Source organism: Caballeronia sp. NCF2, assembly GCF_023631205.1.
Lineage (GTDB): Bacteria > Pseudomonadota > Gammaproteobacteria > Burkholderiales > Burkholderiaceae > Caballeronia > Caballeronia zhejiangensis.
Genome location: NZ_JALQDN010000020.1, coordinates 1 through 57671, shown reverse-complemented (window position 1 = coordinate 57671; position 57671 = coordinate 1). Strand labels below are relative to the sequence as shown.

Below are 57671 nucleotides of genomic sequence, written 5' to 3'. Positions count from 1 at the left end.
ACGGCGGCATGTACATGTAAGGCCTTAATAGGCATTTCGCAGAATTTCGCTTAATATCCGCGCCGGAACGGGCGCGCAAAATGCTCGAAAGAGCAACGTGCGTACCGCTTTCGCGCGGCAGTGAAGAATCGATGCAATGCCGGCCGCCGCCCTCTTGATGAAGGGCAGGACACGGTGGAGCATGGAACTGACGCGTCGTATTTTGCGGGTCCAAACCTGATAAAATGCGCGCACTTGTATTTTTGAACTTTTTTCCCCTCGGAGGGCTGCATGGACAACATCGAACAGCGCGTGAAGAAGATCGTCGCCGAACAACTGGGCGTGGCGGAAGCCGAAATCAAGAACGAAGCTTCGTTCGTGAACGATCTGGGCGCTGACTCGCTCGATACGGTCGAACTCGTCATGGCGCTGGAAGACGAATTCGGCATGGAAATTCCCGATGAAGAGGCCGAAAAGATCACCACGGTTCAGCAAGCGATCGACTACGCGCGCGCCAACGTCAAGGCCTAAGGCCGGACGCGCCAGCGACTCATCGTCAATCAGCTCGATGCATCGTCGCTGCAAACCGATTTGACAGCCACAGGGCACACAGGGCGGTTTCCTGTGGCCGCTGTGGCTTTTGTTTTTCGTCATTTTATGGATAAGGGGTTACCGTGAGCCGTCGTCGAGTTGTTGTTACAGGCCTTGGGCTCGTATCGCCTGTCGGCAATACTGTTGCCGACGGCTGGGCCAATCTGGTCGCGGGCAAGTCGGGCATCGCCAATATCACGAAGTTCGACGCGACGAACTTTTCCACGCGTTTCGCCGGTGAGGTGAAGGGCTTCAATATCGAAGACTACATGCCCGCCAAAGAGGCGCGCCATATGGATACGTTCATCCATTATGGTTTCGCCGCGGGCGTGCAGGCCATGCAGGACAGCGGCCTCGAAATCACCGATGAAAACTCGGAGCGCGTGGGCGTCGTGGTCGGCTCGGGCATCGGCGGTCTGCCGATGATCGAAGTCACGCAAACCGAACTGCTCAATCGCGGCCCGCGCCGCATTTCGCCGTTCTTCGTGCCGGCGTCGATCATCAACATGATCTCCGGCCATCTTTCGATCCGCTTCGGTCTGAAAGGCCCGAATCTGTCGATGGTCACGGCCTGCACCACCGGCCTGCACTGCATCGGCGAGGCGTCGCGACTGATCGAATACGGCGACGCGGACGTCATGATCGCGGGCGGCGCGGAAGCCACGGTTTCCCCGCTCGGCATCGGCGGTTTCGCGGCAGCGCGCGCGCTCTCGCAGCGCAATGACGATCCCGCGACGGCGAGCCGTCCGTGGGACACCGACCGCGACGGCTTCGTTCTCGGCGAAGGCGCGGGCGTGATGGTGCTCGAAGAGTACGAGCACGCGAAGAAGCGCGGCGCGAAGATCTACGCGGAAGTGCTCGGCTACGGGATGAGCGGCGACGCGTATCACATGACCGCGCCGCCGGAAGACGGCGACGGCGGCCGCCGCGCGATGGTCAACGCGATGAAGAACGCGCGCATCAATCCCGATGAAGTGAACTACGTCAACGCGCACGGCACGTCGACGCCGCTCGGCGACATCGCGGAGACGATCGGCATCACGCGTGCGCTCGGCGATCAGGCGAAGAAGGTCGTCGTGAACTCCACCAAGTCGATGACCGGTCACTTGCTGGGCGGCGCGGGCGGCCTGGAGTCGGTGTTCACCGTGCTGGCGATCCACAATCAGGTGTCGCCGCCGACCATCAACATCTTCAATCAGGATCCGAAGTGCGACCTGGACTACTGCGCGAACACCGCGCGGGAGATGAAGATCGACGTGGCGGTCAAGAACTCGTTCGGCTTCGGCGGCACGAACGGCTCGCTCGTCTTCAAGCGCCACTGAGCACGGCGCGCTCGTCATCGCGGGGATCCATATGGCGAGCGTGTGTGTGAATCGGCCGCATCGTGACGCAGGCGTCGCGATGCGGCCGTCGCGTTTCTTGCGGGGCGCAATGCTCGGCTTCGTAGCCGTTGCGGGGGCGTCGGTGTTCCAGTGCGTTTTCGCGCATGCGGAGCACGCGGGGCACGCCGCCGTGGCTTGCGCGGCGGCGCTGGCGGTGCTCGGGCTGGCGTCGTACCGGTGGATGAACGCCCAGCCATCGGCGATTGGCCTTCTTTCCGACGGCATCACGATCTGGAACCGAAGCGGCGAGATGCGCCACACGAGCATCGCTGGGTGCGCGCAATGGAGCGGACGCCTCATCGCGTTGACGCTTTGCGATGCGCGCGGGCGGCGCGAAACGCTCATCGTCGCGGCCGATTCCGTCGATGCCGACACCTTCCGCCAGCTCTCGGTCCAGGCTCGCCGCGCCGCAGCGTCCCACCTGTAACGACTGTAACGGCGCATGAGCGTTCCGGTAGCCTTACAGGCGGTAACGCTACAATAGCCGTCCGCGCAACTTCCCCAAGCTAATCGGATTTCCCAGGTGAGTGAAAAAGAAATCGACCAATTGCTGGTCGAACGTGTCCAGAAGGGTGACAAGGCCGCGTTCGAACTGCTGGTCGCCAAATACCACCGCAAGATCATTCGACTGATCTCGCGCCTCGTGCGCGACCCCGCCGAGGTCGAGGACGTCGCCCAGGACGCCTTCATCAAGGCCTACCGCGCGCTGCCGCAGTTTCGCGGCGAATCGGCGTTTTACACCTGGCTTTACCGCATTGCTGTCAATACGGCAAAAAACTATCTTGCAACTCAGGGCCGCCGCGCTCCCACTTCTACCGAAGCCGATGCAGAAGAAGCGGAAACTTTCTCCGACGCGGACCAACTAAGGGATATCAACACGCCCGAGTCGATGTTGATGAGCAAGCAGATCGCTCAGACTGTCAACGCCGCGATGGCGTTGCTGCCCGAGGAATTGCGCACCGCCATCACGCTTCGGGAGATTGAAGGACTGAGCTACGAGGAAATCGCCGAAATGATGGATTGCCCGATCGGCACCGTCAGATCGAGAATTTTTCGTGCTCGCGAAGCCATTGCGGCAAAATTGCGTCCGTTGTTGGACACTCCCGAAGGCAAACGCTGGTAGGCGGCGAAAACCCTCGGGGCAGGGACGCGATATCTGGGTTGGTGGTGTCACAACGGGGTGTGGTCAAAGATGGGGAGCATCATGGGGTCGGTCTCGGTGCAGAATCAAACACAGGCGGGTTCGCGCGGCGAGCGCATGTCGGCTTTCGTCGACGGCGAAGCGCTCGGCGAAATTGGCAGCATCAGCCAGTTTCTCGCGGATCTGAAAGGCGACGAACGCGCGGCGTGGTCGGAATATCACCTGATCGGCGACGCCTTGCGCTCCGACGATCTCGCGGTCAGCCCGGCGCGCAGCAGCGCGTTCATGGCCGCATTCTCCGAACGTTTCGAAGCTGAGGCGCACGTACTCGCGCCGGCTGCATTGCCGGGCGTGACGACGAAAGCGCGGGGCGGCATGTTGCGCCGTCGCGTGATGCCGGCCTTCGCGGTTGCCGCGGCGGCCGCTACGCTGACATGGATCGTCGTGCCGCAGCTGCAAGGCGTCGATCGCAACTCAGGCGCGCAGGTGGCGAGCGTCGCGCCGGCGGATTCGTCGATGCAGCGGGTGGCGCTCGCGTCGGTGCCCGCGGTGACCACGCGTACGCCGATCGTCGAAGCGAACATCATCCGCGACGCGAATCTCGATCAGTATCTCGAAGCGCATCAGCAGTTCTCCCAGCAGCCCGCGATGCCCGGTTCGATGCCCCTGATTCGCGCGGCGGCTATAACGCAAGGCCAATAATTTGATGCTGAGTGTGCGGTTGAATAAAACAAGATATTGGGGGCGGCTGCCGGCATTGATGCTCTGCGCAGCCGCGCTGTTGACGGCGGCAACGAGCTCGTTCGCTCAGGGAGACGATCCCGCCACCGCCCGCAAGACAGCCGCCACTCTGCTCAACCGCATCCACGAAGCGGCCCAGCAGCAGAATTACGAGGGCACGTTCGTCTACCAGCGTGGCGCGACGGTGCAGTCATCGCGCATTACGCACGTCGCCACGCGCGGTGACGGCGAATACGAATCGCTCGAAAGTCTCGACGGCGCGCCGCGCAAGATGCTGCGTCACGACGACGACATGTTCACCTTCGTGCCGGAGCGTCATCTGCTCGTGGTCGAGCATCGGCAGAACCGGGATTCGTTCCCGGCGCTGTTGTCGACGAGTGGCGATCAAGTGCTTTCCGTCTACGATCCGAAGCTGTTGGGCACGGACCGCGTCGCGGGGATCGAAAGCCAGGTGCTCGAGCTCGATCCGAAAGATTCCTATCGTTTTGCCTACAAGCTGTGGGCCGATGCGAAAACCGGCTTGCTGCTGCGCGCTCAAACGCTCGATCCGGACGGGCAAGTCCTCGAGCAGCTTTCTTTCTCTCAGGTGCGTATTGGCGGGCCGATCGACAAGGCGCCGATCGCGAACGGCATTCGCAACACGTCGGGCTGGACCGTCGTGCGGCCGCCCGTGCAGCCGGTCGACATGGAAGCGCAGGGCTGGCAACTGACGCCGACTATCGCGGGCTTTCGCAAGATTCGCGAGTTGCGCCGTCCGATGGCGTCGAGCCAGCAAGGCCAGCCGCCGATTCCGGTCGATCAGGCCGTGTTCTCCGATGGCCTCGCGACGATCTCGGTTTTCGTCGAGCCGGTGGAGAAAAATACGCGCAAGGAAGGCGCGGGCAATAGCGGAGCGACGCACGTTCTGGTGAAGCGCCGCGGGGATTTCTGGATCACCTTGCTGGGTGAAGTGCCGCAAGCCACATTGCAGCAATTTGCTTCTACCATAGAATACAAGCCTTCCAAGTAATCCAGATCCCGGCCTCCAACCTATGAGCAACTTCTCGCTGCGCAAGTTCATCGCGGCCGCGGCGCTCGCCGTGTGCCTGCCGTTCGTATCGCAATCTGCGTCAGCGGTGCCCACGGTGAACCTGCCGGACTTCACGACGCTCGTCGACAAGGTGGGGCCCTCGGTCGTGAACATTCGCACGACCTCGCGCGTCGGTTCGGGCAGCGATCTGCGCGGCCTGCCGCCCGGTCTCGATGAAGGCGACATGTCGGAATTCTTCCGACGCTTCTTCGGCATTCCGATGCCGGGTCAGCCGCCTCGTGGAGGTGGCGGCGGCGGAAATAACGGCGGCGGAAGTCAGGGCGATCAGGGCAAGGGCGGCAGCCGCAACGCGCCCGACGACAACCAGGACAACTCGGAGCAGAGCAGCGGCGTCGGCTCCGGCTTCATCCTGTCGACCGATGGCTACGTGATGACCAACGCACACGTCGTCGACGATGCCGACACCATCTACGTCACACTCACGGACAAGCGCGAATTCAAGGCGCGTCTCGTCGGCGTCGACGAGCGCACGGACGTCGCCGTCGTGAAGATCAGCGCATCGAACCTGCCGGCGATCACCATCGGCGATTCGAACAAGGTGCGCGTCGGCGAGTGGGTGCTTGCAATCGGTTCGCCGTTCGGCCTCGACAACACCGTGACCGCGGGCATCGTCAGCGCGAAGGGGCGCGATACGGGCGATTACCTTCCGTTCATCCAGACCGATGTCGCCGTGAATCCGGGCAACTCGGGCGGTCCGCTCATCAACATGGCGGGCGAGGTGATCGGTATCAATTCGCAGATTTATAGCCGCACGGGCGGTTTCATGGGCATCTCGTTCGCGATTCCGATCGACGAAGCCATGCGCGTCGCCGATCAGTTGAAGACGTCGGGCAAGGTGGTGCGCGGGCGCATCGCGGTGGCGATCGGCGAAGTGACGAAGGACGTCGCGGATTCGCTGGGCTTGCCGAAAGCGCAAGGCGCGCTCGTGTCGAGCGTCGAATCGGGCGGGCCGGCCGACAAGGCCGGCGTGCAGCCAGGCGACATCATCCTCAAGTTCAACGGTCAGAACGTCGAGACCGCGACCGATCTCCCGCGCATGGTCGGCGATACGAAGCCCGGCACGAAGACCACGCTCACGATCTGGCGCAAGGGCCAGACGCGCGATCTGTCGATCACGGTCGCCGAAATGCAGCCGGACAAGGTCGCGAAGACCGAGCAGAAGAAACCGCCGCAGCCGAAGGAGCGCGCGAGCAATTCGCTCGGCATGGCGGTGAGCGACATTCCGGCAGATCAAAAGAAGGCGCTCAAGCTGTCGAGCGGCGTTCAGGTCGATGCCGTCGAGGGACCGGCGGCACGCGCGGGCTTCCAGAAGGGCGACATCATCATGCGTATCGGCGATACGGATATCACGAGCGCCAAGCAGTTCCAGGAAGTCGCGCAGGGCCTCGACGCGAGCAAGATGATCGCGATTCTCGTGCGTCGCGGCGACAACACGCAGTTCGTGCCGGTGCGCCCGCGCGTGCCGGCGCAGAAATAAGCGCGATGACGTCGAAGCCAGGCGCGGCCTTCATTCTGTACGGGCGCGCCTGGTGTCATCTGTGCGAGGACATGCGGGCCGAACTCGAGCCGATCGCCGCGCAACACGGCATTCCGATCGAATGGATCGACATCGACGAAGATCCGCTGCTCGAAGCGCGCTACGACGAACGCGTGCCGGTTCTGGCGCTCGATGGCGTCGAGCTGTGCCAGTACCGGCTCGACGCCGACGCGGTACACGCAGCGCTGCTCGCGCGCGGTCGGTGAGGGCGGCGCAGGCGAAATCCGCCGGGGCACCCCCGTTTTCGGCTAAAATGCTCAAGTTTTCCCCAAATTTTCAAGGCGTGCTCCGCGTTGGTGAGGGCGCGCCTTTTTCGCTTTTTTTGGCACGATCGGCACTGAATGGATCATATTCGTAACTTCTCGATCATCGCGCACATCGACCACGGCAAGTCGACGCTCGCTGACCGCATCATCCAGTTGTGCGGCGGCCTGTCCGACCGTGAGATGGAAGCGCAGGTGCTCGATTCGATGGACCTCGAGCGCGAACGTGGCATCACGATCAAGGCGCAGACCGCGGCGCTGACCTATAAGGCGCGCGACGGCCGCGTCTATAACCTCAACCTGATCGATACGCCGGGGCACGTCGACTTCTCCTACGAAGTCAGCCGCTCGCTATCCGCGTGCGAAGGCGCGCTGCTCGTCGTCGATGCGTCGCAGGGCGTCGAAGCGCAGACGGTGGCGAACTGCTACACGGCCATCGAACTTGGCGTCGAAGTCGTGCCGGTGCTCAACAAGATCGATCTGCCGGCCGCGAACCCCGAAAACGCGATCGCGGAAATCGAGGACGTGATCGGCATTCAGGCCGCGGACGCCGTCCATTGCAGCGCGAAGACGGGTCTCGGCGTCGAGGACGTGCTCGAATCGCTGATCGCGAAAGTGCCGCCGCCCGAGGGCGATCCGGACGCGCCGCTGCAGGCGCTCATCATCGACTCGTGGTTCGACAACTACGTCGGCGTCGTGATGCTGGTGCGTATCGTCAACGGCACGCTCAAGCCGAAGGACAAGATCAAGATGATGGCGACCGGCGCGCAATACCCGGTCGAGCATGTCGGCGTGTTCGCGCCGAAGTCCACGAATCTCGCGCAATTGTCGGCGGGGCAGGTGGGCTTCGTGATCGCGGGCATCAAGGAACTGACGGCCGCGAAAGTGGGCGATACCGTCACGGTCGCGAGCCGTCCGGCCACCGAGCCGCTGCCGGGCTTCAAGGAAGTGAAGCCGCAGGTGTTCGCGGGGCTCTATCCGGTCGAGGCGAATCAGTACGACGCGCTGCGCGAATCGCTCGAAAAGCTGAAGCTCAACGACGCGTCGCTGCAGTTCGAGCCGGAAGTGTCGCAGGCGCTCGGCTTCGGTTTCCGTTGCGGCTTCCTCGGCCTTCTGCACATGGAAATCGTGCAGGAGCGTCTCGAGCGCGAATTCGACATGGACCTCATCACCACCGCGCCGACGGTGATCTACGAGGTCGAGCAGCGCGACGGCACGACCATCATGGTCGAGAATCCGGCGAAAATGCCGGAGCCGCAGAAGATCGAGGAAGTGCGCGAGCCGATCGTCACCGTGAATCTGTATATGCCGCAGGAATATGTCGGCTCGGTCATCACGCTGTGTACGGCCAAGCGCGGCTCGCAGATCAACATGCAGTATCACGGCCGTCAGGTGCAGCTGACCTACGAAATCCCGATGGCAGAAATCGTGCTCGACTTCTTCGACCGCCTGAAGTCGACGTCGCGCGGCTATGCGTCGATGGACTACGAGTTCAAGGAATATCGCGCGGCGGATGTCGTCAAGGTCGACATGCTCATCAACGGCGACAAGGTCGATGCGCTGTCGGTCATCGTGCACCGTTCGCAGAGCCAGCATCGCGGCCGCGAAGTGGCGTCGAAGATGCGCGAACTGATTCCGCGTCAGATGTACGACGTGGCGATCCAGGCGACCATCGGCTCGAACATCATCGCGCGCGAGAACATCAAGGCGCTGCGCAAGAACGTGCTCGCGAAGTGCTACGGCGGCGACATCTCGCGCAAGAAGAAGCTGCTCGAGAAGCAGAAGGCCGGCAAGAAGCGCATGAAGCAGGTCGGCTCTGTCGAAATCCCGCAAGAGGCTTTCCTGGCGATTCTGCGCGTCGACGAGTAACGCGCGCACGGCGAAGCAAACAACGATAACAACCGGAAGCGATTGATGAATTTCGCATTGATTCTTTTGATCCTCGTCGTATTGACGGGTATTGCCTGGGTGCTCGACAAGCTGGTGTTTCTGCCGCAACGGCGCCGCGCCGCCGACGCCGCGGTGGCCGAGTTCGATCGCCAGCAGGAGCGCGTCGGCGAGCGTTTCGCCGATGAGAACGCCCCGCAGACGCGCGCCCGCCTGCACGACGACAAGCTGCGCCAGCCGTGGTGGCTCGAATACACGGCGAGCTTCTTCCCGGTGATTCTCGCGGTATTCGTCGTGCGCTCGTTCATCATCGAGCCGTTCAAGATTCCGTCCGGCTCGATGGTGCCGACGCTGCTCGTCGGCGACTTCATCCTCGTGAACAAGTACGAATACGGCCTGCGCATGCCGATCACGAACACGAAGATGACCAACGGCAGCCCGCTCAAGCGCGGCGATGTCGTCGTGTTCCGCTATCCGAAGGACGAATCGGTCGACTACATCAAGCGCGTGATCGGCCTGCCGGGCGATACCGTCGCGTACGAAGACAAGAAGCTCACGATCAACGGCAAGCCGGTGCCGGAGACGCCGCTGCCCGATTATTTCGACGACGAGCGCATCGGTTACGCGAAGCAGTTCGAGGAAGATCTCGACGGCCGCAAGAACGCGATCCTGAACAATCCGCAAGTGCCGCCGTTCATCGTCGGCGCGGACGATTTCCCGTTCCGCGACAACTGCAATTACAACGCTCAGGGCGTGACGTGCAAAGTCCCGCCGGGCAACTACTTCATGATGGGCGACAACCGCGACAACAGCGCGGACAGCCGCTACTGGGGCTTCGTGCCGGACAAGAACATCGTCGGGCGCGCCTTCTTCATCTGGATGAACTTCAGCAATCTCAAGCGCATCGGCGCTTTCCAGTGAACACACATCACGCCGGCTCGTCTCCTGAGACAGCCGGCGTTGCTCATTCTTAAAACAAGCTTCGAAACGGCGTGAAGAAGCGCGGCTAACACCGTCTCGCCACGCGTTTTCCGGCGCGGTCCGGCGGAATCGTCCGCCCGCGCGCCCGCGTTATACTCTCTCCATGCCATCTTCTCCGTTGGAAAGCCGGCTGCGGTACGAATTTCGCAATGCGGAATTGCTGCGCCAGGCGATGACCCACCGCAGTCACAGCGCCACGCACAATGAACGGCTCGAATTTCTCGGCGATTCCGTTCTAAATTGCGTGGTGGCCGCGCTTTTGTTCCAACGATTCAGCAAACTCGACGAAGGCGACCTGTCGCGCGTGCGCGCGAATCTGGTCAAACAGCAGTCGCTTTACGAAATCGCGCAGGCGTTGAACGTGTCCGAAGGCCTGCGGCTCGGCGAAGGCGAATTGCGCAGCGGCGGCTTTCGCCGTCCGTCGATTCTCGCCGACACGCTCGAAGCGATCTTCGGCGCCATCTTCCTCGACGGCGGTTTCGACGCCGCTTTCACAGTCATCAAGCGGCTGTACACGCCGGTGCTCGATCACATCGATCCGCGCACCATCGGCAAGGATGCGAAGACGCTTCTGCAGGAATATCTCCAGGGCCACAAGATCGCGTTGCCGACTTACACCGTTATCGCAACGCACGGCGCCGCGCACAATCAGCAGTTCGAAGTCGAATGCACGGTGCCGAAACTCGACGTGAAAGTGTCCGGTTCCGGCGCGAGCCGCCGCGCCGCCGAGCAGGCTGCCGCGAAGAAGGCGCTCGACGAAGTGATGGCCGCTGCACCGACGCTCGGCATGAAGCCGAAGCGCAAGGGCGCGCGCGCGGCGAAGCAGGTCGAGCCCGAAGTGGTGCCCGGCGTCACCGGCATTCAGGCGGCGCTCGATCTGCGGTCGCCCGATCGTCGCGAGCGTCAACATGCACCGCACGGCACGCAGCAGGCGCCGCAGGAACGCCCGGCCACCGCGCCGCTCGCCGTGATTCGCGCGACGCACGTCGAGCCGTCGGCGGGCGCTTACGCAGCCGCCGACAAGCCCGAACGCGCCGTCATTCACCGGCCGGAGAAAGCGGCGAAAAGCGATGCGACGCAAACGTCCGAACGCAGCGCGAATGCGGACAAGCCCGCGCCGTCCGACGAACGCGACGACGACGCCGGCACGCGCAACAGCGCCGCCGCGGATGCGCCCGCGGGCCGCGTCGTGCGCGCCGCCGACGCCGGTCACTGACGCGCGCATCGAGCGCACATCGCGCCCCCGCGCCCCAACGACTTCTTGCCGCACACATCTATGAACGCTCCTACTTCTTCCGGTTTCCGCTGCGGCATGGTCGCGATCGTCGGCCGTCCTAACGTCGGCAAGTCGACGCTGATGAACGCGCTCGTCGGCCAGAAGGTGAGCATCACCTCGCGCAAGGCGCAGACGACGCGCCACCGCATCACCGGCATCAACACGTTCGACGACGCGCAGTACATTTTCGTCGACACGCCCGGTTTCCAGACACGTCACAGCGGCGCGCTGAATCGCTCGCTGAACCGCGCGGTGACGTCGACGCTCACGTCCGTCGATGCGATTCTCTTCGTGATCGAAGCGGGCCGCTTCGGTCCGGACGACCAGAAGGTGCTCGATCTGATCCCGACCGGCACGCCGACTTTGCTGATCGCAAACAAGCTGGATCGCGTCGGCGACAAGAGTTCGCTCTTTCCCTTCATGCAGCAGATGTCGGCCTTGCGGGACTTCCGCGAGATCGTGCCGCTGTCGGCGAAAAACGTCGACGACATCAAGCGCCTCTTGTCGGTCGTGAAGCCGTATCTGCCGGAAGGCGAGCCGATCTACGGCGAGGACGATCTGACCGATCGCAGCGAACGCTTCCTCGCCGCCGAAATTCTGCGCGAGAAGGTGTTCCGCTGGACCGGCGACGAACTGCCGTACACGAGCACGGTGCTCATCGACAAGTTCGAGACCGAAGGGCGTCTGCGCCGCGTTTTCGCGACGATTCTCGTCGATCGCGACATGCACAAGGCGATGATCATCGGCCAGAAGGGCGCGAAGCTGAAGCAGATCAGCACCGAGGCGCGGCTCGACATGGAGAAGCTCTTCGACGGTCCCGTGTATCTCGAAACCTTCGTCAAGGTGAAGAGCGGCTGGGCGGACAACGAAGCGGGCCTGCGCGCGTACGGCTACGAGTGATGCATGGACGACGGCCCGAACGACGCCCGGATGATTCCGCCCGCCGATGATCGTCCCGACGACGATTTCGACGCGGAAGAGCGCCCGGCCGCGCGCGCCGTGCCAAAGCGGCGGCGCGCGGCGCCGTCATCGACATCCGATGCCGAGTCTGCGCCGAGAAAGCCGCGTTCGGATTTTCGCGTCGCCGAGCAGCCGGGATTCGTGCTGCATAGTTATCCGTATCGCGAGACGAGTCTGATCATCGACGTGTTCTCGCGCGATCACGGGCGCGTCGCGCTCGTCGCGAAGGGCGCGAAGCGTCCGCATTCCGCGCTGCGCGGCGTATTGCAGACGTTTCAGCCGCTGGGACTTTCGTGGACCGGCAAGGGCGAAGTCCGCACGCTGACGACCGCCGAATGGGTCGGCGGCATGTTGCCGCTCGCCGGCGACGCGTTGCTATGCGGCTTCTACGTCAATGAACTGCTGGTGAAGTTCTGCGCCCGCGAGGACGCGCATCCGGCGCTCTTCAACCATTACGTGCTGACGCTCTCGCGCCTCGCGCACGACGAACCCGCCGCTCAGGTGTTGCGTTCATTCGAATGCGTGCTGCTGCGCGAAACCGGCTACGCGATGAATCTCGTGCGCACGGTGACACGCCAGCCGGTCCTCGCCGACGCCCGCTATGTCTTCGATCCAGACCGCGGCGTGCGCGAGGCGTCGGACGATCTTCCGGCGCAATGGCCGATGATTTCGGGGCAAACGCTCATCGACATGGAGCGCGACGACTACACGAATCCGCAGACCGCCGCGCAGAGCAAGACGCTGATGCGCTTTCTGCTGAATCACTACCTGGGCGGCACGCCGCTCGCCACCCGTCAGATATTGATCGACCTGCAAAAACTATGAGCTTCTTTCTCACATCGCCTGCGAATGTGATCGATCTGGGCGTGAACATCGATCACGTCGCCACGTTGCGCAACGCGCGCGGCACGTCGTATCCCGATCCGATCCGCGCGGCGCTCGCCGCCGAGGAAGCGGGCGCGGACGCCATCACGCTGCATCTGCGCGAGGATCGCCGTCATATCGTCGATGCCGATGTGCGCACGCTGCGTCCGCTCCTCAAAACGCGTATGAACCTCGAATGCGCGGTGACGCGCGAGATGCTCGACATCGCGTGCGAGATCAAGCCGCACGACGTCTGTCTCGTGCCGGAAAAGCGTCAGGAAGTGACGACTGAAGGCGGCCTCGATGTCGCCGGCCGCTTCGAAGAGGTCAAGGCCGCGTGCAGGCAACTCGCCGACGCGGGCGCGCGCGTGTCGCTTTTCATCGATCCTGACGAGACGCAGATTCGCGCCGCGAAAGAGGCGGGCGCGCCCGTCATCGAACTGCACACGGGCCGATATGCCGAAGCGCACGACGAAGCCGAACAGCAACGCGAATTCGAGCGCGTCGCGGCGAGCGTCGATGTCGGCAACGCGCTCGGGCTGAAGGTGAACGCGGGCCACGGCCTGCACTACACCAACGTGCAGGCGATCGCGGCGCTGCCGGGCATCGTCGAGCTGAACATCGGACATGCGATCGTCGCGCATTCGATCTTCGCGGGCTGGGACAACGCCGTGCGCGAGATGAAGGCGATCATGGTCGCGTCGCGTCTCGCGTCGGCCAACGCGCGCTGAGCGAGCACATCATGACGATCTACGGCATTGGCACGGACGTCGTGCAGGTGAGCCGCGTCGCGGCGGTCATGAGACGCACCAAGGGCCGCTTCGCCGAAAAGGTGCTCGGCCCCGACGAACTGCGCGTCTACCATGCGCGCAACGCGCGTTCGGAAGTGCGCGGTCTCGCGTTTCTCGCGACGCGCTTTTCGGCCAAGGAAGCGTTCTCGAAGGCGATCGGCCTCGGCATGCGCTGGCCGATGACCTGGCGCGCGCTGCAGACGCTCAACGAGCCGAGCGGCAAGCCGATGATCGCGGCCTCCGGCGAACTCGCGCAATGGCTCGAGCAACGCGGCATCACGGCGAAAGTCACGGTCAGCGACGAGCGCGATTACGCGGTGTCGTTCGTGATCGCGGAAGTGGCCGACAGCGCGCCCGGCCAATCCTGAATTCAATCCAACCAAGACTAAAAGCCAATTGAATCCGATGAAACGCACTCCCGGCCCCGTCATGTTCGACGTCGCCGGCACGACGCTCTCCGACGCGGATATCGAACGCATCACGCATCCGATGACGGGCGGCATCATTCTCTTCGCGCGGCATTTCACCGACCGCGCGCAACTCGTCGCGCTGACCGATGCGATCCGCGCGGTACGCGATGACATCCTGATCGCCGTCGATCACGAAGGTGGCCGCGTGCAGCGTTTTCGCACCGACGGCTTCACCGTGCTGCCCGCGCCGGGCAAGCTCGGCGAGCTGTGGGACAAGGACGTGCTCGCCGCGACGAAGGCGGCGACCGCGTTCGGCTACGTGCTCGCGTCGGAGTTGCGCGCGTGCGGCATCGACATGAGCTTCACGCCCGTGCTCGATCTGAACTACGGACAGTCGAAAGTGGTCGGCGATCGCGCCTTTCACGCCGATCCGCGCGTCGTGACAATGCTCGCGAAGAGCCTGAATCACGGCCTCGCGCTCGCGGGCATGGCGAACTGCGGCAAGCATTTTCCGGGTCACGGTTTCGCCGAAGCCGATTCGCACGTCGCGCTGCCGACCGACGATCGCACGCTCGACGAAATCCTCGCCGCCGATGTGCGCCCGTACGACTGGCTCGGCATGTCGCTGGCGTCGGTGATTCCGGCGCATGTGATTTACACGAAGGTCGACGACAAACCGGCGGGATTCTCGCGCATCTGGCTGCAGGACATCCTGCGCGGCAGGCTCGGCTTCAACGGGGCGATCTTCAGCGACGATCTGTCGATGGAAGCCGCGCGCGCGGGCGGCACGCTCACCGAGGCCGCGACGGCCGCGCTCACGGCGGGCTGCGACATGGCGCTGATCTGCAATCAGCCGGAAGAGGCGGGCAAGGTGCTGGAGCAGTTGCGCTATACGCCGCCGAAGGCGTCGGCGCAGCGTCTCAAGCAGATGCGTCCGCGCGGCAAGGCGCTGCGCTGGAGCAAGCTGCAGGCGCAGGCCGAATATCAGGCGGCGCGCGCGCTCGTCAAAGAGATGCTCGGGTAAACGAAAAACGCCACGGATCTCGTGGCGTTTTTTTGTGGCAGGTGAAATCAGGACGATTCCAGCTTCATCCGCTGCAGCTTGTTGTAGAGCGTCTTCGGGCTGATGCCGAGCAGCGTCGCCGCGCGGTGACGCGTGCCACCGACCGCTTCGAGCGTCGCGCGAATCAGCATGTCCTCGACGTCCGCGAGCGCGGTGCCGACCGTCACCTGCACGCTGCTGCCGTTGAGACCGCGACCGCCGAGGCCGCCCGGCTCATCGACGCGCAATGTCTCGATCGTCTCGCCCGACGCGTGATACGCGCGCCGCACGCGCTCGCGCAGCTCGCGCACGTTGCCGGGCCATTCGGTCGCGATGCACTCGCGGATAAACGCCGGGCTGATACGCTTCGGCGAGCCGCTCGTGATCCCGGCGATGTGATTCTCGCGGTTCAATTCGTCGACGAGCGTTTCGGCGATCAGCGCGATGTCGTCGTCGCGATCGGCGAGCGGCGGCAGCATGATCGACGACGCCGACAGACGCTGAAACAGATCCTCGCGCATCGCGCCGCTCGCGACGGCTTCGCGCATCGGCGTGCGGGACGCGGCGATCAGGCGGAAGTCCGTCATGATTCGATTGCTGCCGCCGACGCGCATGAACGTCTGCGAATCGAGCGCGCGCAGGAGCGCTTCCTGTTGCGCGGCGGGCAGCAGATCGATCTGGTCGAGGAACAGCGTGCCGCCGCCCGCCTGTTCGAGCAGACCCGGCTCGCGGTTCTCGGCGCCCGCGAAGGCGTTGCGCTCATGGCCGAAGAGAATGCTTTCCATCGAGCGCTGCGTGCCGTCGGGCGCCTGGCGGCTCGCGGAACAATCGAACGTGACGAACGGGCCTTTGCGACGGCGGCTCAATTGATGGATCGTGCGCGCCGCGATCTTCTTGCCCGTGCCCGGATCGCCGCAGATCAGCACAGCGGCTTCGGTCGGCGCGGTGTGCTCGATCAGATCGTAGACGTGCTGCATCGCTGCGCTGCGGCCGATCATGTCGCCGAAATGGCCGAGATCGCGCAGCGTCGTTCGCAGCGACTGGACTTCCTCGGTGAGCTCGTACGGCCGCGGAATGCGCGCAAGCAAGCTGCGCAAGCGCGGGATGTTCACGGGCTTCAGCAGATAGTCCCAGATGCCGTGTCGCAAGCCTTCGATCGCGCTTTCCACCGTCGCATTCCCTGTCATCACGATGACCGGCAGCGCGCCATCGGGCGGTTGCGAGGGCAGGCTCGGCAACAAGTCGAGACCGCTGCCGTCCGGCAGATTCAGGTCGATCAGCACGACATCGGGGATGAAGCGGGTCAGCGCGGAGCGCGCCTCGGCGAGCGTCGTCGCGGTATCGACGGAAAAGCCGTCTGCCGTGAGGATCGCGGACAGGCCGGAGAGGCTATTGGGATCGTCTTCGACAATCAGTGCGTGTGGCATGGCGGACCAACGTATCAAAGTGGACTGTAATGCGCCGTTTCCGCGTGGGATCGGGCGTGTCGTGGGCGGAATACCGCGCCGCTTTCCGGCGTTCGGCGCGTACCCCGCTGCGGTTTTTTGTCCTGCGTTACTCGTTCGGCATCGTTGTGCTGCAAGCGCGTCATTGCGGTCTGAGATGCAGTTCGTTGCTGACCGACTGCACGCCCGGGACACTGCGCGCCACGGCCAGCGCTTTCTGAATCTGCACCTCCGAATCTGCGTATCCCGACAACTGCACGACGCCGCGATACGTCGCGACGCTCACCGGCAATGGCTTCAACTGCGGATCGGCGGCGAGCGCGGCTTTCACGCGAGCGGCGAGCGCAGCGTCGTCGGTTGCGATTTCGCCGCCGGTGTTCGCATTCGCCGATGTCGCCGGACTCGACTTGCAGCCGGCGATGAGAGCAAAGGCGGGCAATGCGAGCGCCGCGACGATCAGAAACCTGCTCCGGATGAAAGGCGTGCTTTGCATGTCGGCTTGGAAATCTTGATCTGGTTGACCGAGCAGAAACCGTGCCAGGCAGTTAATTTTTCCGATGTACGTCGCGCACGCGGGGCCAGCGCAGGCGGCTGGGGAATCGGCGGTGGAGCGTATCGGGGCGCGACCGGTAAAGTTTGCCTGAAATTGTCAAAAAATTCATGCAAAAGAAAAAGCGCCCGCGATGGGGCGCTTTTTTGAACCGATCGGGCGGTGTGCTGCACCGGCCGTTCGGCTTACGACACAGCGGCGTAAGGCTTACGCGCGGCTGCGATATTCATTCGTGCGGGTGTCGATTTCGATCTTGTCGCCGATGTTGCAGAAGAGCGGCACTTGCAGTTCGAAGCCGGTGTTGAGCTTGGCGGTCTTCAGCACCTTGCCCGACGACGTATCGCCCTTGACGGCCGGTTCCGTGTAGACGATCTCCCGAACCAGCGTGGTCGGCAGTTCGACCGAGATGGCCTTTTCGTTGTAGAACACGACTTCGCACGCCATGCCGTCTTCGAGGTAGTTGAGCGCGTCGCCCATCATTTCGGCTTCGACTTCGAACTGGTTGTAGTCGGCGTCCATGAAGACGTACATCGGATCGGCGAAGTACGAGTACGTCACTTCCTTGCGGTCGAGCACGACGACGTCGAACTTGTCGTCAGCCTTGTAGACGGTTTCCATGCCCGCTGCTGTCAGCAGGTTCTTGAACTTCATCTTCACGACCGCGGCGTTGCGGCCCGACTTGTTGTACTCGGCGCGCTGCACGACCATGGCATCGTTGCCGATCATGACGACGTTGCCGACGCGGAGTTCTTGTGCGGTCTTCATAAAACTGGGTCCTGTACGAATGGATTTGGCTTGAATGCCTGAAATGAATCGATCCGACGGCGGCGGTGCCTCGGTTTTATGCCGCCGCCGTGCGAGTGTTCGGGCTAACGAGGGATCTGCCGCGAACGGCTTGAGCAAATGGCTTGATCTTCGCGGCGCAAAACTGGACGAACTGCGCCTTGCTTCCTCGGATAACCGCTTATTTTAACTGAGTTTTTGCTTGTTTGGCCAGTCGATTGGCGCTCCGGAAACGCGTCAGTGCGAGTTTCGTCTGCTGATTCGCGAGGCCACATGCGCGGCGAGATTGCCGGCCAGATCGCCGATGCCCCCGAGTTCCTTCGCCCACTTCACGGCGCGGCGCTCCCATTCTCGCCGATGCGCCCAAAAGTCCGCCCAGTCGGGAACGCCCACGCCATTCCACGCGTGCCAGAAGCGTGCGGCCGCCTCGCGCGCGGACGGATCGAGCGTGCGCGTGTAATGCGCGAGCGCGGCGTCGAGCTTGGGCAGATGGGCGTCGTCGGCTTGCGGGTAGATGTGCCAGACGAAGGGCTTCATCGCCCATTGCGCGCGCACGAAGGAATCCTCGCCGCGCACGAAGTTGATGTCGGCGGCCCAGAGCAGCTCGTCGAAACGCGTTTGCTCGACGAAGCCGAGCGCGTGCGCCTCCAGCGCGCCGGCGCGCGCCGTCGTGCCGGCGATGAAGTTCGGCACGTCGAAAAAGCGTGCGACCGCGCCCGAGATGCGGCCTTCGGGAACGAGCAGCACGACGGGCGCATCGCCGTCGCGCCATTGCGCGAGGAGCGCGTCGACAGCCGGATTCTCATATGCGAACAGCGACACGACCGTATGTTCGCCGCCCGGCCGCTCGATCCCGACGCGCTCGCGCCACCACGCGTTCGCCTCGAAGCGCTCGCGGCGCGCGTCGAGATCGCGTTCCTTCAGCACGCCGCCCGTGCCCTTGCCGAGCCCGGGAAAGAAGAAGCTCTTGTCGAGCGGATAGCGCGGATGCGGCGACGGGCGCATGTGGAAATCGGCGACCCAATCCTCGCCGCTCAGATATTCGAGATTGATCCAGACCGGCTTCGGATCGCGGCGTGCCATCGCGGCGATGTACGCATGCGGCAATTCGCACGCGAACGCCTCGATCACGACATCGGCGATGGCAAGCGTGTCGCCCGCATGCGCAGGCTCGCGCCAGTGCTCGATCGCGATGCCCATCGCCTCCTGGCGCGGCAGCGTCGCATCGACGTCGGGGCAGAGCGCGTGAAAGACAGTCAGATCGTCGACGAAAAGACGCACGCGCCAGCCGTGCTCCGCGTGCAACTGCCGCGCGAGACGCCAGCACACGCCGATGTCGCCGAAATTGTCGACGACCGCGCAGAAGATGTCGCAGGCGAGTTCCTGATTGGCGGCAAGCGTAGTCATGAGGACGAAGGCGCGCGGTTTAATGTTCTAAACTGGCGATTCTAAGATAACGCTCCAGGCACGGCTCACCGTCGTGCCGATGCCTTTCGTCCCCTTGCTGCATGACTGACACCGACGCCCTCCAACCGGATTTCGACCCGAAAACGACGCTCGCGCAATTGCCGCATCTGCCCGGCGTGTACCGCTACTACGACGGCGACGGCAACGTGCTCTACGTCGGCAAGGCGCGCAATCTGAAGAAACGCGTGTCGAGCTACTTCACGAAGACGCTGCATTCGCCGCGCATCGCGATGATGGTCACGCGCATCCGCAAGATCGAGACGACCGTCACGCGCTCGGAAGCCGAAGCGCTGCTGCTCGAAAACAATCTGATCAAGGCGCTCGCGCCGCGCTACAACATCCTTTTTCGCGACGACAAGTCATATCCGTTTCTCAAGCTCACCGGCCACAAGTTTCCGCGCATGGCGTATTACCGCGGCGCGGTCGACAAGAAGAACCAGTATTTCGGCCCGTTTCCGAGCGCGTGGGCGGTGCGCGAGAGCATCCAGATCCTGCAGCGCGTCTTCCAGTTGCGCACCTGCGAGGACTCGGTGTTCAACAACCGCACGCGGCCGTGTTTGCTGCATCAGATCGGGCGCTGCACCGCGCCGTGCACCGGCTTGATCAACGAAGAGGATTACGCGCGCGACGTGTCGAATGCGTCGCGCTTTTTGCTCGGGCGTCAGGGCGAGGTGATGAAGGAGCTCGAGCAGAAGATGCACGCGTTCGCCGCGGATCTCAAGTTCGAACAGGCCGCGGCGGTGCGCAATCAGATGAGCTCGCTGTCGACCGTGCTGCATCAGCAGGCGATCGAAGTCGGTGGCGAGAGCGATGTCGATATCCTCGCGGTCGTCGCGCTCGGGGGCAAGGTGTGCGTGAATCTCGCGATGGTGCGCGGCGGCCGGCATCTGGGCGACAAGGCGTATTTTCCGGCGCACGTCGAAAGCGCGATGGCGCTCGGCGACGAAGACGAGCTTGCGGATGCCAACGAAACGGTAGGTGCGCCCACCGAAACGGAAACCGAAACCGAGTCCGAAGAGCCACGCGAAAGCTCGCTGGAATCCGAAGTGCTGGAAGCCTTCATGGCGCAGCATTACATCGGCAATCGCGTGCCGCCGGTGCTCGTCGTGAGTCATGCGCCGTCGAGCCGCGAGCTCGTCGATCTGCTGATCGAGCAGGCGGGGCACAAGGTCACGCTGCTGCGTCAGCCGCAAGGGCAAAAGCGCGCGTGGCTCTCGATGGCCGAGAACAACGCCAAGCTCGCGCTCGCGCGCCTATTGTCGGAACAGGGTTCGCAGCAGGCGCGCACGCGCGCACTCGCGGACACGCTGTCCATGGAGATGGACGATCTCGCGCAACTGCGCATCGAGTGCTTCGACATCAGCCATACGATGGGCGAGGCGACGCAGGCATCGTGCGTCGTGTATCACCATCACAAGATGCAGTCGGGCGAATACCGGCGCTACAACATCACCGGCATCACGCCGGGCGACGATTACGCCGCGATGCGGCAGGTGCTCACGCGCCGATACGAGAAGATGGTCGCGCAGGCCGCCGCGAACGCCAACGATGAAGCCGCGACTCTGCAACCCGACGATGCCGCCGATCCCAACGTCACGCCCGATGGCGCCGAACCGGTCGCGGCGGGCGGCACGCTGCCGAACATCGTGCTGATCGACGGCGGCAAGGGCCAGGTGGAAATCGCGCGGCAGGTGTTCTCCGAGCTGGGTCTGGATCACGGCATGCTGGTAGGCGTAGCGAAAGGAGAAGGGCGCAAGGTCGGCCTGGAGACGCTCGTGTTCGCCGACGGCCGCGCCGCGCTCGAACTCGGCAAGGAAAGCGCGGCGCTGATGCTCGTCGCGCAGATCCGCGACGAGGCGCACCGCTTCGCCATCACCGGGATGCGCGCGAAGCGGGCAAAGGCGCGCCAGACTTCGCGGCTGGAGGAACTGGAAGGCGTCGGCGCGAAACGGCGTCAGCGGCTCCTGTCGCGTTTTGGCGGATTGCGCGGCGTGCAGGCGGCGAGCGTCGAGGACCTGGCGAGCGTCGAAGGCATTTCGCTCGCGCTCGCGCAGCAGATTTATCGTCAGTTGCATTGAGCCGCAAAGCCGGCCGCGCGGCGCGCCACAGCGGTGCGCCGCCTTGTGAGCGCCGGATCGACGCGGCACAATGGCGGCTTCCTTACATGTCCCTCAACCGCTTTCGCCCATGCCGTTCAATCTACCGATCTTCCTGACGTGGCTGCGAATCGTGCTGATTCCGCTCGTCGTGGGCGTGTTCTATCTGCCGGACATGATGATGAGCCCGGAGCATCGCAACCTGCTCGGCATGGTCATCTTCGTGCTCGCCGCACTCACCGATTGGTTCGACGGCTTTCTCGCGCGCAAGCTCAATCAGACGTCGTCGTTCGGCGCGTTCCTCGATCCCGTTGCCGACAAGCTGATGGTCACCGCCGCGCTGCTCGTGCTCGTGCAACTGTCGCGGCTCAATGCGGTGATCGCGCTCATCATCGTTGGACGCGAAATCACGATTTCCGCGCTGCGCGAATGGATGGCGCAGATCGGCGCATCGAAGAGCGTCGCGGTGAATCAGCTCGGCAAGTTCAAGACCGTGTGCCAGATGGTCGCGATCCCGATGCTGCTGTTCTACGGGCCGCTGAAGATCGCCGGCACGCAATGGATCATCGACACGCGCGTGTGGGGCCTGTGGCTCATCTACGTCGCCGCGTTCCTCACCGTCTGGTCGATGCTCTACTACATGAAGCTCGCGTGGCCGCAGATTCGCGAGCGCGGCGGCATGCTTTGAGGCGGAAAACGCGCTCATTGCAAAAATTGCGTCGAAGCGAAAAAATCCTCTCACAAAACAGTTGACAGCCTTCTTTGGCTTCTACATAATCTCGTTTCTCTGATGCACGACGCGACGCAGCAAGCGAAGCAAGAGCAAAAGAAAGCAGTGAAACAAAGCAGTAACACGCGGGAGTAGCTCAGTTGGTAGAGCGCAACCTTGCCAAGGTTGAGGTCGCGAGTTCGAGACTCGTCTCCCGCTCCAGTCAAAGGGGAAGCCAAGCTTCCCTTTTTGTTTGGTGGCTCAGCCGGTCAATTGCCGGTGGCACCAGAACCGCTTGTGGCGCGGTAGCAAAGCGGTTATGCAGCGGCCTGCAAAGCCGTTTAGACCGGTTCGACTCCGGTCCGCGCCTCCACTTGAAAAGCCCTGATCCGTCAGGGCTTTTTCTTTTTCGGAACGCCGGTAGCCACCGATTCTGCGTCCCGTGGCGGCACGGCATAATTGCAACGTTTCTGCCACACCTACTCCAATGACCGACTCACTCTCCCAACTCGAATGGCGCTGGAAGCGCTTCGACGATCTGTCGACGACCGAGGTCTACGACATGCTCGCGGCCCGTAGCGCCGTGTTCGTCGTCGAGCAGAATTGCGTGTATGGCGATATCGACGGCCTCGATGTCGACGCGTGGCATCTTCTCGCATATGGCGAAGGCGAGAAGCGCCCGGCGCTCGCGGGTTATCTGCGCGTGCTGTTGCCGGGTCATCCGGACGAGGGCGAGAAGGACGTGCGCATCGGCCGCGTGCTGACGACCGCGAAGTTTCGCGGCATGAAGCTCGGCAACGCGATGCTCGAACGCGCGCTCGAGCAGATCCTGAAGCAATGGCCCGATCAGCCGGTCAGCCTTCACGCACAGGCGCACTTGCAGCGCTTCTACGGCGCGTTCGGCTTCGTGCCGTCGTCGGGTGTGCATGACGAAGACGGCATTCCGCACGTCTGGATGCGCCGTCCCGGTTTTCCTTCATGACGCGCTGACGTTGACGGGCGCCGCGATCGCGACGCTGCGTTCCTTGATGAGCCGCGAGCGCGCCGACAGCCGCAGCCAGTGACGCAGCGCAATCAGCGCGCCGATCACGCTCATCATCGATCCGGGAATCCACAGCAACAGGCCGCCGATCTGCTGATCGCGCATCGGCGTGATCCAGGTGAACGCGCGGCCGCAAATCGAATAGATCGGATACAGCTCGTGCGGCGTGAAGAAGATGTACGCGCCGAGAATGATCTGCGGCGGAATCGCGGCGATCACGACGAGAATCCGTCTGCCGGGCGCGAGGCGCGCGGGCGGCGCGGGCCGCGGGTCGAGAATGAGCCACCAGAACAACAGGCCGTCGATCACCATGCTCCAGTTCATTACGCGATAGAGCCGGTAATCGAGCATCGCCTTGAAGTGGATCGGCGACAGCAGCCAGAAATAGATCAGCCCGACGAACAGCGCGACGGCGATCACGGGATTGAACACGACATCGCAAAAGACGCGCGCAATGCGCGTTTGCGCGGCCGGACGCAACCAGCGCTGCCGCCATCCGAACGGAATGCCCGCACGCAGCGCCGCGCCCGGATACGACAGCGCGATCAGAAACGGACCGAGATGATGCAGCACGAGATGCTGCAATCGATGCATGAAGAATTCGTGCTCGAAGAAGTAATCGAGCCGCGTGTGCAGCGCCACGTAAAGCGCGACGAGGCCGAACCAGAACGCGATGCGCCGCGACACCGACACGCGCGCATGCCGCGCCCCGCGCGCGAACAGAATCCCCGCGACGAGCACCGCGATCACGACCGTCGGCGACGGCTCCCACGGATCGAGCCAGTAAAGCAGCGTGCTCATCGTCAGGCGTCCTTTGCGTGGATCACGCGCTTCAGATCGGCCGCGATGGCGTCGATCGAATCGTGATCGGTCGCGAGCAGGCGCGCGTGACCGGCGGCATCGAAGATATAGACGGCCGAACTGTGCGTGACTTCATACGCGCCGTCCGGATCGCGCTTTTCCATCTGATACGCGACGCGATAACGCTGCGCGACTTTCTCGATCGCGCGATCCGTGCCGGTCAGGCCGACCGCGTGTTTGTCGTCGAAGGCGCGCACGTAGGAGCGCAAAAGCGCGGGCGTGTCGCGCGCCGGGTCGACCGAAACGAAGACGATGCGCGTCTCGTCCGCATCCGGCCCAACGCGTTGCAGCACTTGCATCAGGCGCGCCATCGTTTCCGGGCAGACATCGGGGCAATGCGTGTAGCCGAAGTAGACGAGCGTCGTCTTCCCGGCGAAGGACCGTCCGGTGACGCTCGCGCCGCCATCGTCGATGAGCGAGAAATCGAGATCCGGCAGATGGCCCGATACATCCGTCAGATGCCACGGCTCGGCGGGCTTCGAACAGGCGGCGAGGGCGCACAGCGAGAGAAGGGCGACGAGGCGCCGCGCGGGAAATTCGAGGAACGAAGCGTGCATCGGGAATGGCGTTGCAGGATGATTCGATTTGAACTTCGTCGCAAAATACACGCCTTTCACGCGTCTCCAGCGCATCATGTCGCTATCGGACTATTTTTGAGACGATTTGCCGCATGGTTCAAGCGCGCTGAAAGGCCGCACGTCGAAAGCTGAAAGTTCGGAGCTTTCTGAATTGAAAGCCTTCGCGCGGTAAGATTCGCACGCATTGCGTCGTCCGAAACGGACCGCGCGCCACATCACAGGCAAACCACAGGCCAAAGATCGATGCAAATTCTTCCCGATTCCCTGTCTCTTGCCGAGACCGCCTTTTTCTTCGATTTCGACGGCACGCTCGTCGAACTCGCCTCGACGCCCGATGGCATCTTCGTGCCGCGCTCGGTGCCCGACATCCTCGCCGCGTTGAGACGCGCGACCAACGGCGCGGTCGCGGTCGTATCGGGGCGCGGCATCGACAATATCGATTCGTTCCTGCAGATGGACGATCTGCCCGTCGCGGGCATGCACGGCGCGGAACGGCGCGATTCGAACGGCGATGTGCAGCGCATCGGCTTCAACGACGAGCGGCTCCTGCGCATGGAGCACGCGCTCGAGAAAGTCGTCAGCGCGAATCCGGGCATGCTGCTCGAAATCAAGGGCGCGGCGCTCGCGCTGCATTACCGCAATGCGCCCGACCGCGAGCCGGCGGCGCGCGCGGCGACGCAAAAGCTCGTCGCGGAATATGCCGATGCCTACGTGCTGCAGCCGGGCAAGATGGTCTACGAGATCAAGCCGAAGGACGTCGACAAGGGCCGCGCGGTGCGCGCGTACATGGGCGAGCCGCCGTTCACGGGGCGCAAGCCGGTGTTTATCGGCGACGATCTCACCGATGAAAAAGGTTTCGCGGTCGTGAACGAGTTCGATGGCCTGTCGATCAAGGTCGGCCCCGGCGATACGGTTGCGCGCGCGCGCATCGAATCGGTCGAGTTGCTGCTCGACTGGCTGCAAGTGATCGCGGGCACGGCGGGGAAGCACGCGTGAGCCGGCTGATCATCGTTTCGAATCGCGTCGCGCCGATTTCCGAAGGCGGGCCCGCGGCGGGCGGGCTTGCGGTCGGCGTCTACGACGCGCTCAAGGAAACCGGCGGCATGTGGTTCGGCTGGAGCGGGGACGTGCTCACGTCCGCACCTGAAGACATCAAGCTCGAAGAGCACGGACCGGTGACGTTCGCGACCATCGGACTCGTGCGGCGCGATTACGACCAGTACTATCGCGGCTTCTCGAATGCGACGCTCTGGCCCGCGTTTCACTATCGGCCGGACCTGATCGAGTTCGACCGGCACGAATACGACGGCTATTGCCGCGTGAATCGCTGGCTCGCGGCGCAGCTTGCGCCGCTGCTCAAGCCCGACGACGTGATCTGGGTGCACGACTATCACCTGATTCCGTTCGCGCAGGCGCTGCGCGCATTGGGCGTGAAGAATCGCATCGGCTTCTTTCTGCACATTCCGTTTCCGGCGTCGCAGATTCTGTTGAGCGTGCCGCGTCATCGCGAACTGGTCGAGGCGCTGTGCGCGTTCGATTTGCTCGGTTTTCAGACGGAGCCGGACCTGCGCGCGTTCTGCGATTACATCGAAACGGAAGCGGGCGGCGCGTTGCAGCGCGACGGCGCGAAGCCGGTCGCGATTCGCGCGTTCGGTCAGACGCTGCGTGCGGCGGCGTATCCGATCGGCGTCTATCCGGATGAAATCGCCGCGCTCGCGAAAGACGGCGAGCGCGGACGCGACGTGGAAATCGTCAAGTCGACGCTGCATCATCGCAAGCTCGTGATGAGCGTCGATCGTCTCGATTATTCGAAAGGGCTCGTCGAGCGTTTTCGCGCGTTCGAGCGGCTGATCGAACACGATCCGCAGCAGCGCAACAACGTGTCGTTCCTGCAGATCGCGCCGCCGACCCGCTCCGATGTCGATGCCTATCGCGACATCCGCTTGCAGCTCGAAGCGGAATCGGGCCGCATCAACGGCCGATACGCCGAACTCGACTGGACGCCGATTCGCTATATCCATCGTCAGTACGAGCGGCCGGTGCTCGCCGCGCTGTTCCGCGAGGCGCACGTGGGTCTCGTCACGCCGTTGCGCGACGGCATGAATCTCGTCGCGAAGGAATATGTGTCGGCGCAGAATCCGGACGATCCCGGCGTGCTCGTGCTGTCGCAATTCGCCGGCGCGGCGCGCGAGCTGACGGCCGCGCTCATCGTCAATCCGCTCGATATCGATGGCATGACCGATGCACTCGCCATCGCGCTCAGCATGCCTTTGAACGAGCGAAAAGCGCGTTACGAAGAGATGATGGCGCAATTGCGCGACAACAACGTCTCGGTGTGGCGCGACAACTTTCTGCGCGACCTCAAGACGTGAAAAAGGCCGCGTTCCTTTGGAAACGCGGCCTTTTTGCTTGATGACGCTTACGCCGGCTGCTTGTGCGGCGTCGCGACGATCGACGGCACCTTGCCGTGCTGCTTCGCCAGCAACTCGCGATACAGCCCCGGCCGCTCGCGCAATTCCTGCGGCGGGCCGTCGTCGATGACCTTGCCCGCGCTCATCACGATGATGCGGTCGAAATTCTGCAGCGTCGACAGACGGTGCGCGATCGCGATCACGGTGCGGCCGACCATCAGCCGGTCGAGCGCCTGCTGAATCGCTTCTTCCGATGCGCTGTCGAGCGCCGACGTCGCTTCGTCGAGCAGCAGAATCGGCGCGTTCTTCAGAATCGCGCGCGCGATCGCGATGCGCTGACGTTGACCGCCCGACAGCTTCACGCCGCGGTCGCCGACGATCGTGTCGAATCCTTCCGGCATCGCCTCGATGAAGTCCGTGCAGCGCGCCTCGCGGGCGGCGGCGAGCACTTCCTCGCGGCTCGCATCCGGACGTCCGTACGCGATGTTCTCGAACACGGTGCGATGGAACAGCGAAATATCCTGCGGCACGAGCGCGATCGCGTGGCGCAGGCTGTCCTGCGTGATCGCGCTGATATCCTGGCCGTCGATCTTGATGCTGCCCTTTTGCGGCTCGTAGAAGCGTTGCAGCAGCGCGAGCACGGTCGATTTGCCCGCGCCCGACTTGCCGATCAGCCCGACGCGCTGTCCCGGCTCGATATGCAGATAAAAATTGTCGAGAATCGGACGGCGGCGCGGATAGGCGAACGTCACGCCCTCGAAATCGACGCGCCCGCCTTGCGGCACGAGTTCCGTCGCGTCCGAGCGGTCCGGCATGCCGTGCGGCTCCAGCAGCGTCTGCACGGCTTCGGCGAGACGCGCGACGTGTTGCGTCACATCGACGAGCGCCACGGCCAAGTCGCGCGTGCCGTGCAGGATCGTGAAACCGAGCGAGCTGACGAGCACGATATCGCCCGACGTCGCGCGGCCTTGCGACCACAGCCACAGCGCCCAGCCGAGCAGGCCTGCGGAAAGGATCGCCGTGACGACCGCGTGGAACAGGCGCAGCTTTTCGAGGTACAGCAGACTCTGCTGACGCGCGACCATTTCGGCCTTGACGGTCGAACCGAAACGCTTCTGCTCGCGGAACGTCATGCCGAACGCGCGCACGAGCGCCATGTTGCCGATCACGTCGACGAGCTCGCCATCCACCGACGCCGCCTTCGACGCGAAACTGTGATGCCGCGCCGAGCCGCGCTTCGCGAGCCGGTACAGGATCAGCGCGAGGATCAGCGATGCGGTCATGAGACCGGCCGCCATCAGCGGATTGACGGAGACGATCATCACGATCGCGCCCAGCACCGCGATGCACGGCGGCAGGACGTTCCACGCCATCACGTTCTCGGAGGTGTAGATCGCGTTCGACGTCGCCGTGATCCGGCTCGCGAGCATGCCTGGCTGCTTCTCGGAGAAGTACGTCGGCGAGTGGCCGGACAGATACGAGAAGAGGTCCTTGCGCAAGTCGCCGGTAACGATCACGAAGACGTGCGCGCCGACCCAGCCGCCGACCCGCCACAGCAGGTTGTCGGCGGCGATCAGCCCGACCAGGATCATGAACGCGCCCCACAGCGGGCCGGGATGCCCGCGGCCTTGTCCGAGGACGTCGATCAGATGCTTGATCGCGTACTGCGAGGCGAGGGCGCAACCGACCGCGGCGAACACGCTGAAGAGCACGATGGCATGCGCGACGGGGTGACGGCGGATGTAGCGCATCAGGAACGCGAGCGGCCGATGCGCGTAGCTCGAAAGCTTCGCGTTGTGCGCGTTACGCTGGGAAACGGTGAGTTGGTCCAATGGTCTTTTTTGGTCGTAGAGCGGTTGAGCGTGTGTTGCGCCTTCGGGCAGTGCCATGCGCGGTGCGAGATGCGACTGCCGGCATGCGATGCGTCGCCCGATCCGGCGCGACTGACGTCAAGCGAGGCGACGCTGCGCCGTCTCCATCACTGGATTGTAGCCAGTATCGCGCTGCGGCATCGCGACTTCGGGCATGTGACGCTCGGCGCGTGTGGCCATCCGAACATCATCCACGGCAAAAATCGGGCGTCGCCTCAGCCTTTCGGCCGCCGGGCGCGCGGCTGACGGCATGGGCGCGCATTGTAAGCACATTGCACGACTTTTTGCGATGGAACGCTCGTCTGAAGGATCTGCGCCAATCGCGCCAGCGAACACAAAAGCACGTGTCGCGCCCGATAACGGAACCGATGCCGCAATCCGGCCTACGCGGCGGGTCAGACGGCGCGGAGTGCGTGCTGCCGCCCGGGCATCGTCAAAGCCCGTGCTCAAATGTAGAACAACCTTAATAAACAGTGGTTTGCAAAGTGTATCCCCCTTGTAACAAGGTAAATAAGTTGAAATGACTGCCGGCGCCGCTCTGGAAAAAACTCCATAATCCGATCCGGGTTTGCCCTTAGGCCATCGACAGGTTTTTGCAAGTTCGCGTCAACCGCCGCAGCAGATACGCGTTAATTGCTGGCGCGCGGCGATTTTGAGATATGGAACCGCAATTGCTAGATCGAATCGCCTGCGCGACGAACCGGTGATCAGCGACCCCGCTTTTTCACTCGAGCATCAGCCTTTGCGCCGCGGCCGCCGCGCGCCGCGGAAAGCTTCGCCCGAGCCGAGCGATTCGCTTTCCAACGTCAACATGACAGCAGTACTTGCCTGATTCTTTATTAGGAGTTTCACGACATGCGAATCGCTCAAATCGCGCCCCTCCACGAGGCTGTTCCGCCGAAGCTGTATGGCGGCACGGAACGCGTGGTGTCTTATCTGACCGAGGCACTCGTGGATGCTGGACACGACGTCACGCTCTTCGCGAGCGGCGATTCGCAGACGTCCGCGAAGCTCGAGGCATTCTGGCCGCAGGCGCTGCGCCTCGACCCGACGATCCGCGACACGATGGCGCCGCATATGCTGCTGCTCGAAGAAGTCCGCCGCCGCGCCGACGAGTTCGACGTGCTGCATTTCCACATCGACTATTACCCGTTCTCGCTGTTCGCGCGCCAGCCGGTGCCGTTCCTGACGACGATGCACGGCCGTCTCGATCTGCCCGAACTGCAGCCGATCTTCAACACGTTCAACGACGTGCCGGTCATCTCGATTTCGGACAACCAGCGTCAGCCGCTGCCGCAGGCGCACTGGCTCTCGACGGTGTATCACGGTCTGCCGGAAAACCTGTTGAAGCCGATCCCGAACGTGAAGCCCGGCTATCTCGCGTTCCTCGGCCGCATCTCGCCGGAAAAGCGCGTCGACCGCGCGATCCGCATCGCGCAGGCGGCGGGCATGAAGATCAAGATCGCGGCGAAGCTCGACAAGGCCGACCGCGCCTACTACGAAGAAGAGATCAAGCCGCTCTTCGCGCTGCCGCACGTCGAGTACATCGGCGAAATCAGCGAAGCGGAGAAGACCGAGTTCCTCGGCAACGCCCACGCGCTGCTGTTCCCGATCGACTGGCCGGAGCCCTTCGGCCTCGTGATGATCGAAGCAATGGCCTGCGGTACGCCGGTGATCGCGTTCAACCGCGGCTCGGTGCCGGAAGTGATCGAGAACGGCGTGTCGGGCTTCGTCGTCGAAGATGAACTTTCGGCGATCGCCGCCGTGAAGCGCCTCGATCAACTGCCCCGCGAAAAGGTTCGCGCCGCGTTCGAGCAGCGTTTCTCGTCGAAGGTCATGGCCGCGAACTACGTCAACGTGTATGAAGAACTGCTGCGCCAGAAGCGCCGCACGGTTCTGCGCGAAGTCAACGCGAGCTAAGCAAGTCTTGCCGCTTCGCCGCGGCATGAGTTGAAAAACGACGCCCCGCGTGCCTCAAGGCACGCGGGGCGTTGTCGTAATAGCACATTCAGGCATGCCTTTCGCGCGACAGACCGCGCTGCAGATGTGAAACCTCTGACGACATCCGTAATCTCCCTATAATGACCGGGCTTCGCGATGCGCGGAGCGGCATGCATCGCACGTGGACAGGAGCGTTTCTTTTGGCGAGACCCAAGCAAATCAGCGCGAACCCGGCGCCGGGCGCCGGCACTGTGTTCGCATTGCGCGCCATCGGGCTGGTGCTCGCGGCGCGCTGGGCGTTCTCGATGTCCGAGATGGGCTATCTGTCCTCGCTGCGCGCGATGACGTCGTCGCCGTGGGCGTGCGTGAACCTCGTCCTGATCTTTCTTCTGATCGTGCTGCCGGGCGCGAAGGCGCGCACGGAGCGGCCGCTGCATCCGCTGCCGCAATGGCTGCGGCAGGCGTTGCGCTTCATTGCGCTGCTGGCTTTCGGCTTCGCGATGTTTTCCGTCGGCGCGTTCGTCTGGAGTTCCGGATGGCGGCGCTTCACGCAGGCGCTCGCCGAGACCAACGGCTGGCTGCTCGTCGGGCCGGCGCTTTATGCCATCGTCATGTGGATCTGCCGTCCGCGCGCGCTCTGGCGCACGAATATCGCGGCGCGGCGCTTCGCGATCGGGCGCTATGCGCTCTCGCTCGATCCCGTCACGCGTACCGCCGTCGTATGGGCGGAAAGCCGCAAGCTCGGCCAGTACGACGCGCGCGAGCTGTCGGTGAAATGGCCGGAGCCGGCGGAGACGTCGCCGTCGACGAGCATGCTCGCGCCGGCGACCGAGCCCGCCGCGCCTGCTATCCGCGCGAGCGGGGAAGTGCGGCACGGCCTGTTCGCGCGCCGGCCGAAAGTCGAATTGTTGTGGGACTCGCCGGCCGCGGCCGGGCACAATCGCACCACCGTGTTCCGCGCGCCGCTCGCGAGCGAAGGCGACCGCAACGCGGCGCGCGCGCTCGATGCGACGCTGCGTCAGGTCTGATCTAGCCGAAATTGCCGTACACGTCGTTCCTGTCTCTTCAGGGAGGAAAGGATGCTGATACGTTGGTTGCTGGCCGCGCTTCATCTTCTTGCTTTCGGTTTCGCGCTCGGCTCGGTGCTCGCGCGCGCCCGCGCGTTGCGGCGTCTCGATCCCGCGGAATCCATTCAGGCGAACGAACTGCGCCTGCGTGACGTCTTTCGTTCGGATTCCGTGTGGGGCGTCACGGCGATCGTGCTGATCGTCACGGGCGTGACGCGCGCGTTCGGCGGATTCGAAAAGGGCGGCGCGTTCTATCTGCACGAGCCGCTTTTCCATCTGAAGATGACGGCGCTCGTCGTGATTCTGCTGATCGAAGTCTCACCGATGCTCGCGCTGATCCGCTGGCGCATCGCGCTCGCGCAGGGCGGGCCGATCGATCTCACGCGGGCGCGACGCTTCGCATGGCTGAGCGATCTCGAAGCCGGACTCGTCATGTTGATGGTGATCGCCGCGAGCGGCATGGCGCGCGGCGTGTGGGCGTCGTGATGCCCGTTTCACCGGCTGAAAATGAAAAAGGCCCAAGTCGTGAGACTTGGGCCTTTTGATCTTCGGTGCTTGTCTTTACCAACACCAGAATTCTGGTGGGTAGTACTGGGATCGAACCAGTGACCCCTGCCGTGTGAAGGCAGTGCTCTACCGCTGAGCTAACCACCCGAAGAGAGACGAGATTATGTCAGGCGTTTTTGATTTCGTCTAGTGCTTCGTTAAGCAAATTCGAAAAAATTACGCAGGAACGGCTTCCCCTTCGGCGGGAGCCGGTTCCGTGCGCCAGACGCTCGTGCCTTTCATCGCCTTGTCGAGATCGCTCAGCAGGGCTTCGTGCGCGGCGAGTTCGTCGGCGCTCGCGGCGATCACCGGCAGATCGAGATCGTCGAACGCGATGCGCGACGTCGAAACCGAGCCCGACGCGGGCTGATCGCCGAGCATGTCGATGACGAGGCTTTCCTGGCCGCGCGTCATCGCGAGATAGACCTCGGCGAGCAGCTCCGAGTCGAGCAGCGCGCCATGCAGCGTGCGATGCGCGTTGCTGATGCCGAAACGATCGCACAGCGCATCCAGCGAGTTGCGCTTGCCGGGGAACATCTGCTTGGCTTGCGCGAGCGAGTCGATCACGCCCGCGCACGTCTCGGCGATTTTCGGCAGCCCGAGCAGCGCGAATTCCATATCGAGAAAGCCGACGTCGAAGGGCGCGTTGTGGATGATCAACTCCGCGCCCGCGATGAAGTCGCGAAGTTGCGCGGCGATCTCCGCGAACTTCGGCTTGTCGCTCAGGAATTCGGTGGTGAGGCCGTGCACGGCGAGCGCGCCGGGATCGCTGTCGCGCTCCGGGTTCACGTAGAGGTGCAGGTTGTTGCCCGTCAGCCGGCGGTTGACCAGCTCGACGCAGCCGATTTCAATGATCCGGTCGCCCGTCCTCGCGTTCAGGCCGGTGGTTTCGGTGTCCAGTATCAGTTGGCGCATAAGTTGGCGTGCGTTTCGTTCAGTTGTCCGCAAGCGATGTCACGCCGCGATTGGCGAGCGCATCGGCGCGTTCGTTTTCGGGATGTCCGGCGTGGCCCTTGACCCAGCGCCATTCGATCTCATGCCGCGCGACGAGTTCGTCGAGGCGTTTCCATAGATCGGCGTTCTTGACGGGCGTCTTCGCGGCCGTCATCCAGTTCTTTTTCTTCCAGCCGTGAATCCATTCGCTGATGCCTTTCTGCACGTATTGCGAATCGGTGTGGATGATCGCGTGACACGGACGTTTCAACGCCTCGAGCGCGGAGATCACGGCCATCAGTTCCATGCGGTTGTTGGTGGTCGCGGCTTCGCCGCCGAACAGCTCCTTCTCCAGCGAGCCGAAACGCAGCAGCGCGCCCCAGCCGCCGGGTCCCGGATTGCCTTTGCAGGCGCCGTCCGTGTAGATGTCGATTACCTTGTTCGATGCGGATTCTTGAGTCATCAATGCTCTTTGCGAGTCTCGTTGCGCGTGTGCGGAGCGGCGACCGGAGCGAGGCCAGGCGCGAGCGCGGGTTTTTTGAGCTTGCGCGGACCGATGACGCGCATGCCGCGCACGCGTTTGACCGCCGTGATCATGTACGCCGCGCCGAAGATGGGCCACCAGCGATCGCCGGCGGCTTCCATGAATTGATAGCGTTGCAGCCATTTGTCCGTGACAAGCGGCGGACGATAGCAGCCGAAGCGCCCGCGTTCAAGGTCGAATCCGAGCAGCTTGATCCAGTCCTTGATGCGCGTGAACGCGATCATCTCGTGCGCCGATGGCACGAACGGCCGTCCCGCGACCTTGCCGAGCGACTGCCGCGCGCCCCACAAACTCAGCGAATTGAAGCCGAGGATGATCAACTGGCCTTCGGGCACCAGCACGCGTTCGGCTTCGCGCAGCAGGCGGTGCGGATCGGGCGAGAATTCGAGTGTGTGCGGCAGCACGAGCAAATCGACGCTCTGCGCTTCGAAAGGCAGGTCGAGCAGATCGCACCACACGGTGCTGCGGCCGTCGGGCGCGCTCGCCGCGGGAAGCGCGCTCACGCCGGGCGTCGTCGCGCGCGGCGGCGTGTACGGTGCGCTCGATGCGCTTTCGGCGTCGAGCACGAGCGCGCGCCCGGTCATGCGATTTTCGCGCAGCGCGTCGAGCTGCGGCATGCCGAGCTGCAGCGCGTGATAGCCGAAGATGTCGGACACGACGTGATCGAGCTGCGCCTGCTCCCATTCGAGCACGTAGCGCCCGGGCGCCGAGCTCGTCCAGGTGGGCCAGTCTATAATCGATCGGTCAGACATGTTCGGATTGCCGCATAGATGATCGCCATGAATTCGCTTGCCAAGAAATCGCCTGCCCAGGATGCACTCGATGCACTCGAATACGTGCCGGTCCCGGCATTCGAGGACAACTACATCTGGCTCGTGTCGGACTCGCGCGATGCGGTCGTGATCGACCCCGGCGACGCCGCGCCCGTCGAGGCCTATCTGGCCAAACGTGGTTGGCGGCTGACCGCTATTTTACTCACGCACCACCACCACGACCACGTCGGCGGCGTGAAAGCACTCATCGATAGCCGAACGGCAGAGGGTGGGATTCCCGTCTACGGCCCGGCTGGCGAGCGCATCGAGCATCTGACGCAGCGCGTCACCGGCGGCGACAGGGTGCGCATCGACAAGCCGGCGCTCGAACTCTCCGTGATCGACGTGCCGGGTCACACGGCCGGACACATCGCCTATTTCCAGGCGGGCGATCCGAACGGCACGCCGCATCTTTTCTGCGGCGACACGCTCTTCGCGAGCGGCTGCGGCCGTCTTTTCGAAGGCACGCCGCAGCAGATGCTCAGTTCGCTCGACGCGCTCGCCGCGCTACCGGACAACACCCAGGTTCACTGCGCGCACGAGTACACGCTGTCGAACATCAAGTTCGCACGCGCGTGCGAGCCGGACAACACCGCGCTGCTGCGCTGGAGCGAGGACGCGCAGGCGTTGCGCGCCGCCGGCAAGCCGACTTTGCCGACGACCATCGGCCACGAAAAAACGGTGAATCCGTTCCTGCGTGCGGACGTCTCGGCGATCCACGCAACGCTTGCGTCGCAATTCGGCGCGCCCGTTTCGGACCGGCTCGAAGCGTTTCGAATGATGCGCGGCTGGAAGGATAAGTTCCGCTAACCCGAACCTATTTGGGGCTAACTTCAACCGAAACGTTGGAATCGACGTTAGATGCAGGATTTTGCAGGGGTTTTGCGCGCATTCTTATTGACGTCTTAAGTGCTGTTCCGTACTATCGGCTGCAAATTTCCAAGCATCATCTTTTGGAAGCAGAGACGTTCTCCATGCGACTAACCCTTAGCGCGCTGTCCGTCCTGATGCTCGCCGCGTGCGCGAGCCAAGGACCTACGGCGTCAGATCCAATTACAGCAACAGCCAACTCCAACGCTTCGCCGCAACAAGTCGCCGACACGATTCGCCGCACCGCAGCAGCCAAGGAAACCATTAACGTCGACAAGACGCCCGTGACTTCGCTCGCGGGTTCGTCCGATCTCTGGAACCGCATCCGCGGCGGCTTTCAAATTCCCGATCTGCAAAGCGACCTCGTCGACATGCAGGTCAACTGGTACGCGCAACGCCCGGATTACGTCGAGCGCATGACCACGCGCTCGCAGAAGTATCTGTATCACATCGTCGAGGAACTCGAGCAGCGGCATATGCCGACCGAGCTCGCGCTCCTGCCGTTCATCGAATCGGCATACAGCCCGCAGGCGCTATCGGTCGCGAAGGCCGCGGGCATGTGGCAGTTCATGCCGGGCACCGGCCGCGATTACAACCTCAAGCAGAACATGTGGCAGGACGAGCGCCGCGACGTGCTCGCGTCGACGTCTGCCGCGCTCGACTACCTTTCGCGTCTGCACGACATGTTCGGCGACTGGCATCTCGCGCTTGCCGCGTACAACTGGGGCGAGGGCAACGTGCAGCGCGCGATCGCGCGCAACGAAGCGGCGGGCTTGCCGACCGACTACGAAAGCCTGCGCATGCCCAACGAGACGCGCAACTACGTGCCGAAGCTGCAGGCCGTGAAGAACATCGTGAGCAATCCGCAGATGTACGGTCTCACGTTGCCGGACATCCCGAATCACCCGTATTTCGTGACGGTCACGACCGCGCGCGACATCGACGTGACGATGGCCGCGAAGCTTGCCGGCATGAGCGTGGAAGAATTTCGCTCGCTGAATCCGTCGTTCTCGAAGCCGGTGATTCTCGGCGCGACCAATCCGCAGATTCTGCTGCCGTTCGATAACGCTGCTTCGTTTCAGCGCAACCTTTCGTCGTACTCGGGCGCGCTGTCGTCGTGGACGACGTACACCGTCACCGAGCGCGCGCGTCCGGCGGCGATCGCCGAAAAAATCGGCGTGGACGCTGACACGCTGATGTCCGTCAACCGCATTCCGGCGGGCATGCGCCTGAAGCCGGGCTCGACGATCGTCGTGCCCCGCACCGACGATGACGACGAAGACATCAGCGCCGACGTCGCGGCCAATGCGATGCTCGCAATCGAGCGCGACGTGCCCGACACGCGCCGGCTCGTCATCCGCGTGCGCCGCAAGCAGTCGATCGGCACGCTGGCAGACCGCTACAACGTTTCGCCGGCACAGTTGCGCGCATGGAACCGCACGCGCGGAGACATGTTCATGCCGGGGCAGGTGGTCGTGCTGCATGTGCCGTATGGCCGACCGGTTCCGGCCGAGCCGGGTCCGACGCGTGTGGAGACGGTGGCGGCGTCGAGCCGTTCATCGGGCGGCGTGTCGAAGATCGGCACGCGCGTACCTGAGCCGAAGACATCGCGCGGCGGCAAGACGAGTGCCCATACGTCGGGGAAGGTGACCAAGGTGTCGTCTTCTTCGGCATCGCATGCTGCAAAGCCTGCTGCCGCGGCCAAGACCGCGAAGCCGGCTGCCACGTCGAAGAGCAGCAAGAAGAAATAACGCACTCGGTTTTGCCGGCGCGATAACCCACGCCGTCACCAAGGTGACGGCGTGTTCTTTTGCGGACGCCGCTAAACTGTCGATCCGAAAGAATCGATGAAGCGTCCGTTTCATATGTCGTCCACCGTTCGTCTCCGCGTTTTCATCCTCTTCGCCGCCGGCTACTTCGTCTCGTACGTGTTCCGCGGCGTCAATCTCGGCTTCGCGCCGCTCATCACGCACGAACTCGGCTTGTCGGCCGCCGATCTCGGCCTGCTGACGGCGCTGTACTTCATCGGCTTCGCTGCCGCGCAGATTCCTGTCGGCGTACTGCTCGATCACTTCGGGCCGGCGCGTGTGACGGCCGGCATGCTCGTGTTCGCCGCGGCGGGCATTGGCGTGTTTGGGGCATCGAATAGCCTGGCAGGGCTGATGGCCGGGCGCCTGCTCATCGGCGTGGGCGTGTCGGTGTGTCTGGCGGCGGCGTTCAAGGCGTCGGCGCAGCATTTCCCGATCTGGCGCCTGCCGCTCATCAACGGCTTCACGATGGCCGTCGGCGGATTGGGCGGCGTCGTCGTCGGATCGCCGCTGTCGGCGCTGCTGCAATTCGCAACGTGGCGTCAGGTGTGCTTCGGGCTCGCGGTGTTCACGCTCGTCGTCGCGGCGGCGATTGCGCTCTTCGCGCCGCGCAAGGCGGATACGCATCATCAGGCGGACATCGTCACGCAGTTCAAGGGCACGTGGCACATCATGAGAAGCGCCGCGTTCTGGAAGATCGCGTCGTTTCCGGTCGTCACGCAGGGCGTCTTCTTCGCGATGCAGTCGCTCTGGATCCGTCCCTATCTCATCGACGTGATGAATCTCACGCCCGCGCATTCGTCCGCGATCGTCTCCGTGCTCGGTTTCGCGATGATGTTCGGCTCGGTGGGCTTCGGCGCGGCGGCGCGCAGTCTGGAGCGGCGCGGCGTGTCGGTGTACGCGTTCTGCGGCGCGGGCATGGTGCTTTTCGTCGCCACGCAGTTGCTGATGGTGCTGCGCGTGCCGCTGCCGCCCGCGACGCTCATCGCCGCGTATGGCGTATTCGGCGGCACGGGCATCCTGAGTTATGCGGTCGCGGCGAAGTATTTCCCGTCGCACATGGCGGGACGCGTGAATACGACGCTCACGCTCGTCATCTTCCTGCTGATCTTCGGCTTTCAGGTCGGGGTCGGCACTATGTTGTCGCTTTGGCCTGCGGAAGCGGGGCGCTATCCGGCATCGGCGCATATTTCGGTGTGGGCGGCACTGATTGCGCTGCAAGTGGCGAGCGCGATCTGGTACATGTTGCCGGGCCGCGCGCTGCACGAACGCGAGGCGGAAGTGGAAAACGCGGCGTCGTGATCGGGGCGGCGGGAGGCAAGCAGAGCGCTCCCAAATTTGGCAGATGTGTCAATTTAACGCTATAATTCGAAGGTTTGAGCACATCAACCCGCACCCTAGCGCCTACCTCCCACACACCGTCGTTCGCTGCGCCAGTCGGCGCGCGCCGCACGCCGCCAGTCGCCCGCTTCGTCACTGCGTTTGCCCATGCAAGCGAGCTGAACCGAACCGCGACGCGCGCCTCGCGAGCCGCCGCCACACTGCGCGAAGGAAACCCCTCGTTCTTCGAGCGACGGGAAGCCAAGCCTGAATTTCGGACAGACAGGTCGGTAACAGGGTGTTCCCCAAGGAGCTTCCCGTGTTGCCGTCATTTTCCCCCGCACTTCTCGCACTTGCCGACGGCACGGTCTTTCGTGGTCAATCGATCGGCGCGCCCGGTTCGACGATCGGCGAAGTGGTGTTCAACACCGCCATCACCGGTTATCAGGAAATCCTGACCGATCCGAGCTATGCCCGCCAGATCGTCACGCTGACCTATCCGCACATCGGCAACTACGGCGTGAACGCCGAAGACGTCGAAGCCACCAAAGTCCATGCCGCCGGCCTCATCATTCGCGACCTGCCGGTGCTCGCATCCAACTTCCGTTCCGAGCAGACGCTCTCCGACTATCTCAAGGCGCAAGGCGTCGTCGCGATCGCCGGCATCGACACGCGCAAGCTCACGCGTATCCTGCGCGAGAAGGGCGCGCAGAACGGCTGCATTCTCGCCGGTTCCGATGACGAAGCGAAAGCGCTCGAGCTCGCACGCTCATTCCCGGGCCTCGCGGGCATGGACCTCGCGAAGGTCGTGTCGACGGACCAGCCCTACGAATGGACGCAGACCGAATGGCGTCTGGGCAGCGGCTACGGCAAGCAGGAAGCGCCGAAGTTTCGCGTCGTCGCGTTCGACTATGGCGTGAAGTACAACATCCTGCGCATGCTGGCGGAGCGCGGTTGCCACGTGACCGTGCTGCCCGCGAAATCGACCGCCGCCGATGCGCTCGCGCTCAATCCGGACGGCATCTTCCTGTCGAACGGCCCCGGCGATCCGGAGCCGTGCGATTACGCCATCGCGGCCACCAGGGAATTCATCGAGCGCGGCATTCCGACGTTCGGCATCTGCCTCGGCCATCAGATCATGGGTCTCGCCGTCGGCGCGAAGACGATGAAGATGAAGACCGGCCACCACGGCGCGAACCATCCGGTGAAGGACATGGACGACGGCCGCGTGGTCATCACGTCGCAGAACCACGGTTTCGCGGTCGATGCGTCGACGCTGCCCGCCAACGCGAAAGTCACGCACGTCTCGCTCTTCGACGGCACGCTGCAAGGCTTCGCGCTCACCGACAAGCCCGCCTTCTGCTTCCAGGGCCATCCGGAAGCGTCGCCCGGCCCGCACGACATCGCGTATCTGTTCGACCGCTTCATCAAGCTGATGGAAGCACAGAAGGTCGCAGCCTAAGAACAGAACATCGCAAATATACAGAGCACAGTTATGCCGAAGCGCACAGACATCAAGAGCATCCTCATCATCGGCGCGGGTCCGATCATCATCGGCCAGGCGTGCGAGTTCGATTATTCGGGCGCGCAAGCATGCAAGGCGCTGCGTGAGGAAGGCTACAAGGTCATCCTCGTCAACAGCAATCCGGCGACGATCATGACGGATCCGAACACGGCCGACGTCACGTATATCGAGCCGATTTCGTGGGAAGTGGTCGAACGCATCATCGCGAAAGAGCGCCCGGACGCGATCCTGCCGACCATGGGCGGACAGACCGCGCTCAACTGCGCGCTCGACCTGTTCCATCACGGCGTGCTGGAAAAGTACAAGGTCGAGCTGATCGGTGCGTCGCCGGAAGCGATCGACAAGGCGGAAGACCGCCAGAAGTTCAAAGACGCGATGACGAAGATCGGCCTCGGTTCGGCCAAGTCGGGCATCGCGCATTCGATGGAAGAAGCGCTCGCCGTGCAGCAGCAGATCGCCGAAGCGACCGGCAGCGGCGGCTATCCGACCGTGATTCGTCCGTCGTTCACGCTGGGCGGCTCGGGCGGCGGCATCGCGTACAACAAGGAAGAGTTCGAAGAGATTTGCCGTCGCGGTCTCGATCTCTCGCCGACGCGCGAACTGCTCATCGAAGAATCGCTGCTCGGCTGGAAAGAGTACGAGATGGAAGTCGTCCGCGATAAAAAGGACAACTGCATCATCGTCTGCTCGATCGAGAACCTCGACCCGATGGGCGTGCACACCGGCGATTCCATCACCGTCGCGCCGGCGCAGACGCTCACCGACAAAGAGTATCAAGTGCTGCGCAACGCGTCGCTCGCGGTGCTGCGCGAGATCGGGGTCGATACCGGCGGCTCGAACGTGCAGTTCGCGATCAACCCGAAGGACGGCCGCATGGTCGTCATCGAAATGAATCCGCGCGTGTCGCGTTCGTCGGCGCTGGCATCGAAGGCAACGGGATTCCCGATCGCCAAGGTCGCCGCGAAGCTCGCGTGCGGCTACACGCTCGACGAACTCAAGAACGAAATCACCGGCGGACAAACGCCCGCATCGTTCGAACCGACGATCGATTATGTCGTGACGAAGGTGCCGCGCTTCGCGTTCGAGAAATTCCGCGAAGCCGATTCGCGCCTGACCACGCAGATGAAGTCCGTCGGCGAAGTCATGGCAATGGGCCGCACGTTCCAGGAATCGTTCCAGAAGGCGTTGCGCGGTCTGGAAGTCGGCGTCGACGGTCTCGATGAGAAGACCACGAGCCGCGACGAAGTCATCCGCGAAATTGGCGAGCCGGGTCCGGACCGCATCTGGTATCTCGGCGACGCCTTCCGTCTCGGCCTGACGATGGAAGAAATCTTCGAAGAGACGTCGATCGATCCGTGGTTCCTCGCGCAGATCGAACAGATCATCCTCAAGGAAAAGGCGCTCGAAGGCCGCACGCTCGCGAGCCTCACGCGTGACGAACTGCTGTATCTGAAGAAGAGCGGCTTCTCGGACCGGCGTCTGGCGAAGCTGACCGGTTCGACGCAAGCAGACGTGCGCAAGAAGCGTCACGAAATGAAGGTGCGCCCGGTGTACAAGCGCGTCGACACGTGCGCGGCCGAGTTCGCGACGAAGACCGCCTACATGTACTCGACGTACGAAGAAGAGTGCGAAGCGAATCCGACCGACAAGAAGAAGATCATGGTGCTGGGCGGCGGCCCGAACCGGATCGGGCAGGGCATCGAGTTCGACTACTGCTGCGTGCATGCCGCGCTCGCCATGCGCGAGGACGGCTATGAAACCATCATGGTCAACTGCAATCCGGAGACGGTGTCCACCGACTACGACACGTCCGACCGTCTGTACTTCGAATCGCTGACGCTCGAAGACGTGCTCGAAATCGTCGATCTGGAAAAGCCGGTCGGCGTGATCGTGCAGTACGGCGGCCAGACGCCGCTCAAGCTCGCGCTCGATCTGGAAGCGAACGGCGTGCCGATCATCGGCACGTCGCCGGACATGATCGACGCCGCCGAAGACCGCGAGCGCTTCCAGAAGCTGCTCAAGGATCTCGATCTGCGTCAGCCGCCGAATCGCACGGCGCGCGCCGAAGACGAAGCGCTGAAGCTCGCGGAGGAAATCGGTTATCCGCTGGTCGTGCGTCCGTCGTACGTGCTCGGCGGCCGCGCGATGGAAATCGTCCACGAGCCGCGCGACCTCGAGCGCTACATGCGCGAAGCCGTGAAGGTGTCGAACGATTCGCCGGTGCTGCTCGACCGCTTCCTGAACGACGCGATCGAATGCGACGTCGACTGCATCTCCGATGGCGACGACGTGTTCATCGGCGGCGTGATGGAGCACATCGAACAGGCGGGCGTGCACTCGGGCGACTCGGCTTGCTCGCTGCCGCCGTATTCGCTGTCGCAGGAAACCGTCGACGAACTGAAGCGGCAAACCGCCGCAATGGCGAAGGCACTGAACGTCATCGGCCTGATGAACGTGCAGTTCGCGATTCAGCAAGTCCCGCAAGACGACGGCTCCAAGAAGGACATCATCTACGTGCTGGAAGTGAACCCGCGCGCATCGCGCACGGTGCCGTACGTGTCGAAGGCAACCGGTTTGCCGCTCGCCAAGATCGCTGCTCGCGCGATGGTCGGCCAGAAGCTCAAGGCACAAGGCGTGACGAAGGAAGTCATTCCGCCGTACTTCAGCGTGAAGGAAGCGGTGTTCCCGTTCGTGAAGTTCCCGGCGGTCGATCCGGTGCTCGGACCCGAAATGCGCTCGACCGGCGAAGTGATGGGCGTGGGCCGCACGTTCGGCGAAGCACTCTTCAAGTCGCAGCTCGCGGCGGGCTCGCGTCTGCCGGAATCGGGCACGGTGCTTCTGACCGTGATGGACGCCGACAAGCCGAAGGCCGTCGAAGTCGCGCAGATGCTGCACGAGCTCGGCTATCCGATCGTCGCAACCAAGGGCACGGCCGCGGCCATCGCGGCGGCAGGCGTGCCGGTGAAGGTCGTCAACAAGGTGAAAGACGGCCGTCCGCACATCGTCGACATGATCAAGAACGGCGAGATGGCGCTCGTGTTCACGACCGTCGACGAAACGCGCGCCGCCATCGCCGATTCGCGCTCGATCCGCATGAGCGCGCAGGCCAACAAGGTCACGTACTACACGACGATGTCGGGAGCGCGCGCGGCGGTCGAAGGGTTGAGGTATCTCCGAGATTTGGAAGTCTATGATTTACAAGGCTTGCATGCTCGCCTAAACTAAGGCTTCGATTACTGGTCTAAGTATCACGAGCCGCGGTTAAGCGGCGTCTCCTGCTCTGTGGGAGATGCGCTTAACCGCGGTAATTTTTTTGACGAAATTGTTTGTGAGTGGTCTATGAGCACGATTCCTTTGACGAAGCGCGGCGCGGAGTTGCTGCGCGACGAATTGCAACGCCTGAAGGCCGTGGAGCGTCCGGCGGTCATCAACGCGATCGCGGAGGCGCGCGCGCAAGGCGACTTGTCGGAAAACGCGGAATACGACGCCGCGAAGGAAAAGCAGGGGTTCATCGAGGGCCGCATCGCGGAAATCGAGTCGAAGCTGGCCGCCGCGCAAGTGATCGATCCGACGCAGGTCGAAGCGGAAGGTCGCGTGGTGTTCGGCGCGACCGTCGAACTCGAGGACCTGGAATCGGGCGACATGGTGACGTATCAGATCGTCGGCGATGACGAAGCCGACATCGATCACGGCCTCATCTCCGTGAGCTCGCCGATCGCGCGCGCACTGATCGCGAAGTCGGAAGGCGACGTGGCATCGGTGCAGGCGCCGAGCGGCGCACGCGAATACGAGATCATCGCGGTTCGCTACGTCTGATGGAGCACCGGCTCTTTCGCACCATCAGCATGGTCTGGGTCGGCAGTCTGCTGACCCTCGGCCTGGTCGCTGCGCCCGTGCTCTTTTCGATGCTCGACCGCACGTCGGCGGGCTCGGTGGCGGCGCAGCTCTTCCGCATCGAGGCGATCATCGGCGTGATCAGCGCGCTGGTGCTGATCCTCATCGGCAATCGCTTCGTGAAAAGCGGCATCGTCGATTACAAACGCGTGCGGTGGATCGTCGCGGTGATGCTCGTGTGCGTGCTGGTCGGCTATTTCGCCTTGCAGCCGTTCATGAACTCGCTGCGAATGGCGGCGCAGGAAGCGGGCACCGATCTCGCGAGCTCGCCGTATGCGAAGGAGTTCGGCATTCTGCACGGCCTATCCAGCGCGATCTATCTGATCGAATGCCTGTTCGGCATTGCGCTGGTGTGGCGCTTGCCGGGCGCGGCGCCCGTCAAGATCGTGCCGAAGGGGAAATCCGCCAAGGTGGCGGCGAAAAGAGCGCGAAGCTGAATCGCGCTTGCTCGGGACGGCGCGTGCGTTTCATTGGAAATGCACACGCCGTTCAATCATTTGACCGTCTGATGCTGGCGCTTCGAGCTGGTCTGACGTTTCTTCGCGCGCTTCACGTTGCCGCCGGCGGTCACACGTTCGTTGCCCAGTACCTTCAGCGTCTGCTTTTTGGGTTTCTTGAACGCGGGCGCATCGCGGGTGATTTTCACTGCCCTCACCGTGCGCGGCGCGCGGCCCTTCGTCTCGCGTTCGGCGGCTTCGCCTGCGCTCGGAGGCATCGTGCTGCGCGTGCGGGTGGAGCGGGTTTTCGGAGCGGCGCCTTCGGGTCTCCAGATCACGAGCAGCTTGCCGATATGCTGAATAGGCGCGGCGTTCAGGCGATCGCAGATTTCGTCGTAGATTTCGACGCGTGCTTCGCGTTCGTCGCCGAATACGCGGACCTTGATGAGCTGATGCGCTTCCAGGTGGACGTTGATTTCCTTCAGCACGGCATCGGTCAGACCCTCCGCGCCGACGAGCACGACGGGCTTGAGCGCATGGGCCTGGGAGCGCAGATCGGCGCGTTCGGCGGGGGAGAGTTTAAGAGCTGGCATGAGAAATTTCGGACTCGACTAAAATGTGGGCGGCGTGAGGTAGATTCGCGAGGCGGTTTGAACACGCTGCAGCGAAAGCGCACGGCTTCGTGCCGGATCTTCGGCGCATCGGTCGCGCCACCGCCCACCAGAAACAGAACAGGCCGGATGCACGGGTTTTCGGAGCGCGAGCGCGCCGAGGACCGGTCCGGCCGACAAGACGCGTATTATCCGCTAAAAGCCTCGCGCGATGCAGCAAAATACGCACCGGGCGTGCTGTCAGCGCGCCACATGAGCTCAGTTTGAATGGCAAAGAACCGTTTTAATCATTCGTGGTTGCATGACCACATCAACGATCCCTACGTAAAGATGGCGCAGCGCGAGGGCTATCGCGCGCGCGCCGCATACAAGCTGAAGGAGATCGACGAGCAGGACAAACTCATCAAGCCGGGTCAGGTCATCGTCGATCTCGGCTCGACGCCCGGCTCCTGGAGCCAGTACGCGCGCAACAAACTCGCGCAGGGCGCGAAGCGCGATGCCGAGCGCCAGGGCGGCATCGACGGCACGATCATCGCGCTGGATATTCTGCCGATGGAGCCGATTTCGGACGTCACGTTTATCCAAGGCGACTTTCGCGAGGACGAAGTGCTCGCGCAACTCGATGAAATCGTCGGCGAGCGTCAGGTGGACCTTGTAATCTCCGACATGGCCCCCAACCTCTCAGGCGTGGCGAGTGCGGATGCCGCGCGCATCGAGCATCTATGCGATCTGGCGCTGGAGTTCGCGCAGAACCATCTGAAACCGGAGGGTGCGCTGCTGGTCAAATGTTTTCACGGCAGCGGATACAGCCAGATCGTTGAGAAGTTCAAGCAACAGTTCAAGGTGGTTGCGCCACGCAAGCCGAAAGCTTCTCGCGACAAATCGTCGGAGACTTTTATTCTCGGGCGGCGGCTCAAGCAACCGAACTGAACGGCCCGCTCGAGCGATTCGGCGAATTACGGCGATATTTTCGCGGAATATGCCGAAAAAAACCTCTCTGCCGCTATTTGTGCGGTAGTTAAACCTTATGGCAGGGGTTAGCGGTCTGGATTAGAATGCTTTGGTGGCGTCGCAAGGTTTATGTAGGCGCCCGTCTATGAGTGAGGAGTGGTGCTTTGAACAACAATATGTTCTCTAAAGCGGCAGTGTGGCTCGTGATCGCACTGGTGCTGTTTACGGTGTTCAAGCAGTTCGATAAGCCCCGCGTCCAGGAAGGTGTGTCCTATTCGCAGTTCATGGACGACGCGAAGAACGGCAAAGTCAAGAACGTCACCGTTCAGGGCCGCAATCTGACGGTCACTCCGAACGACGGCCAGAAGTACCAGATCGTGTCGCCCGGCGACATATGGATGGTCGGCGACTTGATGAAATACGGCGTTCAGGTCAGCGGCAAGGCTGACGATGAACCGAATGCGCTCGTCTCCGCGCTGTACTACCTCGGACCTACGATCCTGATCATCGGCTTCTGGTTCTACATGATGAGGCAGATGCAGGGAGGCGGCAAAGGCGGGGCGTTTTCGTTCGGGAAGTCGCGAGCGCGGCTGATCGACGAAAACAACAACGCAATCAATTTCACCGACGTCGCGGGTTGCGACGAAGCCAAGGAAGAAGTCTCGGAACTCGTGGACTTCCTGCGCGACCCGCAGAAATTCCAAAAGCTCGGCGGACGCATTCCGCGCGGCGTGCTGCTGGTCGGCCCGCCGGGAACCGGTAAGACGCTGCTGGCGCGCGCCATCGCGGGCGAAGCGAAAGTGCCGTTCTTCAGCATTTCGGGTTCGGACTTCGTCGAAATGTTCGTCGGCGTGGGCGCGGCTCGTGTGCGCGACATGTTCGAGCAGGCGAAGAAGCATGCGCCGTGTATCGTGTTCATCGACGAAATCGACGCGGTTGGCCGTCATCGCGGCGCCGGCATGGGCGGCGGCAACGACGAGCGCGAGCAGACGCTGAACCAGATGCTCGTCGAGATGGACGGCTTCGAGGCGAATTCCGGTGTGATCGTGATCGCGGCGACGAACCGTTCGGACGTGCTGGACAAGGCGCTGCTCCGTCCGGGCCGTTTCGACCGTCAGGTCTATGTCGGTCTGCCGGATATCCGCGGCCGCGAGCACATCATGAAGGTGCACCTGCGCAAGGTGCCTATCGCGAACGACGTCGATGCATCGGTCATCGCGCGCGGCACGCCGGGTTTCTCGGGCGCCGATCTCGCGAATCTCGTGAACGAGGCTGCGCTGTTCGCGGCGCGTCGCGGCAAGCGCATCGTCGAGATGCAGGATTTCGAGGACGCGAAGGACAAGATCTTCATGGGTCCGGAGCGCAAATCGGCTGTGATGCGCGAAGAAGAGCGTCGCAATACGGCATACCACGAGTCGGGTCACGCGGTGGTTGCGAAGCTGCTTCCGCATGCCGATCCGGTGCACAAGGTCACGATCATGCCGCGCGGCTGGGCGCTGGGCGTTACGTGGCAGTTGCCCGAGCATGACCGCGTGAACCTGTATCGCGACAAGATGCTGGAGGAAATCGCGATCCTGTTCGGTGGCCGCGCAGCGGAAGAAGTGTTCCTGAATTCGATGTCGACCGGTGCGTCGAACGACTTTGAGCGCGCAACGAAGATGGCGCGCGACATGGTGACGCGCTACGGCATGTCCGACGTGCTCGGCACGATGGTCTACGTCGATACGGAAGACAACGGCATGTTCGGCAAGATGGGCGCGAAGTCGGTGTCCGAAGCCACGCAGCAGAAGGTCGATGCGGAAATCCGCCGCATCCTCGACGAGCAATATGCGCTCGCCCGGAAGCTGCTGGAAGACAACCGCGACAAGGTCGAAGCGATGACCAAGGCGCTGCTCGAATGGGAAACCATCGACGCGGACCAGATTGGCGACATCATGTCGGATCGTCCGCCGCGTCCGCCGAAGAACATGCCGCCGCCGTCCGGCGACACGCCATCCGGTGGTAGCAGCGGCACCGAGGTCAAACCGGGTAACGCGCCGGCAACGGCCTGAGTTTCCTGCATGAGTTCATGGGCCGGTGTGCATAGCACGCCGGCCCATTTTCACTTTCTGGCGTCCGTTTTTAATCAGGTGCTGAACGCGGCGCCGTCTCAGTCCCTCCGTTCCGTTCTATCCGCTTGGCCACTTCAACCCCATCCCCGATTTCAGCCGCGCCGCTCCAATGCGGACGCTTCACGCTGACCTTCGACCGCCCGCTCGTCATGGGCATCCTCAACGTTACGCCGGACTCGTTCTCCGATGGCGGCCGCTTCATTTCGCGCGACGCCGCACTGGCTCGCGCCGAGCAGATGCTCGCCGACGGCGCCGACATGATCGATATCGGCGGTGAATCCACGCGTCCCGGCGCGCCGCCCGTGCCGCTCGACGAGGAACTCGAGCGCGTGGTGCCGATAGTCGAGGCATTGCGCGCCGTTCGAGTGCCGCTTTCCGTCGACACGTACAAACCAGCCGTGATGCGCGCCGCGCTCGACGCCGGCGCGGACATGATCAACGACATCTGGGGCTTGCGTCAGGACGGCGCGATCGACGCCGTCAAGGGCAGCAACTGCGGACTTTGCGTGATGCACATGCTCGGCGAGCCGCGCACGATGCAGCTTCACGAGCCGGTGTACGAAGACGTCGTCGCCGACGTGCGCGCGTTCTTCGCGGAGCGCGTCGCCGCGCTCGGGCGCGCGGGCATTGCGACAGAGCGCATCAGTCTCGATCCGGGTTACGGCTTCGGCAAGACGGTCGAGCATAATTACGCGTTGCTCGCGCATCTCACGGACACGTCGCCCGCCGGGACGAACTTTCCGTTGCTCGCGGGCATGTCGCGCAAGTCGATGCTTGGCGCCGTCACCGGACGCGGCGCGGGCGAGCGGCTCGCGGCGAGCGTCGCCGCGGCGGTGTGCGCGGCAGAGCGGGGCGCGGCCATCATCCGCGTCCACGATGTCGCCGAAACCGTCGATGCGCTGAAAGTCTGGCAGGCAACAAAGAATGCTGCCGGGAATGGGCATTATTGACACTGGCCTCATTCATCAGCAATTTGGGCGCAGGCGCGCGCCGATAGAACTCATTAACTAAAATCGTGGACCGATACGATGCGCCGAACGGTCGCGAGGAGGGTCAAGCAACAATGGCACGTCAATATTTTGGAACCGACGGCATCCGCGGCCGCGTAGGCGTCGCGCCGATCACGCCGGATTTCGTACTCAAGCTCGGCTACGCGGCCGGAAAGGTGCTTGCGGGCGCCGACCGCGCACAGCAAAAGAAGGGCAATCGTCCGACGGTATTGATCGGCAAGGACACGCGCGTGTCGGGCTACATGCTCGAAGCCGCGCTGGAATCCGGCTTTTCGGCGGCGGGTGTCGACGTGATGCTGGCCGGCCCGATGCCGACGCCTGGCGTCGCCTATCTGACGCGGGCACTGCGGCTGTCGGCGGGCGTCGTGATCAGCGCGTCGCACAATCCGTACGACGACAACGGCATCAAATTTTTCTCCGCCGACGGCAACAAGCTGCCCGACGAAGTCGAACTGGAAATCGAGCGCCAGCTCGAGCAGCCGATGGAATGCGCGCCTTCCGAGCGCCTCGGTAAAGCCCGGCGTCTGGATGATGCAGGCGGACGCTACATCGAATTCTGCAAGAGCACCTTTCCCGCGAGTTTCGACTTGCGCGGTCTGAAGCTCGTCGTCGATTGCGCGCACGGCGCCGCATATGACGTCGCGCCGCACGTTTTCCATGAACTCGGCGCGGAAGTCGTGTCGATCGGCGTGTCGCCGAACGGCTTCAACATCAACGACGGCGTTGGCGCGACCGCCCCGGACGCGCTCGTGCGCGCGGTGGTCGAGCACAAGGCGGATATTGGCATCGCGCTCGACGGCGACGCGGACCGTCTGCAGGTCGTCGATTCGTCCGGCCGTCTCTATAACGGCGACGAATTGCTCTACGTGCTGGTCAAGGATCGCATCGCGACCGATGGCAAGGTGGAAGGCGCAGTCGGCACGCTGATGACCAACATGGCCGTCGAGGTGGCGCTGAAGGAGGCGGGCGTGCAGTTCGTGCGCGCGGCGGTCGGCGACCGCTACGTCCTCGAAAAATTGCGCGAGAACGGCTGGCTGCTGGGCGCGGAAGGCTCGGGCCACATCCTTTCGCTGGACCGTCACTCGACCGGCGACGGCATCGTCTCGGCGCTCCTCGTGCTTGCAGCGATCCAGCGCAGCGGCAAGTCGCTCGCCGATCTGCTTCGCGGCGTCAGCCTGTTCCCGCAAAAGCTCATCAACGTGCGGATGAGCGCGGGCGCGGACTGGAAAGGCAGCGCCGCGATTCGCCGCGCGGTCGAGCAAGCCGAGCAATCCCTCCAATCGCACGGCCGGGTCTTGATTCGCGCGTCGGGAACCGAACCGGTCTTGCGCGTGATGGTGGAAGCATCGGCGCAACAGGACGCGGTTCGATACGCGGAAACGATTGCGCAGGTCGTAAAGGACGCGACTTCGTAGGCGTTCACTGAAGTTCGTCGCGTTTCGCTAAAAGCGGGCTTCGGCCCGCTTTTTTATTTGCGCCGCTGGCTTGACGGATCGGCTGTGATCAAACTTTCAGCACGTAAGCGCATTGACATGCTGGCTTCACGATTAGTCATATTACTGTCACAGACTCCTCCTATATTTCGCGGTGTCGTCTACACGCTCACGCGACACACGCTCACTACTGGAGATTAAGAATGAAATTGATGCAAACCGCGCTGGCCGGCCTGATTGGTGCAGTGTTCGCCATCTCCGCTCAAGCAGCCGACATCACCGGCGCGGGTTCCACCTTTGCAGCGCCGATCTACACGAAGTGGGCGGACGCCTACCAGAAAACGGGCGGCGGCAAGGTGAACTACCAAGGCATCGGCTCGTCGGGCGGTATCAAGCAAATCATCGCGAAGACCGTGGATTTCGCGGGCTCGGACGCTCCGTTGAAAGACGACGAACTCGCGAAGAACGGCCTGTTCCAGTTCCCGACGGTCGTCGGCGGCGTGGTGCCGGTCATCAACGTGCCGGGCGTGAAAGCTGGCGAAGTGACGCTATCGGGCCAGGTGCTCGGCGACATCTACCTCGGCAAGATCAAGAAGTGGAACGACCCGGAAATCGCCGCGCTGAACCCGAAGGTCAAGCTGCCGGATACGGACATCGCGGTCGTGCGCCGCGCCGACGGCTCCGGCACGAGCTTCATCTGGACGAACTATCTGTCGAAGGTGAACACCGAGTGGAAGTCGAAGGTCGGCGAAGGTTCGACGGTCAACTGGCCGACGGGCACGGGCGGCAAGGGCAACGACGGCGTCGCGGCATTCGTGCAGCGTCTGCCGGGCGCGATCGGCTACGTCGAATGGGCGTACGCGAAGCAGAACAAGATGACCTACGTCGGCATGAAGAATTCGGCCGGCACGGTCGTCGAGCCGAAGACCGACACGTTCAAGGCAGCGGCAGCGGGCGCGGACTGGTCGAAGTCGTTCTATCAGATTCTGACGGACGAGCCGGGCAAGAACGCGTGGCCGATCGTCGGCGCGACCTTCGTGCTGCTGCACGCGACGCAAGAGAAGCCGGCGCAGGGCACGGAAACGCTGAAATTCTTCGACTGGGCGTTCAAGAACGGCGGCCAGGCTGCGAACGATCTCGACTATATCTCGCTGCCGGATTCGGTCGTCGCCGAAATCAAGACGCAATGGAAGGCGAAGGTCAAGGACGCATCGGGCAAGGCGGTCGCGGAATAAGGGAAGCAAGCAGTCGTTTGAAACTGTCCTAAGCTTCTGATTCGCGGGACAGCAACGCAGCAAGGAAGCCGCGCGGCGAGCCAACGTTCGCCGCGCGGTCTGACACGTAGCGAAACCAAGGCTCCCATGTCGGACATCAACCTATCGTCGGCCGTGCCGGCGGCGCATACGCAGCGCGCGCCGAGCCGCATCGGCGACATCATTTTCGGCGGCGTGACGCGGCTTGCGGCTGTCATCACGCTGCTCCTGCTCGGCGGCATCATCGTTTCGCTGATCATCGCGTCGATGCCGACCATTCAGAAATTCGGCCTCTCGTTCCTCTGGCGTTCGGAATGGGATCCGCCCAGCGACTCGTTCGGGGCGCTCGTGCCCATCTACGGCACGATTGCGACGTCGATCATCGCGCTCATCATCGCGGTGCCGGTGAGCTTCGGCATCGCGCTCTTTCTGACCGAACTGTCGCCCGCGTGGCTGCGCCGTCCGCTCGGCGTCGCGATCGAACTTCTCGCGGCGATTCCGTCGATCGTCTACGGCATGTGGGGCCTGCTCGTGTTCGCGCCGATCTTCGCGCAATACTTCGAAAAGCCCCTCGGCAAGCTGCTCGGCGACGTGCCCCTGATCGGCATCTTCTTTCAAGGCGCGCCGATCGGCATCGGCATTCTGTGCGCCGGCGTGATTCTCGCGATCATGATCATTCCGTACATCGCATCCGTGATGCGCGACGTGTTCGAAGTGACGCCCGTGCTGCTGAAGGAATCGGCATACGGCATCGGCTGCACGACGTGGGAAGTCATGTGGAAGATCGTGCTGCCCTATACGCGCGCCGGCGTGATCGGCGGCGTCATGCTCGGCCTCGGCCGCGCGCTCGGCGAGACGATGGCTGTGACGTTCGTCATCGGCAATACGAACCTGCTCGACAACGTGTCGCTCTTCTCGCCCGGCAACAGCATCACCTCGGCGCTCGCGAACGAATTCGCGGAAGCGAGTCCGGGCCTGCATACGTCGGCGTTGATGGAGCTCGGTCTGATTCTTTTCGTCATCACGTTCTTCGTGCTCGCGCTCTCGAAGCTGATGCTTCTGCGCATGGAACGCGGGGAGGGCCGTAAATAATGAGCCGTCCCGCTACGTTCAACCAGGATTCGAGCCGCGTGGAAGCCACGCGTCAGAAGCTGCAGCGCCGCCGCCGCGGCACGAACGCGGTTGCGCTGACGCTCTCGCTCGCCGCGATGGCCTTCGGCCTCATCTGGCTCGTGTGGATTCTCTTCACGACGCTCAGGCTCGGCATCGGCGGGTTGTCGGTCGATCTGTTCACGCAATCGACGCCGCCGCCGAACACCGATGGCGGCGGTCTCGCCAACGCGATCGTCGGCTCGCTGATGCTCGTCGTGCTCGCAACGTTCGTCGGCACGCCGCTCGGCATTCTCGCGGGCGTCTACCTCGCGGAGTACGGCCAGAAGCGCTGGCTCGCGAGCGTCACGCGCTTCATCAACGACATCTTGCTGTCGGCGCCTTCGATCGTCGTCGGTCTCTTCGTGTATGCGATCGTCGTCGCGAAGATGGGCCGCTTCTCGGGCTGGGCCGGCGTGATCGCGTTGGCGCTGCTGCAGATTCCGATCGTGATTCGCACGACGGAAAACATGCTGAAGCTCGTGCCGAACGCATTGCGCGAAGCCGCGTTCGCACTTGGCACGCCCAAGTGGAAGATGGTGATGTCGATCACGCTGAAGGCGTCGGTGGGCGGCATCGTGACGGGCGTGTTGCTGGCGGTCGCGCGTATCGCCGGCGAAACCGCGCCGCTGCTTTTCACGGCGCTGTCGAATCAATTTTTCTCGTGGGACATGAATCAGCCGGTGGCCAATCTGCCGGTGACGATCTACAAGTTCGCGATGAGTCCGTTCCCGCAGTGGCAATCGCTCGCGTGGGCCGGTGTGTTCCTGATTACGCTCGGCGTGCTGGGTCTGAATATCCTGGCGCGCGCGATCTTCTCGAAGAAATAAGGGTGGAGTGATTCCATGAACATGGTCGAAAGCGGTGTCAACCACCAGGAAAAGCAGATCGAGCGCGGCCCGGTGCCGGGCAGCGTGCGCCCGACGCACAGTTCGCAGCCTGCCGATTCCATCAAGCCGAAGATCGAGGTGAACAACCTCAACTTCTTCTACAACAAGTATCACGCGCTGAAGAACATCAACCTGCGCATTCCCGAGAAGAAAGTGACGGCGTTCATTGGTCCGTCGGGCTGCGGCAAGTCCACGCTTCTGCGCACGTTCAACAAGATGTATGCGCTTTATCCGGAGCAGCGCGCCGAAGGCGAAATCCTGATGGACGGCACGAACCTGCTCGACACGACGAAGGATATTTCGCTCCTGCGCGCGCGCGTGGGCATGGTGTTCCAGAAGCCGACGCCGTTCCCGATGTCGATCTACGACAACATCGCGTTCGGCGTGAAGATGTTCGAGCAACTGTCGCGCTCGGAAATGGATGACCGCGTCGAATGGGCGCTCACGAAAGCCGCGCTCTGGACCGAAGTAAAGGACAAGTTGCAGCAAAGCGGCTACGGTCTGTCGGGTGGCCAGCAGCAGCGTCTGTGCATCGCGCGCGGCATCGCGATTCGTCCGGAAGTGCTGCTGCTGGACGAACCTTGCTCGGCGCTCGACCCGATTTCGACGGGCCGTATCGAAGAGCTGATCGCCGAACTGAAAAGCGATTACACGGTCGTCATCGTCACGCACAACATGCAGCAGGCGGCGCGTTGTTCGGACTACACTGCCTATATGTATCTCGGTGAATTGATCGAGTTCGGCGACACCGAAAAGATCTTCATCAAGCCGGCCCGCAAGGAAACGGAAGACTACATCACGGGCCGCTTCGGCTGATCGTCAGCCAGGTGAAACAGAAGGCTTAAGGAGCATATATGTCCGATAAACATCTTTCGAGCCAGTTCGACGCCGATCTCAACGCGGTGTCGTCGAAAGTGCTGGAAATGGGCGGTCTGGTCGAGTCGCAGATCATCGCGGCGATGCAGGCGCTGAACGAATTCGACATCGGCATCGCGGATCAGGTGATCGCGGCCGAAGCGCGTCTGAACATGATGGAAGTGGAGATCGACGAAGAGTGCAGCAACATCATCGCGCGCCGTCAGCCGGCTGCGCGTGACTTGCGTCTGTTGATGGCGATCTCGAAGACGATCACGAATCTCGAACGCGCCGGCGACGAAGCGGAGAAGATCGCCAAGCGCGTGAAGCGCATCAACGAAGACGGCGCGGGCCGCACGGTGAACATCGCCGAGATCAAGCTGTCGGGCGAAATGGCGGTATCGATCCTGCGCCGCGCGCTCGATGCGTTCGCGCGTCTCGACACGGTTGCCGCCGCGCAGATCGTGCGCGACGACAAGGCCATCGACGAGGAATTCCGCGCCTTCGTGCGCAAGCTCGTGACGTACATGATGGAAGATCCGCGCACGATTTCGGCGGGCCTCGATTATCTGTTCATCGCGAAAGCGGTGGAGCGCATCGGCGATCACGCGAAGAACATCGCTGAGTTCATCATCTACATCGTCAAGGGCACCGACGTGCGGCATATTTCGCGCGATCAGCTCGAACGTGAGGCGCTGAGTTAATCGCGCGCAATCGTTTCATTTCAAGCAAAAGGTCAAGAGGTGCCGATGCCCAGCAGTATCCTCGTCGTCGAAGACGAACCCGCGATCTCCGAACTGATTTCGGTGAACCTTCAACATGCGGGACATTGCCCGATTCGTGCGTATAACGCGGAACAGGCGCAAAACCTGATCAGCGACGTGCTGCCCGATCTCGTGTTGCTCGACTGGATGTTGCCGGGCAAGTCGGGCATCGCGTTCGCGCGAGAGCTGCGCAACAACGAGCGCACGAAGCACATTCCGATCATCATGCTGACAGCGCGCGGCGACGAGCAGGACAAGGTGCTTGGCCTCGAAATCGGCGCGGACGATTACGTCACGAAGCCGTTCTCGCCGAAGGAACTGATGGCGCGCATCAAGGCGGTGTTGCGCCGGCGCGCGCCGCAGTTGACCGAAGACGTCGTCGCGATCAACGGGCTGCGTCTCGATCCGGCGACGCATCGCGTGGCGGCGAGTCATTCGGGCAACGACATCAAGCTCGATCTCGGTCCGACGGAATTTCGCCTGCTGCACTTTTTCATGACGCATCCTGAGCGCGTGCACAGCCGCACGCAATTGCTGGATCAGGTGTGGGGCGATCACGTGTTCGTCGAAGAGCGCACGGTCGATGTGCATATCAAGCGTCTGCGTGCTGCGCTCAAGCCGGCGGGTTGCGATGCTATGATCGAAACGGTGCGCGGCAGCGGATACCGGCTTGCGAAGAGCGCCTGAGTTCTGCTTCAACGTTATCCGCTCTAACTTGCCGCATCAACGTCACTCAGACTCACCGACAACATGAACATCATCTGGACGCGTGCGATCGTGTCCCTCGCGCTGCTCGCCGCGCTCTGCGCCGCGATCGGCGCATTCGCGGGCTTGCGCATCGCGCTTGCCTTCGCGGTGCTCATGCTCGTCGTGCAGGGCTTCTTCGTCACGTATCACATGCAGCGCCTCTGGCGTCTGCTCGAAGCGCCGGTTTACGGCGAGGTGCCGAGCGCGCTCGGCATCTGGGGCGAGATCTACTATCGCCTGCACAAGCTCGCGAAGCGCTGGCACGCGCAAGTGCGTCAGGTCGAGCAACAGCATGCGCGCTTCATTCAGGCGATCCAGGCGTCACCGAACGGCGTCGCGATGCTCGACGATCACGATCAGATCGAGTGGTGTAACGACATCGCCGAGAAGCACTTCGGTCTCGATGCGAAGCGCGACTTGCGCCAGCACATCACGCATCTCGTGCGCAATCCCGATTTCGTCCGCTATCTGAACGCGCACCACTACGAAGAGATGCTCGTGATGCGCGGCATGGGCGTGAATCGCAAGTACACGGTTTCGGTGCAGGTGTTTCCGTACGGTGACAATCGCAAGCTGCTTCTGACGCAGGACATTACCGAACTGGAGCGCACGGATTCGATGCGCCGCGATTTCGTCGCCAATGTCTCGCATGAGTTGAAGACGCCGCTTACCGTGCTATCCGGCTTTCTCGAAACCATGCGTGAGTTGCCGCTCGATGAAGCCGATCGCATGCGTTATCTCGACATGATGGAGCAGCAGGCGTCGCGCATGCAGAACATCGTGCGCGATCTGCTCGTGCTCGCGAATCTCGAAGGCGATATGCGGCCGCCTGGCGATGAACTGCTGGATATGCGCGCCGTGCTGCGTCATTTGGAAGACGACGCGAACAATCTGTCGAACGGGCGCCATCGCATCACGTTTCATAGCGACGATGCGCTGACGGTTGCGGGCGTCGAGACCGAAGTGATGAGTGCGCTCGGCAATCTCGTGACCAACGCCGTGCGTTATACGCCTGATGGCGGGACCATCGAGGTGACGTGGCAGCGCATGAAGGATCGTGCGGTTTTTACGGTGCGGGATACGGGGCTCGGGATTCCTGCGGAGCATATTCCGCGTTTGACGGAGCGGTTTTATCGAGTGGATCGGAGCCGGTCGCGGGATACGGGGGGGACAGGGCTTGGGCTTGCCATCGTCAAGCATGTGCTGCAACGGCACGGTGCAGAGCTCGACGTTAAAAGCGAAGTGGGGAAGGGGAGTATGTTTATCGTGAGGTTTCCAGGGTCGCGGACAGCGTTTAGGAAGTCGCTTGCGGCTTGAGTGGGTTCTGGTGATTGTCGCCGGATCCCGTTGTCGTGTCGGTCTTGTGCTTGTTTGCTTCCGCTTTCGTAGAATCCTGTTTTCGCGTCGGTCTATTAGCGTTGCCCCTGTGCGGGGCGGCAGTGCTAATAGACC

At 63.0% G+C, this 57671-nt stretch carries 54 protein-coding genes and 3 tRNA genes (1 of these 57 running past the window's edge); 45 read left to right on the top strand and 12 right to left on the bottom strand.

What is annotated here, in order from left to right; translation table 11 throughout:
- From fabG to nagZ, 17 genes are all read left to right on the top strand, one after another.
- On the top strand, window positions 1-20 hold the 3' end of the coding sequence (fabG, locus tag NCS02_RS10110; protein ID WP_034473531.1) for a 3-oxoacyl-ACP reductase FabG. It extends 721 nt beyond the left edge of the window; 20 of the gene's 741 nt are visible here — the last part of the coding sequence; its start codon lies off the left edge, out of view; the stop codon is at window positions 18-20.
- Window positions 21-270: 250 nt separating this feature from the next.
- Entirely contained in the window at window positions 271-510 is a 240-nt protein-coding gene (acpP, locus tag NCS02_RS10105) for an acyl carrier protein (protein ID WP_004197638.1), read from the top strand.
- Between the two features lie 143 nt (window positions 511-653).
- Entirely contained in the window at window positions 654-1892 is a 1239-nt protein-coding gene (gene fabF / locus NCS02_RS10100) for a beta-ketoacyl-ACP synthase II (protein WP_008342106.1), read from the top strand.
- A gap of 31 nt (window positions 1893-1923) precedes the next feature.
- Window positions 1924-2379, top strand: a complete 456-nt coding sequence (locus NCS02_RS10095) for a protein YgfX (protein ID WP_350029929.1) — start codon at window positions 1924-1926, stop codon at window positions 2377-2379.
- 96 nt (window positions 2380-2475) lie between these two features.
- Complete coding sequence (gene rpoE, locus NCS02_RS10090; RefSeq protein ID WP_008342103.1) at window positions 2476-3075, top strand: RNA polymerase sigma factor RpoE; 600 nt, start codon at window positions 2476-2478, stop codon at window positions 3073-3075.
- Between the two features lie 81 nt (window positions 3076-3156).
- Complete coding sequence (locus NCS02_RS10085; protein WP_008342099.1) at window positions 3157-3795, top strand: sigma-E factor negative regulatory protein; 639 nt, start codon at window positions 3157-3159, stop codon at window positions 3793-3795.
- A 4-nt stretch (window positions 3796-3799) separates the two neighbouring features.
- Window positions 3800-4843: a MucB/RseB C-terminal domain-containing protein gene (locus tag NCS02_RS10080; protein ID WP_008342097.1), complete on the top strand. Its 1044-nt coding sequence runs from the start codon at window positions 3800-3802 to the stop codon at window positions 4841-4843.
- Between the two features lie 22 nt (window positions 4844-4865).
- Complete coding sequence (locus NCS02_RS10075) at window positions 4866-6401, top strand: DegQ family serine endoprotease (RefSeq protein WP_250523038.1); 1536 nt, start codon at window positions 4866-4868, stop codon at window positions 6399-6401.
- Between the two features lie 5 nt (window positions 6402-6406).
- Window positions 6407-6667, top strand: coding sequence for a glutaredoxin family protein (locus NCS02_RS10070; protein ID WP_008342094.1), 261 nt, complete (start codon window positions 6407-6409; stop codon window positions 6665-6667).
- A gap of 135 nt (window positions 6668-6802) precedes the next feature.
- Window positions 6803-8593 (top strand): translation elongation factor 4, encoded by a 1791-nt coding sequence (gene lepA / locus NCS02_RS10065; protein ID WP_008342093.1) that lies wholly within the window; start codon window positions 6803-6805, stop codon window positions 8591-8593.
- A gap of 45 nt (window positions 8594-8638) precedes the next feature.
- Complete coding sequence (gene lepB, locus NCS02_RS10060; RefSeq protein WP_008342091.1) at window positions 8639-9532, top strand: signal peptidase I; 894 nt, start codon at window positions 8639-8641, stop codon at window positions 9530-9532.
- A gap of 163 nt (window positions 9533-9695) precedes the next feature.
- A complete protein-coding gene (gene rnc, locus NCS02_RS10055) occupies window positions 9696-10808 on the top strand; it encodes a ribonuclease III (RefSeq protein WP_033537089.1) in 1113 nt (370 codons plus the stop codon).
- A 60-nt stretch (window positions 10809-10868) separates the two neighbouring features.
- The gene (gene era / locus NCS02_RS10050) at window positions 10869-11768 is read left to right on the top strand and encodes a GTPase Era (RefSeq protein ID WP_008342088.1); all 900 of its coding nucleotides are present in this window, start codon (window positions 10869-10871) and stop codon (window positions 11766-11768) included.
- A 3-nt stretch (window positions 11769-11771) separates the two neighbouring features.
- Complete coding sequence (gene recO / locus NCS02_RS10045) at window positions 11772-12653, top strand: DNA repair protein RecO (protein ID WP_250434955.1); 882 nt, start codon at window positions 11772-11774, stop codon at window positions 12651-12653.
- On the top strand, window positions 12650-13423 hold the full coding sequence (gene pdxJ, locus NCS02_RS10040) for a pyridoxine 5'-phosphate synthase (protein WP_175980375.1): 774 nt from the start codon (window positions 12650-12652) through the stop codon (window positions 13421-13423). The genes recO and pdxJ overlap by 4 nt, the downstream gene beginning before the upstream one ends.
- 11 nt (window positions 13424-13434) lie before the next feature.
- Window positions 13435-13851 (top strand): holo-ACP synthase, encoded by a 417-nt coding sequence (acpS, locus tag NCS02_RS10035; protein WP_250458316.1) that lies wholly within the window; start codon window positions 13435-13437, stop codon window positions 13849-13851.
- A 37-nt stretch (window positions 13852-13888) separates the two neighbouring features.
- On the top strand, window positions 13889-14917 hold the full coding sequence (gene nagZ, locus NCS02_RS10030; RefSeq protein WP_008342081.1) for a beta-N-acetylhexosaminidase: 1029 nt from the start codon (window positions 13889-13891) through the stop codon (window positions 14915-14917).
- Window positions 14918-14964: 47 nt separating this feature from the next.
- On the opposite strand, the gene NCS02_RS10025 is transcribed toward nagZ, so the two are convergent.
- The 4 genes from NCS02_RS10025 to earP all read right to left on the bottom strand — a co-directional run bounded on the left by NCS02_RS10025 (window position 14965) and on the right by earP (window position 19120).
- On the bottom strand, window positions 14965-16362 hold the full coding sequence (locus tag NCS02_RS10025) for a sigma-54-dependent transcriptional regulator (protein ID WP_008342079.1): 1398 nt from the start codon (window positions 16360-16362) through the stop codon (window positions 14965-14967).
- A 160-nt stretch (window positions 16363-16522) separates the two neighbouring features.
- Window positions 16523-16873 (bottom strand): BON domain-containing protein, encoded by a 351-nt coding sequence (locus NCS02_RS10020; RefSeq protein WP_008342078.1) that lies wholly within the window; start codon window positions 16871-16873, stop codon window positions 16523-16525.
- Window positions 16874-17137: 264 nt separating this feature from the next.
- Window positions 17138-17695 carry an elongation factor P gene (gene efp, locus NCS02_RS10015; RefSeq protein WP_008342076.1) on the bottom strand — a complete coding sequence of 186 codons (558 nt, stop codon included), beginning with the start codon at window positions 17693-17695 and terminating at the stop codon, window positions 17138-17140.
- Between the two features lie 255 nt (window positions 17696-17950).
- Window positions 17951-19120, bottom strand: coding sequence for an elongation factor P maturation arginine rhamnosyltransferase EarP (gene earP / locus NCS02_RS10010; RefSeq protein ID WP_250523037.1), 1170 nt, complete (start codon window positions 19118-19120; stop codon window positions 17951-17953).
- 101 nt (window positions 19121-19221) lie between these two features.
- Here earP and uvrC point away from each other — a divergent pair, with 101 nt between their 5' ends.
- The 5 genes from uvrC (at window position 19222) to NCS02_RS09985 (ending at window position 22967) form a co-directional block, all read left to right on the top strand.
- Entirely contained in the window at window positions 19222-21258 is a 2037-nt protein-coding gene (gene uvrC / locus NCS02_RS10005) for an excinuclease ABC subunit UvrC (RefSeq protein ID WP_034473520.1), read from the top strand.
- A 109-nt stretch (window positions 21259-21367) separates the two neighbouring features.
- The gene (pgsA, locus tag NCS02_RS10000) at window positions 21368-21964 is read left to right on the top strand and encodes a CDP-diacylglycerol--glycerol-3-phosphate 3-phosphatidyltransferase (protein ID WP_008342071.1); all 597 of its coding nucleotides are present in this window, start codon (window positions 21368-21370) and stop codon (window positions 21962-21964) included.
- A gap of 167 nt (window positions 21965-22131) precedes the next feature.
- A tRNA-Gly gene (locus NCS02_RS09995) sits at window positions 22132-22207 on the top strand.
- A gap of 77 nt (window positions 22208-22284) precedes the next feature.
- Window positions 22285-22358: transfer RNA gene (locus tag NCS02_RS09990), tRNA-Cys, on the top strand.
- Window positions 22359-22472: 114 nt separating this feature from the next.
- On the top strand, window positions 22473-22967 hold the full coding sequence (locus NCS02_RS09985; protein WP_250523036.1) for a GNAT family N-acetyltransferase: 495 nt from the start codon (window positions 22473-22475) through the stop codon (window positions 22965-22967).
- Here the strand turns inward: NCS02_RS09985 and NCS02_RS09980 are convergent.
- Both NCS02_RS09980 and NCS02_RS09975 read right to left on the bottom strand, forming a co-directional pair.
- Window positions 22962-23828 carry a cytochrome c oxidase assembly protein gene (locus NCS02_RS09980; protein ID WP_250434951.1) on the bottom strand — a complete coding sequence of 289 codons (867 nt, stop codon included), beginning with the start codon at window positions 23826-23828 and terminating at the stop codon, window positions 22962-22964. The two genes, NCS02_RS09985 and NCS02_RS09980, sit on opposite strands and share 6 nt — an antisense overlap.
- A gap of 2 nt (window positions 23829-23830) precedes the next feature.
- Window positions 23831-24445, bottom strand: a complete 615-nt coding sequence (locus NCS02_RS09975; RefSeq protein WP_175980488.1) for an SCO family protein — start codon at window positions 24443-24445, stop codon at window positions 23831-23833.
- A 264-nt stretch (window positions 24446-24709) separates the two neighbouring features.
- Between NCS02_RS09975 and otsB the strand changes: the two genes are divergently transcribed.
- Entirely contained in the window at window positions 24710-25462 is a 753-nt protein-coding gene (gene otsB, locus NCS02_RS09970) for a trehalose-phosphatase (protein ID WP_008342064.1), read from the top strand.
- Window positions 25459-26838, top strand: a complete 1380-nt coding sequence (gene otsA, locus NCS02_RS09965; protein ID WP_250523035.1) for an alpha,alpha-trehalose-phosphate synthase (UDP-forming) — start codon at window positions 25459-25461, stop codon at window positions 26836-26838. Before otsB ends, otsA begins: the two co-directional genes overlap by 4 nt.
- 47 nt (window positions 26839-26885) lie before the next feature.
- Here otsA and NCS02_RS09960 read toward each other — a convergent pair whose 3' ends face one another.
- The gene (locus tag NCS02_RS09960) at window positions 26886-28766 is read right to left on the bottom strand and encodes an ABC transporter ATP-binding protein (RefSeq protein ID WP_235366332.1); all 1881 of its coding nucleotides are present in this window, start codon (window positions 28764-28766) and stop codon (window positions 26886-26888) included.
- 837 nt (window positions 28767-29603) lie between these two features.
- Between NCS02_RS09960 and NCS02_RS09955 the strand changes: the two genes are divergently transcribed.
- The 3 genes from NCS02_RS09955 to NCS02_RS09945 all read left to right on the top strand — a co-directional run bounded on the left by NCS02_RS09955 (window position 29604) and on the right by NCS02_RS09945 (window position 32242).
- Window positions 29604-30668: a glycosyltransferase family 4 protein gene (locus NCS02_RS09955; RefSeq protein WP_008342061.1), complete on the top strand. Its 1065-nt coding sequence runs from the start codon at window positions 29604-29606 to the stop codon at window positions 30666-30668.
- A 221-nt stretch (window positions 30669-30889) separates the two neighbouring features.
- Window positions 30890-31717, top strand: a complete 828-nt coding sequence (locus NCS02_RS09950; RefSeq protein WP_008342060.1) for a hypothetical protein — start codon at window positions 30890-30892, stop codon at window positions 31715-31717.
- A gap of 51 nt (window positions 31718-31768) precedes the next feature.
- Complete coding sequence (locus tag NCS02_RS09945; protein ID WP_034473512.1) at window positions 31769-32242, top strand: DUF2214 family protein; 474 nt, start codon at window positions 31769-31771, stop codon at window positions 32240-32242.
- Window positions 32243-32335: 93 nt separating this feature from the next.
- Here the strand turns inward: NCS02_RS09945 and NCS02_RS09940 are convergent.
- The 4 genes from NCS02_RS09940 to NCS02_RS09925 form a co-directional block, all read right to left on the bottom strand.
- Window positions 32336-32410: transfer RNA gene (locus NCS02_RS09940), tRNA-Val, on the bottom strand.
- Window positions 32411-32479: 69 nt separating this feature from the next.
- Window positions 32480-33217: a DNA polymerase III subunit epsilon gene (dnaQ, locus tag NCS02_RS09935; protein ID WP_008342055.1), complete on the bottom strand. Its 738-nt coding sequence runs from the start codon at window positions 33215-33217 to the stop codon at window positions 32480-32482.
- Between the two features lie 19 nt (window positions 33218-33236).
- Complete coding sequence (gene rnhA, locus NCS02_RS09930; protein WP_008342054.1) at window positions 33237-33698, bottom strand: ribonuclease HI; 462 nt, start codon at window positions 33696-33698, stop codon at window positions 33237-33239.
- Window positions 33698-34531, bottom strand: a complete 834-nt coding sequence (locus NCS02_RS09925; RefSeq protein ID WP_008342053.1) for a class I SAM-dependent methyltransferase — start codon at window positions 34529-34531, stop codon at window positions 33698-33700. The genes rnhA and NCS02_RS09925 overlap by 1 nt, the downstream gene beginning before the upstream one ends.
- Window positions 34532-34549: 18 nt before the next feature.
- Here NCS02_RS09925 and gloB point away from each other — a divergent pair, with 18 nt between their 5' ends.
- The 7 genes from gloB (at window position 34550) to NCS02_RS09890 (ending at window position 44445) form a co-directional block, all read left to right on the top strand.
- Window positions 34550-35401 (top strand): hydroxyacylglutathione hydrolase, encoded by an 852-nt coding sequence (gloB, locus tag NCS02_RS09920; RefSeq protein ID WP_250523034.1) that lies wholly within the window; start codon window positions 34550-34552, stop codon window positions 35399-35401.
- Window positions 35402-35565: 164 nt separating this feature from the next.
- Window positions 35566-37212, top strand: a complete 1647-nt coding sequence (locus NCS02_RS09915) for a transglycosylase SLT domain-containing protein (protein ID WP_250523033.1) — start codon at window positions 35566-35568, stop codon at window positions 37210-37212.
- Window positions 37213-37308: 96 nt separating this feature from the next.
- Window positions 37309-38571, top strand: coding sequence for an MFS transporter (locus NCS02_RS09910; protein ID WP_409017178.1), 1263 nt, complete (start codon window positions 37309-37311; stop codon window positions 38569-38571).
- A 337-nt stretch (window positions 38572-38908) separates the two neighbouring features.
- Window positions 38909-40051: a glutamine-hydrolyzing carbamoyl-phosphate synthase small subunit gene (gene carA / locus NCS02_RS09905; RefSeq protein WP_034473546.1), complete on the top strand. Its 1143-nt coding sequence runs from the start codon at window positions 38909-38911 to the stop codon at window positions 40049-40051.
- Between the two features lie 33 nt (window positions 40052-40084).
- The gene (gene carB / locus NCS02_RS09900; protein WP_250523032.1) at window positions 40085-43339 is read left to right on the top strand and encodes a carbamoyl-phosphate synthase large subunit; all 3255 of its coding nucleotides are present in this window, start codon (window positions 40085-40087) and stop codon (window positions 43337-43339) included.
- 114 nt (window positions 43340-43453) lie between these two features.
- Complete coding sequence (gene greA, locus NCS02_RS09895) at window positions 43454-43930, top strand: transcription elongation factor GreA (RefSeq protein ID WP_008342047.1); 477 nt, start codon at window positions 43454-43456, stop codon at window positions 43928-43930.
- Window positions 43930-44445: a DUF4149 domain-containing protein gene (locus tag NCS02_RS09890; RefSeq protein ID WP_008342046.1), complete on the top strand. Its 516-nt coding sequence runs from the start codon at window positions 43930-43932 to the stop codon at window positions 44443-44445. Before greA ends, NCS02_RS09890 begins: the two co-directional genes overlap by 1 nt.
- Window positions 44446-44501: 56 nt before the next feature.
- On the opposite strand, the gene NCS02_RS09885 is transcribed toward NCS02_RS09890, so the two are convergent.
- Window positions 44502-45038 carry a YhbY family RNA-binding protein gene (locus tag NCS02_RS09885; RefSeq protein WP_250523031.1) on the bottom strand — a complete coding sequence of 179 codons (537 nt, stop codon included), beginning with the start codon at window positions 45036-45038 and terminating at the stop codon, window positions 44502-44504.
- A 285-nt stretch (window positions 45039-45323) separates the two neighbouring features.
- On the opposite strand from NCS02_RS09885, the gene NCS02_RS09880 reads away from it, so the two are divergent.
- The 11 genes from NCS02_RS09880 (at window position 45324) to phoR (ending at window position 57536) form a co-directional block, all read left to right on the top strand.
- Window positions 45324-45986, top strand: coding sequence for an RlmE family RNA methyltransferase (locus tag NCS02_RS09880; RefSeq protein WP_008342044.1), 663 nt, complete (start codon window positions 45324-45326; stop codon window positions 45984-45986).
- Window positions 45987-46171: 185 nt separating this feature from the next.
- Window positions 46172-48058, top strand: a complete 1887-nt coding sequence (ftsH, locus tag NCS02_RS09875) for an ATP-dependent zinc metalloprotease FtsH (protein WP_008342043.1) — start codon at window positions 46172-46174, stop codon at window positions 48056-48058.
- Between the two features lie 209 nt (window positions 48059-48267).
- Window positions 48268-49068, top strand: coding sequence for a dihydropteroate synthase (gene folP, locus NCS02_RS09870; protein WP_250521250.1), 801 nt, complete (start codon window positions 48268-48270; stop codon window positions 49066-49068).
- A gap of 113 nt (window positions 49069-49181) precedes the next feature.
- Complete coding sequence (gene glmM, locus NCS02_RS09865) at window positions 49182-50543, top strand: phosphoglucosamine mutase (RefSeq protein ID WP_008342040.1); 1362 nt, start codon at window positions 49182-49184, stop codon at window positions 50541-50543.
- 221 nt (window positions 50544-50764) lie between these two features.
- Window positions 50765-51796, top strand: a complete 1032-nt coding sequence (gene pstS, locus NCS02_RS09860) for a phosphate ABC transporter substrate-binding protein PstS (protein ID WP_008342038.1) — start codon at window positions 50765-50767, stop codon at window positions 51794-51796.
- A 126-nt stretch (window positions 51797-51922) separates the two neighbouring features.
- Complete coding sequence (gene pstC, locus NCS02_RS09855) at window positions 51923-52906, top strand: phosphate ABC transporter permease PstC (protein ID WP_008342037.1); 984 nt, start codon at window positions 51923-51925, stop codon at window positions 52904-52906.
- Window positions 52906-53793 carry a phosphate ABC transporter permease PstA gene (pstA, locus tag NCS02_RS09850; RefSeq protein WP_008342035.1) on the top strand — a complete coding sequence of 296 codons (888 nt, stop codon included), beginning with the start codon at window positions 52906-52908 and terminating at the stop codon, window positions 53791-53793. The genes pstC and pstA overlap by 1 nt, the downstream gene beginning before the upstream one ends.
- Window positions 53794-53808: 15 nt before the next feature.
- A complete protein-coding gene (gene pstB / locus NCS02_RS09845; RefSeq protein ID WP_008342032.1) occupies window positions 53809-54669 on the top strand; it encodes a phosphate ABC transporter ATP-binding protein PstB in 861 nt (286 codons plus the stop codon).
- Between the two features lie 38 nt (window positions 54670-54707).
- Window positions 54708-55412, top strand: coding sequence for a phosphate signaling complex protein PhoU (gene phoU / locus NCS02_RS09840; protein ID WP_008342031.1), 705 nt, complete (start codon window positions 54708-54710; stop codon window positions 55410-55412).
- A gap of 45 nt (window positions 55413-55457) precedes the next feature.
- Window positions 55458-56159, top strand: coding sequence for a phosphate regulon transcriptional regulator PhoB (phoB, locus tag NCS02_RS09835; protein WP_008342029.1), 702 nt, complete (start codon window positions 55458-55460; stop codon window positions 56157-56159).
- 63 nt (window positions 56160-56222) lie between these two features.
- Window positions 56223-57536 (top strand): phosphate regulon sensor histidine kinase PhoR, encoded by a 1314-nt coding sequence (gene phoR / locus NCS02_RS09830; RefSeq protein WP_008342027.1) that lies wholly within the window; start codon window positions 56223-56225, stop codon window positions 57534-57536.
- Window positions 57537-57671: the final 135 nt, after the last annotated feature.

Coding starts and splice junctions, on each gene's coding strand:
- acpP (WP_004197638.1), top strand. CDS start 271: ATGGACAACATCGAACAGCGCGTGAAGAAGATCGTCGCCGAACAACTG.
- NCS02_RS10095 (WP_350029929.1), top strand. CDS start 1,924: ATGGCGAGCGTGTGTGTGAATCGGCCGCATCGTGACGCAGGCGTCGCG.
- NCS02_RS10085 (WP_008342099.1), top strand. CDS start 3,157: ATGGGGTCGGTCTCGGTGCAGAATCAAACACAGGCGGGTTCGCGCGGC.
- NCS02_RS10080 (WP_008342097.1), top strand. CDS start 3,800: ATGCTGAGTGTGCGGTTGAATAAAACAAGATATTGGGGGCGGCTGCCG.
- NCS02_RS10075 (WP_250523038.1), top strand. CDS start 4,866: ATGAGCAACTTCTCGCTGCGCAAGTTCATCGCGGCCGCGGCGCTCGCC.
- NCS02_RS10070 (WP_008342094.1), top strand. CDS start 6,407: ATGACGTCGAAGCCAGGCGCGGCCTTCATTCTGTACGGGCGCGCCTGG.
- lepA (WP_008342093.1), top strand. CDS start 6,803: ATGGATCATATTCGTAACTTCTCGATCATCGCGCACATCGACCACGGC.
- lepB (WP_008342091.1), top strand. CDS start 8,639: ATGAATTTCGCATTGATTCTTTTGATCCTCGTCGTATTGACGGGTATT.
- rnc (WP_033537089.1), top strand. CDS start 9,696: ATGCCATCTTCTCCGTTGGAAAGCCGGCTGCGGTACGAATTTCGCAAT.
- era (WP_008342088.1), top strand. CDS start 10,869: ATGAACGCTCCTACTTCTTCCGGTTTCCGCTGCGGCATGGTCGCGATC.
- recO (WP_250434955.1), top strand. CDS start 11,772: ATGGACGACGGCCCGAACGACGCCCGGATGATTCCGCCCGCCGATGAT.
- pdxJ (WP_175980375.1), top strand. CDS start 12,650: ATGAGCTTCTTTCTCACATCGCCTGCGAATGTGATCGATCTGGGCGTG.
- acpS (WP_250458316.1), top strand. CDS start 13,435: ATGACGATCTACGGCATTGGCACGGACGTCGTGCAGGTGAGCCGCGTC.
- nagZ (WP_008342081.1), top strand. CDS start 13,889: ATGAAACGCACTCCCGGCCCCGTCATGTTCGACGTCGCCGGCACGACG.
- NCS02_RS10025 (WP_008342079.1), bottom strand. CDS start 16,362: ATGCCACACGCACTGATTGTCGAAGACGATCCCAATAGCCTCTCCGGC.
- NCS02_RS10020 (WP_008342078.1), bottom strand. CDS start 16,873: ATGCAAAGCACGCCTTTCATCCGGAGCAGGTTTCTGATCGTCGCGGCG.
- efp (WP_008342076.1), bottom strand. CDS start 17,695: ATGAAGACCGCACAAGAACTCCGCGTCGGCAACGTCGTCATGATCGGC.
- earP (WP_250523037.1), bottom strand. CDS start 19,120: ATGACTACGCTTGCCGCCAATCAGGAACTCGCCTGCGACATCTTCTGC.
- uvrC (WP_034473520.1), top strand. CDS start 19,222: ATGACTGACACCGACGCCCTCCAACCGGATTTCGACCCGAAAACGACG.
- pgsA (WP_008342071.1), top strand. CDS start 21,368: ATGCCGTTCAATCTACCGATCTTCCTGACGTGGCTGCGAATCGTGCTG.
- NCS02_RS09985 (WP_250523036.1), top strand. CDS start 22,473: ATGACCGACTCACTCTCCCAACTCGAATGGCGCTGGAAGCGCTTCGAC.
- NCS02_RS09980 (WP_250434951.1), bottom strand. CDS start 23,828: ATGAGCACGCTGCTTTACTGGCTCGATCCGTGGGAGCCGTCGCCGACG.
- NCS02_RS09975 (WP_175980488.1), bottom strand. CDS start 24,445: ATGCACGCTTCGTTCCTCGAATTTCCCGCGCGGCGCCTCGTCGCCCTT.
- otsB (WP_008342064.1), top strand. CDS start 24,710: ATGCAAATTCTTCCCGATTCCCTGTCTCTTGCCGAGACCGCCTTTTTC.
- NCS02_RS09960 (WP_235366332.1), bottom strand. CDS start 28,766: ATGGCACTGCCCGAAGGCGCAACACACGCTCAACCGCTCTACGACCAA.
- NCS02_RS09955 (WP_008342061.1), top strand. CDS start 29,604: ATGCGAATCGCTCAAATCGCGCCCCTCCACGAGGCTGTTCCGCCGAAG.
- NCS02_RS09945 (WP_034473512.1), top strand. CDS start 31,769: ATGCTGATACGTTGGTTGCTGGCCGCGCTTCATCTTCTTGCTTTCGGT.
- dnaQ (WP_008342055.1), bottom strand. CDS start 33,217: ATGCGCCAACTGATACTGGACACCGAAACCACCGGCCTGAACGCGAGG.
- rnhA (WP_008342054.1), bottom strand. CDS start 33,698: ATGACTCAAGAATCCGCATCGAACAAGGTAATCGACATCTACACGGAC.
- NCS02_RS09925 (WP_008342053.1), bottom strand. CDS start 34,531: ATGTCTGACCGATCGATTATAGACTGGCCCACCTGGACGAGCTCGGCG.
- gloB (WP_250523034.1), top strand. CDS start 34,550: ATGATCGCCATGAATTCGCTTGCCAAGAAATCGCCTGCCCAGGATGCA.
- NCS02_RS09915 (WP_250523033.1), top strand. CDS start 35,566: ATGCGACTAACCCTTAGCGCGCTGTCCGTCCTGATGCTCGCCGCGTGC.
- NCS02_RS09910 (WP_409017178.1), top strand. CDS start 37,309: ATGAAGCGTCCGTTTCATATGTCGTCCACCGTTCGTCTCCGCGTTTTC.
- carB (WP_250523032.1), top strand. CDS start 40,085: ATGCCGAAGCGCACAGACATCAAGAGCATCCTCATCATCGGCGCGGGT.
- greA (WP_008342047.1), top strand. CDS start 43,454: ATGAGCACGATTCCTTTGACGAAGCGCGGCGCGGAGTTGCTGCGCGAC.
- NCS02_RS09890 (WP_008342046.1), top strand. CDS start 43,930: ATGGAGCACCGGCTCTTTCGCACCATCAGCATGGTCTGGGTCGGCAGT.
- NCS02_RS09885 (WP_250523031.1), bottom strand. CDS start 45,038: ATGCCAGCTCTTAAACTCTCCCCCGCCGAACGCGCCGATCTGCGCTCC.
- NCS02_RS09880 (WP_008342044.1), top strand. CDS start 45,324: ATGGCAAAGAACCGTTTTAATCATTCGTGGTTGCATGACCACATCAAC.
- folP (WP_250521250.1), top strand. CDS start 48,268: ATGGGCATCCTCAACGTTACGCCGGACTCGTTCTCCGATGGCGGCCGC.
- glmM (WP_008342040.1), top strand. CDS start 49,182: ATGGCACGTCAATATTTTGGAACCGACGGCATCCGCGGCCGCGTAGGC.
- pstS (WP_008342038.1), top strand. CDS start 50,765: ATGAAATTGATGCAAACCGCGCTGGCCGGCCTGATTGGTGCAGTGTTC.
- pstC (WP_008342037.1), top strand. CDS start 51,923: ATGTCGGACATCAACCTATCGTCGGCCGTGCCGGCGGCGCATACGCAG.
- pstA (WP_008342035.1), top strand. CDS start 52,906: ATGAGCCGTCCCGCTACGTTCAACCAGGATTCGAGCCGCGTGGAAGCC.
- pstB (WP_008342032.1), top strand. CDS start 53,809: ATGAACATGGTCGAAAGCGGTGTCAACCACCAGGAAAAGCAGATCGAG.
- phoU (WP_008342031.1), top strand. CDS start 54,708: ATGTCCGATAAACATCTTTCGAGCCAGTTCGACGCCGATCTCAACGCG.
- phoB (WP_008342029.1), top strand. CDS start 55,458: ATGCCCAGCAGTATCCTCGTCGTCGAAGACGAACCCGCGATCTCCGAA.
- phoR (WP_008342027.1), top strand. CDS start 56,223: ATGAACATCATCTGGACGCGTGCGATCGTGTCCCTCGCGCTGCTCGCC.